The organism is Streptomyces sp. NPDC003027 (assembly GCF_053591435.1).
The window spans coordinates 1-55,756 of record NZ_JBSFTU010000028.1; the positions used below are offsets into that span (position 1 = coordinate 1).

A 55,756-nucleotide genomic window follows, 5' to 3' on the forward strand; every position below is an offset into this window, starting at 1 on the left:
CGGCGCGACACCTCCATGATCGAGTGCCCCTCAGCGCACTCCAGAACGATCCTTGAGCGCTGAGCCAGGGACTGGGCTGTCGAGCGCCGACGCACTCAGCCCTCCAGCACAGCCCGTTGGGCATCAGTGATCGACAACGGCGGAATCTTCGGACCCGGACGACTCATACCCAACCAACGACGAATCTCCGACTCAGGTCACTAAGTGGTCGGCTCCGGAAGTCCTTCGGGGGTTGATCATGCTGCAGCGCGACGGAGGATTCTTCCTGGTGATCGGTGGTGTGCCGGTCGAGCCTGGCCAGCAGATCGTCCAGGTCGGAGGTGGTGAACCTCCACTGGGAACGGCTGTGCCGTGGCGTTGTAGCGGTCTTCGAAGGCTCGGAGCCGGTCCTCGACCTGGGCCAGTTCGGTGAAGTCGTTGGGCGAGACGACCTTGCGCTGCACGACGGAAAAGAAGATCTCCACCTGGTTCAACCAGGAGGCGTGGACAGGAGCGTGAGCCATCACCGCGTTCGGGAACGCCGCGACCAGGCGGTCGGCTGCCTTCTGTCCGCGGTGGGAGGAGCCGTTGTCCACGATCCAGAACACGCGCTTGGCGCTGGCGTAGGGCTCGACGCTCATCACCTGGGCGACCAGGTTCATGAACGGGTCGACACCGGTGCGCGGTTCGGTGCGCCCGAACCCCTTCGCCTGGTGGACGTCGTAGGCAGCCAGGTAAGCCAGGGAGCCACCGCGGCCGTACGTATGGTTGACGCGCATCGCACGGGCCCGGCCGGGCGGCAGGGTGGGGCGGCAGCGGCAGCGGGCTTGGATGGAGGTCTTCTCATCCGCGCTGATGACGTACTCGTCTGCGCCCAGCTCGACGCCGTCGAAGGTGCGGCGTACAGGTCGAGCACGCACCCGGCCCTGGTGCGGAAGTCGGGGTCGGTGATGAAGATCCACGAGCGGTGCTGCCAGGGCTTAAGCGCATCCTGGGCCAGCCAGCGGCGCACGGTGGACGCCGACACGGAGGTGGCGATGCCACGCTCGACAGCCTCGCGGGCCAGCTCCGGGCACGACCAGCGCGCCAGCGGGGTGCCGGTCTCGGCGGGCAGCTGGCAGGCCAGGGCCTTGACCTGGGCGGTCTGTAACGCGGTGAACACCGGCGGGCGGCCGGAGCGTGCCCGGTCTGCGAGCCCGGCGAGCCCCTGCCTGGCGAATCGGCCTCGCCAGCGGCGCACCGTATCGATATGGAGCCCCGTCTCCCGGGCGATACGGCGTTGGAGCGTCCACGCGCGGCGTGCAGCACACCTGTGCCCGTACTTGTTGCCGGTACTGACTCTTCTGGCTCCAGGCCATCTTCTTGAGCCGCCTGCGGTCGGCGGCGGTGAGAGATATCGGGCAGGCCATGGGCACGGCGGACGGACCAATCGGAAGGAGAGGATGAACGCTGGCTGTAAGCGACAGCACTGGGCCGCGCGCGCGTACCGCGGGACCCGAATAGGTCCCGCGGCATAGCTGCTCGGGCTACTTGCCGCTGCCTTCGGCGAGGGTGTGAGCGACGAGCGCGTTGGCGTGGCCGTGGCCGAGTCCATGCTCGGTCTTGAGCCAGGTAACGAGTTCCATATGCTTGGTCAGGGGCGAGGTGCGGATGAGTTCCTTCCACTCCGCGATCGGGCGGCCGTACTTCTTCTCGATCGAGGGGAAGTAGCTGGCGGGACCCTTCACCGGTGCAGTCATGGGCTCTGTCCTACCTGTTCGTTTCGAAGAGTTCATGCTTGTTGATTTTCTTCTCAGCAGGCCGGGCGGATACCGCTAGTTACGCTGGCCGGGAGCGCGGTGGCCAGCCGGGCGGTGACCGCAGTCAGCCATGCGAGGCCGAGGGCGGCTCCGGCAGTGAAGGCCAGCACGGTGGCGGAGGACGCGGCGAAACCCGCAAGGATGCCGAGCGGCACCAAGCGGGAGCCCAGGGCCCCGCCCCGCTGCCGCAGGGCGGCGAAGTGGCGGGCCAGCATCAAGAAGGATGCGCCCAGTGCGAGGAAGCCCACCATGGCACTGAGCGTGTGGAGGGCGCCGTGCCAACTGAGGGAGGTAGCTGGGGCCTCAGGGGCGCCGACAGGGAACCCGGCGCCCGGATCCGCGGTGAATACCGCGGCAAGGAGGAATGAGGCACCGAACACACGGATCAGTCGCGGCGCCCAACGGCCCTCAATCGTGTCGGCCAGCATCCGCAGGGCGCTCTCCGGCCAGACGCCCCGATGTCTTACGGCGGATGCGAAGGAGCCAGGCCCCGACCCCATGCTGCACGACGCAACCTGTTCGCACCTACCTGTGCGTACCGGGGCCGGACGTCCGCAGTCAGGAACGCTGATGAGTCATGGAGAGCTCCTCACGCAGAAGGCCCGCTACCGCTCTCGATGCACGGCATCGGGCACCAGGCCGGCCTCCAGCACCTCCAAGCTCTCCAGGGGCAAGACCCGGCACCGTCCGCCAGCCATGACCAGGCCTGCCTGGAGGCCGCTGTGTTCGAGCGGCTGGGCGGAACGATCGACTACTGCGCGCACCCCGTCGGCGTCGCGCGCGTTCATCCCACCGCTGACCACCTGGTCGTGGAGGTCGATCCGAAGCTCGGCCCCGAGCACTCGCTGCCGGAACACTGCCTTCAAGCCCTCCTGCCCACCCAGTACACCGGGCCTGACGAGGACGAAGGACGGGAGCCGGGAGGCATCGCCGGGGTCAGGCTCCTCGGATCAACGCAGCCGGCCTCCACCTCGGATTGGCAGGCACCGACGCTCGCGTCACTATCGCCGGGCCGGACCCCAAGCAGTGGCGGACCATCGTCACCCAACACCGGGCCTCATGCCCTGACCGCGACCTCCTCCCACTGTGGGACGCGCCCGCGGTGACCCCATTCGAGTCTGCCTACCTGGCAGCAGACCCCACCTGGTGGCAGGAGCAAGCAGACCACGCGTGGCTCGCCAGCGGCCTGCTGCGCCGCAAACCGTCCACAGCCGCTCGGCGGACAGGTGGACGAAGCGGCTCGGAGGATCCAGTACAGCCGGGACCCGCCGTTCTGGCGTCGTCCGCGCGGGCGGGGGCGATACTGATCGTGACAGTCGTCCCACCGTCGGGTCGGCCTCGGACGCGGGCTCGGCCGGTGGGGTCGCACCTTTGCCGATGTCTGCGAGGGGAGCCGTTCATGACCACGGCGAAAGACCTGTTCATCATCGCCATTGACCTGAAGCGTTCCGTGGGGCAGGGAGACCTGTCCCTCGCACTCGCGGGAGCCGAGCTGATCGATCTCATGGGTGCGGGGGCGGTCGCCGTGGACGGCGACCGCCTCGTGCCGGGTGGACCGCCGACGTTGGACGATCGGTTCCTGGACGAGGCTGCGGCAGGACTCACTCGACAGGCGCCCTACGAGCGGATCGAGGACTGGCTGTGGCGCCGGGGCCGAGACCTCTCGGCGGCGTACCAGGCCGCACTGGAGAAGAACGGTGAGCTGAAGCCGCAGCAAAGCGGCCGGTTGTCCTTCGGCACGGAACGCGTGGAACCGGCCGATACGCCCGCACGCCGCCGTGCAGCCGACCGCTGGAAAGAGAAGGAACCCGTCTTGGCCGCCCTCGCCTCGGTCGTGGGCATCGACGACGAATGCTCCGACGATGAGGCCGGCCTCGATGACGAGGCGGTGACGACCGTGGTGGCCGCCGTCCACGACGCGGTGATGGAGCTGGAGGCCGTACGCCAGAGGCGGACCATCGAGAACAGGGCCTTCGCCAACCTCTGGCGGGGACCGTGAGCCGAGCCCACCTTCGGGGGCGCGGTCAGGTCCGACGGCGGCAGTGAGCGGTCGTGCGGCCGCCGGGTGGCACTACGGCATGTCCTTGGACCAGTTCCGGTCAGGGCCGCGCCGCCTCCACCTGGAAACTGGGTGGGCGTCCGGCCCACAGTCCGATCACGGTGTTCATGAGACACAGCCAGTCTGGAGAACGACGGCTACAGATGCCTTCTGTTCACCCCGGACCGACCGGGCGCGCCGGTGCTCCTGCAGTCCCGACGCGGCAGCCTGATCCAGCGACACTTCCCCGACGTCCTCACCGCGGCTGCGCCCCTGTCCGAGGCCTGGTCCTCGACGGAGTTATGTGACCTGTACGGGTGTCTCAGACCCAAGGTTTCTCAGGCGGCGCACCTCCGTAGACGAAACACGTTCGCCGCCGATGGTTCGGGAAACCACGGAAGGAGATAGGGTCGTGCGCTCGCGGGCGACGCTCAGGCCGACGGCACGGGCCTCAGGGGAGAGGCCGGGGTGCTCGGCGACCTCCTGGGCGCGCCGCCACCAGCACACGCTTCTCGGGTCGACGGCGTAGTGCCACAGCGGCTGTTCGGGGTCCGCCACGCCGATCAGCACCCTGCGCAGCACGTACTCGCGGATGTCCGGGTTGCCGATCAGCCGGTCGGCGACGAGCAGCGGGTGCTCCCCGTCGAGGCGGGCCCGGACCAGCACCCAGGTCATCAGCTGGCCCACGTCGTGGGCGGGCGAGGTGACGAAGTCCCACAGTTCGGCGGCCTTGGCCTCGTCGGGGGCGCCGAGGTGGGTGAGGAGCCGCAGTTCGTCCTTCCACAGCGGCCGGGCCGCGTTCCACCAGGAGACCAGTTTCCCCGCGGCCGGGTGGTCCAGGTCGAGGGCGAGACAGGTCAGGGTGACGAACGGGTGGCGCCATTCGGTGTACGTGGTCCGGTACTTCTTGGTGAGGTCCTTCAGTCGACGCGGCAGCAGGGCCTCGACGTCGGACGCGGTGGCCAGACCGTGGGCGACGAGGAGTTCGAGGCAGAACCCGAGCCCCTGCAGGCCGGTCGTCGGGTCGGCCACCCGGTCCCGCAGCCAACGCACGTCGACGTCGGTGAGCGTCCGGTACCGGTGCCACACGTCGGCGAGCTTGGTCTCGGAGCCGGTGAGTTCGGGGCCGGTACCGGACAGGAGTCCGTCCCTGGCGGCCTCGTAACGGTCCACGGCGGCCAGTACGTCGGCGGTGCCGACCCTGTCGAGGTCGGTCTGGCCGGGCCGGAGCGCCTCCTCCCGGATGTGCTCCACCTGTTCACGGGCCGCGTCCGCGGCGAGGACGCGCAGCACCCGCGGCAGTCTGTCGTCGGTGGCGAAGCGGACCGCCGCGAGCCCGGCGTACGACCGGCCGGCGTGGTAGCCCGCCCCCGTCTCCCGGCGCCAGTCGGCGGTGACGGCCTCGATCAGCGCACCGTACAGCCCGTGCAGCGAGGTCTCCGGCACGTCATGCGCGGCCAGTTCCGCCGCGAGGGCCGCCGCGGCCCGTACCGCGTCGGGCTCGCGGAGCGACCGGTGCAGCGCGAGCCAGGCGTGCACCGGGGCACGATGGCCCGCGAGCGCGGCCTCCCGCACGACGGCCAGGCCCCGCTCCGACGGCATGCGGGACACGACGGCGGCTACCCGGGGGTCGCCGACGCCGAGGGCGTCGACCGTCCCCCACGCCTCCGCGTGGCCGTGGCGCAGCAGCGCGTGGAGCAGCTCCGCCCAGGCGCCCCACGCCGTGAGCCGCCCTTCGTACTCCGCACGCCAGGCGCGCAGCAGCCGCTCCGTCTCGTCGGGCGTGAGCCCGTCCCTGCGCTCCAGCGAGACCGCGAACCGGGTCGCGGCGGCGAGGTCCTGGGGGTCCTCCAGCCGTTCGTGGAGCCAGGCGGCCTCGACCGGGGACAAGGGCCGGTACCGGAGCGGGGAAACGCTGCGGTCCACCGGCTCGTCGAGCGCGTCGAGGAACTGCCGTACGCCGTCAGGGTCAGCGGGATCGGGCAGTCCCGCCTCGTCCCGGTCGGTGATCCGGTCCAGCCGGAAGGCGCCCTGAGGACCGCCGTCCACGACCCGGAAACCGGCCGGCCCCTCACCGAGCCCGGCGGCGACGGTGGCGTGGTCGCCGCCCCAGTGCAGCAGCAGTTCGCCCTTCAGTGCGCTGGAACGGCCGAAGGCCCGCCCGTGGGACTGCCAGTGCCAGTACGCGAAGGAGACGGGGCCGGTGAGCCCGCGCTCCGCGCGGACCTCGGCGGCGTCCTCGTGGCCGTCGGACTGCGTGTAGCGGCCCCGGTTCGGCGGCGGGAGCACGAGGAACCCGTCGCCGCCGAGCCCCTGCCACCAGGCCGTGATCAGGGCGAGGTCCGAGGGCCGTCCGCGCGCCGCGCGGCAGCGGGCGGCGGGGGCGCCGGCGGCGTCGTTCACGTGCTGCTCCCTGGGTTCTCCGGGGTCTTCTCCGGGATCCGTTGAGGACGGCTCTCCCGCCTCGGGAACCACCGTGCCACAGGGGTCTGACACGCCCTCTCCGCCGGGGGGGGCAGGGAGCGGTGAGCCGTCCTACGATCGCCGTATGACCCCTCGCCGCGCTTCGTCCGGTTCGTGCCTGTCCCTCTGGTCGCGCGACTCGTTCCTGTCCGTCGGATCGGTCGGGTCGACGCTCTCGATCGGCTCCGTCGGCTCCGTCGGCTCCTCGCTCTCTGTCGGTTCGGTGGGCTCCTGGGCGAGCGCCGGTTCGCTGCTCTCGGCCCGGTCCTGCTGGTCGTGCGCCTCGGCCCCGCCGGCACCCGAGCAGGTGGGCGGCCGGGTGGTGATGCTGCCTCGGGGCGTGAGCCGATGTTGTACTTGTAGTGGCTGGGGCAGGGCGAACGACAGCATGACGGGCTCGGTGTGGCTTCGTTCAATTCTCAGAGCAGCGCTTGTTCATGTGCTCGGGAGGCAGCGGGAGACGAGTCGGCTTGCGGATGTCCGTCACATGTGACGCACGGCCCTCACCCCTGAAGCAGGTGACGGCACGAGGCCCTCCCGAAGAATCGGGAGGGCCTCGTTTAAAGCTCGACGCCGGTTGCCTTTGTCCGGTCTCGGTTGATGCTTGACACAGCTCCGCGAATGCCAAGGTCGCTGACCAGGAGCAGGCGTGACGTGCCTGTCGCTGGTTCTCAGTTCAGCGCGGTGGGTTCAGTCTTGACGTTCAGAGTGGTTGCGCATCGCGGAACAGAGGGGCTGCTTCAGCCTGTCTGCCGTACTCGCCATCCATCGGCGTAGCCGTCGTCGCTGCCGTCAAGAGCCCTTGAAGCGCCCCGCAGTCGACGGAATTCGATAACGACTGGCCCGAAGCCGGTTGCCACCTAGGGTCGGCTTGCCCGCCGCAACATCTCCTCGCTCACTGGATTGTCAAGAAATGAAGGAAAGCCCACACCTAGCTCCGCAACAATTCGCTCCACAAATTGTTTTACCGCGAGACGCAGTTCACTGAACGAGCAGCGCGCCGACCCAGGAGTGAGGCTCCACTCAACACTGACCATACCTCCGGTCCGAGCGAAAGAAATAACTTCGTCCGCTTCCGTGAAGGAATATTCCGAATTAGACTTCGCACTTTCTGACAAACTTTCCGTAATGGCCACCAGTGACAATCCGAAATGTAACACGGGAACCCATCCGAAATGAGTCGTAAAGTCGACTCCATTCACGTCTATGCGAACATCACCAGGAAAGAAGTACCAGAGGATGTCGCGGCGGCTCGCTTCCTTGCAATCCAGCCGATGCTCCCACCCTACGGGATCTGGTCGGTTTTCCAGGACGTAGTCGAAGGTGATCAATCCGTGGCTCCCATTTAGAGAGGGTGCATAGTCGTGACGTTCCCATGAGGATCTACCCAGACTCGCAAACGAGTAGATCCGTCCTCTCCGATAGTCCGACGAAGACCGAAGTCGTAATCGTGAGCGTGGTTCCCTGTTACATTGTCAACTTTACTCGGGATCGGCGACCCCCTGACTGCCTCGTTGGCAAGCATCCCGAAATCATCAGGATCGAGGTCGTCATGGAACTTAGTTCCCGCCGCAGGAGAGCCGGGGCCATGGCGAGGGAGGATATGCACATCAATTACGTCGTCAGACAGCGTTACCGGTCCGCCGCAGTTGTGGACGAGGACCGGAGTCTGCCCCGCCAGCACATAATACGTGTGGTGGTTGCTGACGGTTAGGTTGTGGACGGTGGTGTTCTGTGCGGTCCAGCGGTGGATTGCTGTGATCTGGACGCGGATGCCGGCGCTGGTCTGGAGCCATTGGCCCGGGGGGCGTGTGGCGTCGAGCCAATTCGCCGAGTTCGGGCACCCAGAAGGGATGGCCGTCTGTTGCGGTGACCGTGGCTGTCTTGGTGCCGTGGGAGCCGTCGGTGTCGATGGTGATGCGGACCAGGTTCTTCTTGCCCTGTCCGACGATTTCGGTGGTGACGGTTTCGGTGCGGGTTTCGCCTGTTTCGGGATCGGTGGCCAAGACCTGGTCGCCGGTTTCGATGTCTTCGATGGGCTTGGTCGTGCCATCCGCCATCAAGACCGGGGTGCCTGCAGCGAAGCTATTGTTGAAGCAGCCCTGAAGCCTGCTTGCGACCCTGCTGCTCGCGCCGGTGACCGCTCGGGCGCCCGCTCCCGCCATGAGGGAATTTGTGAGTGCTTGGGAATACTTGTGATCACTGAAGGGGGATTCAATGATCTGTCCCGACAGTGCCGATTCAAGCGGTTTTCCATAGTTGCACTTGAGGAAGTTGCACGAGTTCCTCATGAAGTACTCGATGTCTTCTTCATGTGCACCGTAAAGCCACATCTGCCAGGCCGCGTCATGAGTCGGTCCGGCACTCGCAGGCTGATAGCGCCTTACCGCTTCATCGAATTCTGCCTCCGAGGTGTTCTTGGAGCTGCGCACCTTCCGATCGCCGCTGTTGTACATCGTCACGGTTTTCACGAAGGCGACGGTTGTGGAGGCGTCGGTGCCCGGGACATATTCGGTGGTGCTGGTGGTGATGACTTGGTTGCCGGAGCACTTGTAGAGCGATCCGCATTCGTCGCTTTTCAGTCCGGTGGGGTCGGACTGGGTGACGGGGGTGGCGTGGGCGTAGGTGTACCCGTTCATCTGGAGCGGGTCGGTGAGGTCGATGATGGGGTCGGCGGAGAGGAATCGGCCGGTGGTGGGGTCGTATTCGCGGGCGCCGATGTGGGTGAGGCCGGTGGTGGGGTCGTCGATGCCGGTGCCCAGGAAGGTGTGCCTGCTGGGCCAGTTGGTGGGCTGGGTGCCGCGGGGGTTCCCGTAGGGGTCGAAGAAGCGGCGGGTGACGGCCTGGTTGCTGGTCTGCTCGATGGCAGTGGTGGCCGTGTTGTGGTGGTCGGAGAGCAGGACGGTGAGCTTGTGGCCGGTGGTCTTGCCGCCGGTTGAGCGGACGGTCGTGGGGACGCCGGGGTGGCCGTAGTAGCGCTGGGCGTTGAGGGCTTGCCCGGCGGTGTTGACGGTGATTTCGGCTTCGCCGAGGAACAGGGTGCGGGTGGTGCCGTTGTTTTCGATGAGGCGGTTGCCGGATGCGTCGTACAGGTAGGTGACGTTCGCGGTGCCGTTGTTGTCGGTGTCGACGGACGTCAGTTTGTTGCGGCGGTCCCAGTCGAAGGTGGCGGTCGCACCGCCTGCGGTGACACGCTCGGTGGTGTTGCCCGAGGCGTCGTACGTGAAGCTCTGGGGGAGGTCCAGGCTGGTCCCGTCCGCGTTCTGTGTGCTTTCGACGCTGACCAGGGTGTAAGGCTGGGCAGTGGTGGTGGGCTGGGTGAGGTTGTTCTCGACCGTCTTGCCGTAGGTGTAGCTGTAGGTCTGTGTGGGCTGGACGCCGGCGGGGTCGTGTCCGCCCTTACCGTCCCGTGGAGCGACGACATCGAGGACACGGTGGGTCGGTCCGAACGAGGGTTTGGTCGGACCGGCGCCGTGCTTCACGTGATGTAGGGCGCCACCGCGCCGAGCAGCGCGAAGAACATCGCCGGCTTCTACCTGGGCACCGGAGTGGCAGTAGCAGCACCTGACGGCCGCTCCGGCGGAGTCGGTGCTTGACCTGAACCTTGGTTGATGTACGAGAGTCGTGTCATCGAACGGCGAGACGAGGAGGTTCCGATGACGCAGCCCAGGATCCTGGTGACCGGCGCGACTGGAAACGTCGGCGGCGCGGTGGTGAGTCAACTGCACGCGGCGGGCGTGCCCGTGCGGGCGCTGGTGAGAGGGGAGGCGGACTTCCCGGAGGGTGTGCAGGCGGTACGCGGTGATCTCGCTGATCCCGCGTCGCTGGACATGGCTTTGGAGGGCGTCGATTCTGTCTTCCTGGTGTGGCCGTTCCTGAGTGCCGAGGGCGCGTCGGACGTGATCGACGCGATCGGGAAGCACGCCCGACGGGTGGTGTACCTGTCATCCGAGGGGGTCGGGAGCGAGAAGGAGAAGCCGGGCGAGGCGATCACCATGTTCCACACCGAGCTGGAGCGGCTGATCGAGGTATCGGGTCTGGAGTGGACGGCGCTGCGGCCCACCGGGTTCGCGAGCAACACGCTGGGCTGGGCGGAGGAGGTCCGCACGACCGGTGCGGTACGGGCGCCGCTGGCAAGGCTGGCCCGCCCGCTGATCCATGAGGCCGACATAGCTGCCGTCGCCGTTCAGGCGCTGACGACCGACGCCCTACTGGCCGCCCGCCCTCTGATCACCGGCCTCGAACTGATCAGCCAGGAACGGCAGGTGGCACTGATCGGCGAGGTGATCGGGCGGTCAGTGCGGTTCGAGGAGGTTGCACTGGAGGAGGCCATCGAGCAGATGAAGGCCACAGGCTACCCGGCAGAGCTGGTGGAGGCTGTGTTGCCGGCCCAGGCGGAGATGCTCGACAATCCCGAGCCGGTCAACGATGAGGTGGAGCGGATCACGGGCACCCCGGCCCGATCCTTCCGGGAGTGGGCAGTTGACCACGCGGCGGACTTCCGCTGAGAGCGCCAATGCACGTTGACATAGGCGTCCGAAGCACCGGATCCCGGCTCCGCAGCGCAGACGCTTGACGCCGAGGCCGGGCCGCCTGCTCAGGGAAGCCCCGAGCGGTTGAACCGTGCAGGTGGCGGCGCTATGTCGCGGCAATGGCGTGCCGTCACTCAGAAGGATCCGCACCTTATCCGCGAAAGCACCCTGAGTGTGACCACACCGTCTACGCGCTGGCCAACTACCCGTGAACGAAATGGCCGACTAGGAAGCGGCGGCATCCCGTGAGTTGCTCTGGTCACCGGACCCTTGGCAACAACGAAGCAGAGTCGCAAATAGGGCTTAAGGGGCAAGCCCGGCCCCCTTGCCCAGCTGCCGGCCCAAAGGCCGCCCCCGGCGGTCGACCCCTTGTCCGGGTGCGTCGCCCGGCCGCGCACGCCAAGTTTTTCCCTTGATACAGCTCGCTAGCGGCCGCTGTCAGACTGTGGTCAAGGGGTACCCCTGCACGCTGCTCCCTCGATCACCCCCCACCCGGGGCGTCCCGAAGCGAAGGAGCCATCGCGATGACCGCGCACCGACCACCAGCCGGCACCCTGCGCGCCCGCCCCGACCATGGGCCGGCCAGCACTGGGCAAGCCGAATGGGCCTGCTTGGGTGCCCCACTTCGAAGGGCACTCAATGATCGTTTCACAATGCCGTCCTGCGGGGACGCTGGCGGCCCATGGAACAATCCCTTCAGCCACGGGCTCAGGGGGATGACGCCGTATGGAACGGGTTGGGGCTGCGCGAGACCTCGTGCTCGGTTACGTCAAAGCGCTGAACGCGATTGACGAGGCCACGAGGGTGGCGATCCCCTCGCTTGACCGGCTGGCAGATGTCCTCGGCCTGGTCCGTTCGCGCCGGATCAGCCGGAGTGGGCAGGTCGGCACCTACTCCTCCTACACGGTTCATGGGGCAGGGTGCCGCTTCGTGTGCGACAACGGCATTGAGGTCGATGTGGACTTCGCAGCCGACGGGAGCGAAGTCTTCGACCTCTGGCGGCTGCGCTGGTATGGGCTGAGCCTGCCGGAGCCGTTTGATGTGACGGATCAGGACCTGCGGTCCGCAGTACGGTCGCTGCAACCGCTTCTGACCGAGGTGTGGCCGGGGTGGTTCAGCGTAGCCAGCTGATGGCTTCAGGATGAGGTGCGCAGGCGGCGCAGGCATATGAGGCTGTAGGCCAGTTCGAGCAGGGCCCTGTTGAAGATCGGCGCGTCGCTCATAGCGGGTGCGGAGCCGCTTGACCTGGTGCAGCCAGGCGAAGGTGTGCTCGACCACCCAGCGCACCTTGCCCAGTCCGGAACCGTGGCCGACGGCGAGTCGCGCGTTCAACGGCTTGATGGCCCCGCTTCCACAGGCGGCGGTACTTGTCGAAGTCGTAGCCCCGGTCGGCATACAGGCGCCGGGGCTTGCGGCGGGAACGCCCCCGGAGACCCCGGATCGACGGGACGGCGTCGAGCAGCGGCATGAGCTGGGTGGCGTCGTGCCGGTTGCCGCCGGTGAGGGTGACGGTGAGCGGGATTCCGTGACGGTCCACAATCAGGTGGTGCTTGGAGCCGGAACGGTCACGGTCGACGGGTAAGGGGCCGACGTGATCCCCCCTTTGAGAACCCGGGCATGTGACCCGTCCACGGAGCAGTTGTCCAGGACCAGCAGACCGGCGCGGCGAAGCTCGTCAGCAGGGCAGCGTGCAGGCACGACCACACGCCCGCCTCGGTCCAGTCCCGCACTCGACGCCAGGCCGTCACCCCGGAGCAGCCCACCGTCTCCGCGGGGACATCACGCCGTGCAACACCGGGTCCGCAACACGTACATGACGCCGGCGAGTGCCGCCCGGTCGGGAACGCGCAGCCGCCCGGGGTGGCGATGGCGCCGTTCGGAAGCCGGCGGCAGCAGCGGGGCCACCCGCTCATGGCGCCGTCGGCGTCGTAGGTGTAGCGGTTCTCGCCGGAGGGCCGTTGGGCGTTCAGGAGCATGCCGCGGTCGTTGTAGGTGTAGGTGTTGGCCGGGTGCTGGGGCGTGGAGGTTTCCGTGGTGGATTCGAGAAGATTCCAGGAGTTGAACGTGTAGGTGGTGGTGGTGCCGCGGCCGTCGGTGAGGCGGGTGCGGTTGCGGGGAGGTAGCCATGAACGAACGCGATGTCCTGCTCAACCAGCTCGCGCAGGGGCTGCGCCCGAAAGATGCTCAATGCTCCTTCCTGTTCCAACTGCTGATGTCGCCGGGAGTGCTGGGGGACGCCATGGACTGGCCTCTGGCAGTTCCGCCAAGGCGCCTGAGGGCCATCAAAAGCGTGGATGGATCCTCAGGCGCGCGCGAGGTTGGGACACACGTCCGGGCCCGGCGGCCGGGGGAACGTGCCGGCTCGACGGGCGGAGCTGGCCACCGGGCTGCCGGCAACGACGCGTCTGGTTCGACCGGAACCCGGGTGCCACGCGGCCGAGTGTGGGAGGCGCTGCCGGTCGAACCCGACGGATCCTGCTCATCCCCCTACCAGGCCTGCACGAGAGCGCGACGCGGCTCACCGTGCCGCAGTGCCCGTAACGTTGGTCAGCGGCACAGCGGAGAACCTACGTACAAGAGCGGTGGACCTTGGGTACGAGTGGAAAGCAGCGCGGTGAGCAATTCGCCGACACCTGCGCTGAAGCCGGACGGTGCCGACGGCACCCCATCGACCGGCTCCGGAGCACCGCCACCTGCACACCGCCTGCCGCCACGACGCATGCGCGTAACCTGCCCGGCTGGCATGACATCGGCACCGCGCTGCGGCGGACACCGGTATCGGTATGGAACGACAATCTGACGGACTGCGCCGCCGCGCTCACCTATTACGCGGTCCTCGCGCTATTCCCCACCCTCCTGGTCACGGTCTCGCTGATCGGGATCGCCGGCGCCTCGGCCATAGAGAACCTCATCAGCAATGTGATCGCTGTTGTCCCGGCCGAGTCCCGGCCGGTAATGCACAGCACGCTCAGGAGCATGGCCGACCAGCGCACAGCCGCCTGGGTTCTGGCGGTCTTCGGCACGATCGGCGCTCTGTGGTCTTCCTCCAGCTACCTGGGAGTTTTCCGCCGAGCCCTGCACGCCATGCACGGCGTCGAGGACCTCCGGCCCGCATGGAGGACCGCACCACGACTGGTGATCACCGCTCTGGTATTGCTGGCGCTCCTGGTCACCAGTGCCCTGGTGCTCATCCTGACCGCCGAAGCGGCCCCCGTCCTCGGCCGACTGGTCGGCATGGACAGCATGGCCGGCACCGCGTGGAACGTACTGAAGTGGCCACTCCTGCTGGGCCTGGTCGCCGTCCTGGTGCTGGTGTTGTTCCGCTCCGGACCGGCCCAGACGCGCGGCGTGCGGCAACGACTTCTGGGCGACGCTCTGGCCATGACCCTCTGGCTCGCCGCCTCCGCCGGCTTCGCTCTCTATGCCTCGCAGGTCGGCTCCTACAATCGGCTGTACGGCTCCCTCGCCGGGATCGTCGTCTTCCTGGTGTGGGTCTGGCTGTCCAACCTCGCCCTGCTCATCGGTGCCCAGTTCAACGCCGAACTAGCCAAGATCCACCGCTGATAAAACCCGCCCTTCTCTCATCCCCAAGGGAACCACCCGATGGATGGGCGGTTCGGCCAAGGGGCATTAGGGAGGGGCGACTGGAGAATGCCGACAGTGTTGCTCGCTTCAGGCTATGGGGTAGCCGGTCCGTGGTGGCAGCTGTTGCGGTCGTTGCTGTTGTCGAGTGTCACGCTGCCGTACCCTCGGTCGGTCACTCGACCTTGAGCGAGATTCCGATGTCCCGCTTATCGGGGTGGAGCCTGAGGCGTAGTTGTTCTGGCCTGTCGGCCGAAAGTATGAGGGGGGAAGCCTCTCCAGACAGGTTCAGCGTTCTTGACTGTTGGCTCTACGGGGCGACCGCCTCCAGCTGCTCCGCAAGGGTCACCGCGAACTCCGGGTCGTTCCCTGGGCTGGAGATCGCCGACTGGTTCGGTATCGATATCGTGGGACCGAGACCCCAGCATCACACGGGGCCCAGTGGAGGCTCGTCGAAGGTGGCAGACCATGCGCCATCGTGACGAGTGCACGAGTCGGTCGTGATCCCGTCGTGATCCCGTCTCCACTGGCTGGGGCGCCGGCTGCCGTCGCCAACAGCAAGGACTGAAACAACCCGGGCATCGCGCCAGGGAACCTGGCCATGACACAATCAAAACTGATCCGTGGTCAATGTCCGCCACGGCGCCGAGGTACTCGACGACGCGCTGTTGCGCCCCATGCTCGCCCACCATCTCCTGGGCGAGCCGACTGTACGGACACGTACGGTCCCTGCGTGAACCGCCCCGCCAAGGATCCTGGCGAGTGGGTTCCCGGAAAACCCCCCTTGTCTACGCTCGGCCGGGTGCTGGCCATGATGCTGGCTTTCGCGGGGACGGTCGTATTTGCGGTGGTTCTGGCCCGGCTGACTCTGGAACCCTCGGCAGCATCCGTGCCGCTGACGCACAATAACCTGCGCCCTGGTGACTCCATCCGTGCGTACCTCGCGCATCCCATGGCCCCGGACACAGTCAAGCAGCTCGGCGGCAATATCGTGATGGGGATACCGTTCGGTGTGCTGCTGCCGGTACTGGTACCCCGAACGCGAGGACTGGTCCGCGTAGCGGCGGCCACCGCTCTCGTGATGATCCTCGTCGAACTCGTCCAAGGCGCCCTCATTACCGGGCGCGCCTTCGACGTCGATGATGTACTGCTCAACACCACGGGTGCCCTCATGGGCTATCTGCTGATCGGCCGCCGGATGGGTCGCGCAGTGCATCCCCGACGCCGCCACTGGTGGCACCGGTTCACCAAGCGCCGGCTGACTGCTGAAGACCCGGCATAGGTGCGCGGCGGCCCCTGTTCGACACCGGGCTGCCCGGATCCCGTGTCGTACGGTCCGACGTCGCGGTCGCCTACCGTCCGCAACGGATCTCACCGAGCCCGGCGGTGACGCCGGTACGGCTGAAAGATCTGAACCAACACCGGGGATCAGGCCGCGACGAGCTCCCGCTCGCGGTCCGGCGTCTTGACCTTGGGCTTCTTGTTCGGCAGCGAGAGCCGGAAGACCTTGTGCCACGCGGAGAACACCTGCTTGGGCAGCGGCCCGGTGACGTACTCCAGCTCGTACTTCTCGAACAGGGCGCGCACCTTCACCGCGACCTCGGCGTACCGGTTGCTCGGCAGGTCCGGGAACAGGTGGTGCTCGATCTGGTGCGACAGGTTGCCGGTCATGAAGTGCATGGCCTTGCTGCCGCTGATGTTCGCCGAGCCCATCATCTGGCGCAGGTACCACTGGCCGCGCGTCTCGCCCTTGATCGACCGGCGCTCGAAGACCTGCACGCCCTCGGGGAAGTGCCCGCACATGATCACCGAGTGGGTCCAGAGGTTGCGGACCAGGTTCGCGGTGAACGTGGCGGCGAGCGTGGTGAGGAACGACGGGCCCGACAGCAGCGGGTGGATCACGTAGTCCTTGAGCACCTGCTTGCGGATCTTGCGGCCCACGGCCTTGGCCCGCGCGCGGAACTCCGGGCTCGTACGGCGGCGCTTGTGCAGGTTCTTGCCGAGCTCCAGGTCGTACGCCGCGATGCCGTACTCGAAGAAGCAGGCGTTGAGGAAGTTCCACAGCGGCTGGCCGAGGTGGAACGGGTGCCACTTCTGGTCCTCGTCGACGCGCATGATGCCGTAGCCGAGGTCGTTGTCCTTGCCGATCACGTTGGTGTACGTGTGGTGCAACTCGTTGTGCGAGTGCTTCCACTGGTCGGACGGCGAGACGTGATCCCACTCCCAGGTGGTGGAGTGGATCTTCGGGTCCCGCATCCAGTCCCACTGGCCGTGCAGAATGTTGTGGCCGATCTCCATGTTGTCCATGATCTTCGCCACGGACAGGCCGGCGGTGCCGATCAGCCACGCGGGCGGGAAGAACGAGAACAGCAGCACACCCCTGCTGACCAGCTCGAGCTTGCGCTGCGCCGAGATGACCTTACGGATGTAGGCGGCGTCCTTCTCGCCGCGGCTGGCGATCACCTCGTCGCGGATCGCGTCCAGCTCGCGGCCGAGCTCCTCGATCTGCTCCGCGGTCAGGTGGGCGGTGGGGTCGATGGCGGTCAAGGTGCTCCTACCGTTCGATGTCGCAGGGGCCCGCCGCGGCGGACACGCAGGTCTGGATGAGGACGCCCGGCTCGGCCTCGGTGATCTCGCCGGTGCGCAGGTCGCGGACGGCGCCCGCCTTGAGTGGCGTGATGCAGCCGAAGCAGATGCCCATGCGGCACCCGGAGGGCATGAGCACGCCGGCCTCCTCGCCGATGTCCAGCAACGGCGTGGCGCCGTCCGCGTCGACGGTCGTGCCGGTGGCGCTGAACGTGACCTCGCCGCCGTCGCCGGCGACGACGATGCTGGGGCGGAAGCGTTCGGTGTGCAGGCGCTCTCGGACGCCGTGCTCGGTCCAGTGCTCTTCGGCGGCGTCGAGCAGGCCTGCGGGCCCGCAAGCCCAGGTCTCGCGCCCGGCCCAATCGGGCACGAGTTCGTCGAGACGGGCGATGTCGAGCATGCCGTCGGTGTCGGTGTGCACCTCGGTGAGCCGCAGCTTTGTGTCCGCGACCAGGTCGTGCAGTTCGTTGCGGAAGATCACGTCTTGTGGCCGTGGCGCGCAGTGGACCATGACGACGTCGTCGAACTCGGTGTCGCGCAGCATGCCCATCACGGGCGTGATGCCGCTGCCGGCCGTCAGGTAGAGCACCTTGGCGGGCTTGGCCTGCGGCAGCACGAAGTCACCGGCCGGCTGGTCGAGCTGGATCAGCGTGCCCGGTTTCGCCCTGCGGACCAGGTGGTTGCTGACCTTGCCGTCCGGGATCGCCTTCACGGTGATGGTGACGCGGCCGTCCTGGCGGTTTGTCGGCGAGGTGAGGGAGTAGGCACGCCACAGGCGCACCCCGTCGACGTCCACCCCGATCCGCACGTACTGACCGGCTGTGTGGCCGCGCCAGCCCCGTCCCGGCCTGATCACGATGGTCGCGGCGTCATTCGTCTCGGGGTGCACGGCCTCGATGCGCCCACGCAGGTCAGCGCCCGCACGCAGGGGGCTGACCAGGTCGAGGTAGTCCGACGGCAGCAGCGGCGTCGTGACCATCTCGAGCAGTTTCCACGCCCTGCTGCGGAGGGCTGCACTCGTCATGACTCCAGCTTGCTGTGCCTGAGGGCGTAAAGTCCTGACCGCAGGATGTGAATCTGATCGGCTGAATTGTTCGCAGGGAACAAAAGCATGAGCCATGCACTCCAGAGGGCCAGCGAACTGGCTCTGGACGAGACGACGGTCACCGCACTGCGGGCCGCGCTGAAGACCACCGCCGACGAGGTCGTCCAGGCGATCATCGACGAGGTCCCTTCCTACGCCAACGCCCTTTCGGGCAGCATGGGCGGAACCATCCGCCGAGCTGTCCGCACCGCCCTGGGGCACTACCTGGACCTCGCGAGCGGGAACGCCACAGGCGGCGACGCCGGTGACGCAGCCTACGAGCTGGGCCGCGGCGAGGTGCGCGACGGCCGCTCGATGGACGCCCTGCTCAGCGCCTACCGCGTCGGCGCCCGCGTGGCCTGGCGATGCCTGGCAGCGGGTGCCGTACCCGCAGGTCTGCCCGCCGCCGAGGTCGCCAAGTTCGCCGAGCTGACCTTCGCCTACATCGACGAGCTTTCCGCCGCGAGCGCCGCGGGCCACGCCGACGAACTGGCCGCCCGGGGCAGGGCCCACGAGCGCCACCTGGAACACCTGGCCCGCGACCTCCTCGCCGGCGCGAGCCCGGACGTGCTGCTGGCCTCTGCTCAACGGGCCGGGTGGCAGCCTCCGGTTTCGCTGACCGCGGTCCTGCTGCCCGCCGCCCAGGCCCGGCCTGCCTACCGCGCGCTCGACCCGAGCACCCTCGTCCTCGACGATCTGCCGGACGCCACCGGTGTGCTGCTCGTGCCCGATGCGGACCGATCACATCTCTTGCGGCAGCTGACCGACCGCACCGCCGTGGTCGGCCCGGCCCGGCCATGGACTCGTGCGTCCGCCTCGTACGCACGAGCCGTACGCGCGCGCTCCCTCTCCTCCGATATTCGCGACACCGAGGACCACCTGCCCGAGCTGGTGCTGAGCGCCGACGTGGACGCGTTCGCAGACCTGCGTGCCCGAGCCCTCGCACCGCTGCGGACCTTGCCTGTCGCGACCGCACGGCGGCTGGAGGAGACGTTGCGGGCGTGGCTGCTGCACCAGGGCAGGCGGGACGAGGTGGCGGCGGCGTTGTTCGTCCATCCCCAGACAGTCCGGTACCGGATGTCGCAGCTGCGGGAGCTGTTTCCGGATCTCGCATCGCCACACCGGGTCCTTGAACTGACGCTGGCGGTCGGTCTTCGGGCCAGCTGATGAGTACTGCCTCATTCGCGGTGCCATCAGCTGGCTCATGCGGCCCGCCAGCGTCAGTTCGAGGAACTCCCGGGTGCTGTCGCAATGCGCCGGCTACGGATGTCGCCGAGCGGAGGGGTGCGACTTTGGCGCTCGTCGTGCCCATCGGGGCACCCCGGTCTCTGGATCGTCGGCGTCTGGTCCTTCTGCCGCGGGGTTTGTGCCCCGGTTGCGGCCCGTCATCCGGGCTTGTCCCGGCATCCATGACTGTTCGAGGGTGATTACCTCCCTGTTGAGCACACGGAAATCTATGTCGGCCGGAGTAGACATTGGGCAGTGGTGTGGTTATGTTTCTCTCGTAGCCCAGAAGGACCGCAGGGCCCGGCAGAGACGAACTGCCGGGCCGCAGTACCCGCAGTTGCAGTTCGCATGACGGTGCGGTGGTGGAGTTTCGAAGCCAGGGTTGTGCAGGACGGTGACGGGACTGACGACCGGACCGGGTGGCCCGCAGTGATCAGGGGCCGCCACCAAGGGGCAGTACCCAGCAGTGAAGTCAGTGAGCAGTACCAGCAGGAGGAAGTTCCCGTTTGGTAGGTAGTTGATCCAGAGGGAAGAACGGAGGAACGAAGCGCCATCAGGATCGCCCGGGCGGAAGTCTTGGGCCCGGGTACCGCAGGACATCGATAGTGAGGTGGTCTCCGGTCAAGCAACCGCGATCCCCGCACCCCCGACAGCAAGCAGGTCGGGTCGGCGGACATAGAAGGTCGGCGCAGTATCAGGGCCGGCAGATGGTGTAGTTCCTTCGGGGCCCTGGTGCCGTACGGCACCAGGGCCCCTCTACGCGTTCCGTGGGTTCCACGAGAGAGGTGCAATGACAGCAGATGACTCCTACGGCCGTCTCGATGACGACGACTTCCCCGCCTACACCATGGGCCGGGCCGCCGAGATGCTCGGCACCACCCAGGGCTTCCTGCGCGCCATCGGCGAAGCCCGCCTCATCACCCCGCTCCGCTCCGCCGGCGGGCACCGCCGCTACTCCCGCTACCAGTTGCGTATCGCCGCTCGGGCCCGCGAACTCGTCGACCAGGGCACGCCCATCGAGGCGGCGTGTCGCATCATCGTGCTCGAGGATCAGCTCGAGGAAGCCCAGCGCATCAACGCCGAGTTCCGCCGTGGTGCTGAAGCGGCCAACCCGCCAACCGCGGCCTGAGACGGTCGCGGGCCCGCCGGATACCGGCGGGCCCGCGCACACATGCAGGCGCTTCCTGTGGTGGCAGGGTGTAGGGACGTGCAGTCCCGGTTAGCCGTCGTGGTTCGGAAGTTCCCTCTGCCCATGCCCTACGGCGTGGGCGTTTTGCTGTGCTGTGCCGCAGGAACCAGCGCGATCACCTCCGCCTCCCGCATGGTGGGGGAGGCGTTCATCTCGTGGCCTCGATGAGGCCGTCCACGACTGCGTTCAGGCCCGCTTCCGTACTGTTCCAGGAACGCTGGAGGTCCGCGCCGGAGCCCCGGACCTCCAGCCGCTCCAGGAACGCCTTGACCAAGTCCAGGTCCCCATACTCCTCCAGTACCGGGCGCACATAGGCGACCAACTGCGCCGCCTGGTCGGCGAACGGCATGAGTGTCCCGGTCATGACGTCGATGCCGCTTCCGGCCCGGCCGTCGCGGGCGGCGCGCCAGTACGCGGCGCGGAGCAGTTCACTGCACACCTCCCGTCCCCGGTCGCCCTCCTCGACCCGGCGGGCGGCCGTCACCACCGTGGCCCTGATCAGTGCGGTGAGCGCGACCGTGTCGTCGACATCCGTCAGGACGTCCATGGAGCGCACTTCCAGGGTCGGCAAATGCGGGTGGGGGCGGATGTCCCAGTACGGCATGTCGACAGCCAGCATCGCCTCGGAGGCGGCCATGGCGGCAGCCAGCTGTTCGTGATGGGCCAGGGACCTGGCGTAGGGCGGGGGACCCAGGCAGGGGAAGCGTGAGCGGATCACCGACCGCCAGCTGGCATAACCCGTGTCGCTGCCCTGATGGAAGGGCGAGTTCGAGCTCAAAGCCACCAGCAGGGGCAGCCACGGGCGCAAGTGGTTGCCCGCCAGCACGGCCTGCTCCCGGTCGGGAAGGTACACGTGGGCGTGGAAGGCGCTGATATCGAAATCGTCGAGCATGGCACGGTACTGCTTGAGCCCCGCTCGGTAGCGGGGATGCTCACCCACATCGGACACCCGGGCGGCCGCGACGACCGGGGTACCCGACGCACACAAACGCAGACCCTCCTGCCCGGCCGCCGCGATCGCGGCAGCCCGCACCCGGACCAGCTCGGCCCGCAGTTCTCCCATGGCCGTGCACGGCGGTGTCTTGACCTCGATCTGGTACCTGGTGAACTCCTCTGAGACCAGATCCCCCACCGCCAACGCGGCGCGCGCCACTACCCGGGGCCCGGCCGACACCACCGACCGAGTCACCGGGTCCACGAGGAAGTACTCCTCCTCCACCCCCACGGTGGGCATCTCACACCTTTGAACGTGCATAGCCTCAGCATCGCGCAGCCACAACACCCTGTCCGCCCAACCCGCTCAAGGAAACGGCACGCGCATCACCGCACCGACCAACTGCCAAGGACAGCGGACCCGGGCGCTCACCGACGCCGTCCTATGCAGGACGAAGGCCGGCTGTCGACGACGCTGGAGGGCACCGTGACTGCGTCCAGAACCCGCGCCCGGCTGGTGTGCGCCCTCCACGAGCGCCGGGACCGCCTTACCGCAGCCGTCCCGGCCGCCCACCCCTGGAGGTGAAGTGTTCGACTGCAAGGCGGATCCTGCTGGATGATGCCGGATCCCTTCTCGTCGTCGAATGTCGTCTGTCCCCGCTCAAGCACCGCAACCTGAACCTCGGCCGCTACAGCTTCACCACCTCAGTCCCTGTCGGCGGCCTGCTGCCACTGCGCGATCCGGAAGGGGCCGACCTCGACGAGGACGACGATGCCCGTCAGGACTGACCGTGATTGCGGCGGGTGCGGGGATGTGGACGAGAGGCGCCAGGACGGTCAACTGGTGGCGTCAAGGGTGCGGTGGGCGCTGTTGCGGAGGTGGGTGAGGACGTCGGGGTCGGCGTCGAGGGTGTAGTCGGCGGGCAGGCCCGCCAGGGTCTGGGCGATACGGGTCAGGGAGTCGTCGGAGGCATCGACGAGACAGGTGCTCTCGTCGACCGGGCGGATCCGTGTGCCCAGGTTCCGGGTACGGGCGCGAACCAGGTCGGCTGAGGCGCGCACGGTGGCGAGGGCGCGGTGGCGGGTGGGGGCGGCGGAGAGTCGGGCCGCGACGAAGGCGGCGGGGTCGTCTCCGGGCACGGGCCTGGCGGGCACGCGGCGGCCGGTGAGGGTGAGGCCCGTGATGCGGTCGAGGCGGAAGACGCGCCAATCGTCCTTGTCCGTGTCGTGTGCGAGGAGGTACCAGAGCGCGCCGGAGGCGACCAGGTGCTGCGGTTCCACGCGCCGCGGTGCGGCCGTACCGCCACGGGTCGTGTAGACGAAGGTCAGGATCTCGTGGTCGCGACAGGCGACGGCCAGGGCGCCTAGTACTCCAGCTGTAGATCGTGATCTTCATGTCTGGGTTGCGGCTTGTCGTCGGTAGTGGCCGAATTGGGCTCGGGCCTGGTGGCGGCGTCGCCAGTCGGACCAGCCAAGCGGGTGGGCCGTGTGGTGGACGGGTTGGACGACGAGGGTGATGAACAGTCGCTGGATTTCGTTGCAGGTCAGCGGGATCAGATCGGTGGGGCCGGGATGGCGGGCGTGTTCGTCGGCACGGACGACGGCGAGGAAGGCGTGGGCGAGCATCGCCAGGGTGGCCCAGCGGGTCCAGGACATGAATCGGCGGACCTGGTGTTCATCGAGTCCGGCCAGGCCCTTCTCGGACTGGAAGGTCTCCTCAACCCGCCACCTTGATCCGGCGACCCTGACCAGGGTGGTCAGCGGCACGGTCTGTGGCGAATAGCAGCGGTAGTAGGCGAGTTTGCCGGTGGTGCGGTTGCGGCGGATCAGCAGCTGACGGTGTCCGGGACCAGGGTCGGCGGTGTCGATGACGGCCCAGTCGTAGAGGCGGTAGCCCTTCGCCCCCGCTCCGGCGGACAGCTTCTGCCAGGCCCGCTTGGGCAGCTTGCCGGCCAGGGTATCGGCCCGGAACTTGCCCGCCGGGGTGGTGACTTCGGCCGAGCAGGCGACGGCAAGGACGTAGCTCAGGCCGTGCTTTTCCAGTGCGGCCCGCAGTTTCGGGTTGCTGCCGTAGACCTCGTCCCCGGCAGCCCAGGAGGCGTGGTGCCCGGCGTCCAGGAACCGTTCGATCATCATGGTGGCCAGTTCCGGTTTGGTCGCGAAGTTGCGGTCTTCGGGGATGCCTGCGGCCTGGCAGCGGTCGGCGTCAGTGGTCCACGAGCGCGGAATGTACAGCTCGCGGTCCACCGCGGCGTGCCCGCGGCTGCCGGCGTAGACGAGGTAGACGGCGACCTGGGAGTTCTCGATCCGGCCCGCGGTGCCGGTGTACTGCCGCTGGACTCCGACGGTGTGCGTGCCCTTCTTCACGTCGCCGGTCTCGTCGACGACCAGCACCGCCGCGTCGTCGTGCAGGTGCTCGACCACGTAGCCGCGGACATCGTCACGGACAGCGTCCGCGTCCCAGGAAGCCCGGCCCAGCAAGTGCTGCATCCCGTGCGGCGTGGCTTCCCCAGACCACTCGGCGATCGTCCAGCAGTTCTTGCGCGGCAGGTCCGCCAGCAGACCGAGTACCAACCGCGCTGCCCGGCGTCGGGGCTCGACCCGGGCAAAGCGGCCCGCAATCCGGCCCATCAGGGCCTCGAATGCGTCCCGCCAACGGGCGGGATCTATGCTGTGACCTGCGGCCACCGTCTCTTCGTCAGTCCACACAACTCACGATGATCAACGGTGGCCGCACCTGAGTCCGCACCGGCCCTGACCAGCGAGATCACGATCTCCAGCTTGACTACTGGCTAGACTCGACTCAGGGGCATCTCAGGGACGGAGGTGACTCCATGCCCGCCATCCTCTTCGTCCGGATCACATCCGGACTCGACGCGCAGGAGTTCGAGCGGCGCCTGCTCGAGCGGCGGCCCCGCTTCCGTGACGTACCCGGTCTTCTGCAGAAGGTCTACGGCCGCGATAGCGCAACCGGCGACGTGTGCGGCATCTACTTCTTCGAGAGCCAGGAGGCGCTCGACGCGTTCCGAGAGACCGAGCTCGCCCGCACTATCCCCGCCGCGTACGAAGCGGTCGAGGTCCGCCGCGAGGTATACGAAATGCTCTATTCGCTGCGGCCCGACCGGGGGCCCTTCGCCGAGTCCGGCCACCCGACGGCGTGACCCGCCGACGACTGGCGCGACGGCACCAGACCGGGCCCGTGCCAGCCACTACCAGCGCCAAGCAGCCCAACAACCGTGAAGATCACGATCTACAGCTGGAGTACTAGCAGGGCGGGATCGGCCCGCGGCCCCCGGTCCTCCCACGTGATCCCGGCGACCGATGCCTGCAGCGCGCTCACTCGCGTCCGCAGCCGTCGCGGGAGGACCTGTTCGAGTTTGGCCAGGGCGCGCAGGGCGGTCTCCTCGATGCCGCTCAGGCCGCCGGCCGCGGTACGCAGCGCGACAGCGATCGCGACGGCCTCCTCGTCGTCGAGGAGGAGCGGGGGCAGATCGGCGCCGGCGGCGAGCCGGTAGCCGCCGGCGTGGCCGCGGGCGCTGTCGACGGGGTAGCCCAGGTCACGGAGCCGGTCGATGTCGCGGCGCACGGTGCGCACGGTCACCTCCAGGCGGTCGGCCAGGTCGGACCCGGACCAGTCCCGGCGGGTCTGCAGCAGGGACAGCAGGCGCAGCATCCGGGCGGTCATGTCACTGGTCATGCGTCCACTCTCGCCGGTTCAGAGGACAGAAGGTGTCCTGAAAGCCTTCTACGGTCGATTTGTCCGACCTCAGCACGACCGGAAGGCCCCCATGAAGATCGCAGTTCTCGGCACCGGCGGCGGCGCCCGCGCCCACGTGGCCAAGCTCGTCGACCTCGGCCACGAGGTGTACGTCGGCACCCGCGACCCCGAGGCCACCCTGGCCCGTACCGAGCCGGACATGATGGGCAACATCCCGTACGGGCAGTGGCTGGTCGAGCACCCCGGCATCATCCTCAAGTCCTTCGGCGACGCCGCGGCGGCCGCCGACAGTCTGGTCATCAACGGCATCGACGGGCACAACGCCGTCGCCGCGCTGACCCCCGTCGCCGACCGGCTCGCCGGCAAGACCCTGGTCGACTACGCCGTCCCCTACGTCTACCAGCACGAGACCGAGCACCCCTGGCCCACGCCGTGGGGCGTCATGCCGAAGCTGGAGCCGTGCGACACCGACAGCCTCGGCGAGCAGATCCAGCGTGCCCTGCCCGCCGCGAAGGTCGTCAAAAGCTTCGTCACCCAGGAGCAGACCACCGTCGTCGATCCGAAGGCGGTCGGCGGCGGCGATCACACGATGTTCGTCGCCGGCGAGGATGCGAACGCCAAGCGGCAGGTCACCGACCTGCTGAACGCATACGGCTGGACCGACGTCCTCGACCTCGGCCCGCTGGTGTGCGCACGCGGCATGGAGATGTACGCCCACATGCACTCCGCCATCGGCTTCGGCCTCGGCCAGCAGTTCGGCGGCCACTTCGGCATCAAGGTCGTGCGCTGACCCGGGCCCCGTCGGCAGCCTCCGCTCGTCCCGATATCCGAGCGCTGACTCGGCTCCCCCCGCCGGGTCACCGCCCCCAGCCCCGCGGCCCGTACCGCCCCTGCCCAAGAGGGGCCGGCCACCCGAAGGACATCCTGTGCCATGCGATGTGGGCCCGCGACGGCCGCGAGCTGGCCGCTGCGGCCGTCCAGTGACGGGTACCTGACACCAACGGACAGAGCCCGTCGCGTTGTCCGGGAAGCGGCAGCACTATGCCGGGCGGGCCATCAGGGCTCAAGATCATCCCACGGTCCAACACGACGGTGACTTCAACTACGCACGGCGTTGGGGTCGTCACATAGGGTAGTTTCCGGTGTACGCATCCGTCTTCTCGAAGGAGTTCGAAAATGCTGCTTTCTGTCACCGTTCCCCTGGGCCTCGGCGTGGCGAGCGCCTTCGGCCTCGTCATCGCCTCACTCGGCCTCCTCTAGCGCGGGGGAGCGCACCTGTTCCGCCATCCGCGAGAGTCTGGAGCGGAAGCGGACACGCGGCGGGCAGCAGGTTGTCCATGGCACGGCTGCGCATAGCGATCCGGCGGAGTTCGGTGTGTCGGCACTCTGTCATCGCTGACGTGGTGGGCCGTCAGGGGCGAGATGCCGCTGACGGCCGGACAACCGGTGCGGGAGCCGGCCGGAAGGCCCAGGTGCCCGAGGTCCGGCCGCACTGCGTAGGCGAAGTCGCCTCGGCCCTGTCCCCGGCCGGGCTGGCCCAGGCATCTGTGGACGCGATCCCCTCCGGCCCAGGACCCCCGGCGGGCCCATGCTCCTCCGGTCCCTGAGTTCCGCGGTCACCACCTCGTACGATTAAGGAGCGGACATGACGGAAGCGTGGCGTTGGTCGATCGCGGCGACGTGCTGGGGCCTGTTGACACTGTTCTGGATCGCCGGCGCGTTGCACGCCGCCCGGCGGGCACCACGCAAGCAGACCCGTTCACGGCCGGCCCTCGGGAAGCTGCCCTTCGTCGTGATCGCGCTCACGTGGGTGGCCCTCAACACCCTCTACCCGTTCGAGCGGTGGCCCGCGCTGCCGGCCGGGCACGAGTGGCTCGCCACGGCAGCGGCCGGCGCGCTTCCGCTCTGCACCGCGTTCGCCGTCTGGTCGCGGATCACCTTGGGCACGATGTGGACTCCATGCCCGCCACACGCAGCGGCCATGTCCTGCGCACCGAGGGGCCCTACGTCGTGACACGGCACCCGATCTACACCGGAGTGCTCGCAATGATCCTGTGCACCGCGGTGATCTCCCAGCAAAGCTGGGCGCTGGCCCTGTTCGCCCTGGCGACGGTCACTCTGAGGGTCAAGATCCGCGCTGAGGAACAGCTGCTGCACGAAGTGTTCGGCCAGGAGTACGACACTTATTGCACGCGTGTACCCCGGCTCCTTCCCCTGGGCGTGTGGCGGACCGGCCCAGTGGAAAGGTGCGGGTGAGACTCGTCCGACCGCAGCCGCCCGAACCCCGGTTACCTGCTGGTTCCGGCCGGTCGGACGAAAAGTCTTCTGCGCGGCGGGCCCCGGAGGACCTTGGCCGACGGTGTCCCGGGCGGTGTGGGCGCTGGCTGATGAGTGCTGGTCGAAAGTCAAGCATAGGGATGCCGCGACGCGTTCAGTCTTCGCGGCCGACGTCATCGTCGTCCGCTCGACCGCGTCCGGGTTGCGCAACGGGCGCAGAGACAGCACGGCCTGCCGGTCCTCAGCGCCAGGAACATCGCCATGATCGAGGCCGTGACCATGCTGCCGCCCATCGTCCTCGCCGACCTGTTGGGCCTTTACCCCTCCACTGCGGAGACATGGGCCACATACGCCAACGACGGCTGGACCCACCACCTCGCCGCCCGTGGTCAGCCGGCTGAGTCGATCGTCTCCTCGGGCGCCTGCGGCCCGGTGGCCGAAGTCCCTGTCCAGCTGGCCAGGAGGCCCAGCGCTTCGGCGGAGGGGGAGGCAGGTTCGGGGGTGTAGACGGTGAGGGTCTGTTCGGGGTCGCCTTCGACGGCCAGGACCAGGTAGTCGAGGGTGAGGTCGCCGACGAGCGGGTGGTGGAGGCGCTTGGTGCCGCTGGTGTGCGCTTGGACGTCATGGTCGGCCCACATGCGGCGGAAGGCGTCGCTGTGCAGGGACAGCTCCCCGATCAGCTCGGTGAGCTGCGGGTCGTCGGGGTGGCGTCCGGCGTATAGGCGCAGCATGGCCAGGCAGTCGCCGGCGACCCGGTCCCAGTCGGCGTACAGCGTGCGGGCGGCCTCGTCGAGGAAGACGTAGCGGGCGAAGTTGCGCTCCCGGCGAGGCCGGGCTTCGAAGTCGGTATAGAGGGCGTGGGCCAGCCGGTTGGCGGCCAGGACGTCTGTGCGTCGTCCCTGGACCACCGCGGGGACGCCGAGCGAGTCCAAGGTCCGGTACAGGACCGGGTGGACCCGCTGCGGGGCGAGGGGGCGCTTGCGGCGGGCCCGGGTGGCGGTGGGCTGGGCGAGGTCGAAGAGGTGCGCACGTTCGGTGTCGTCCAGGTGCAGGGCGCGGGCGACTGCCTCCAGGACGGTTTCGGAGACGCCCTGGGTGCGGCCCCGCTCCAGACGGATGTAGTAGTCGACGCTGACGCCGGCGAGCTGGGCGACTTCCTCGCGGCGCAGCCCCGGCACGCGGCGGGCACCGCCGTGCGGGGCGAGGCCGGCCTGGTCGGGGGTGATCCGGGCCCGGCGGGTGCGCAGGAACTCGCGGATCTCGCTGCTGCGGTCCATGGGTCCACCGTACGGCGGTACCGGGCAGGTCAGCGTGCTGAAGGGGGTACTGGCAGACCCCTGGAAGAGAGGTGCCCTCTACGGCGGCCCACGGGGCGTTCGCGGGTGGTTGCCTGGATAGCGGGCCCGGTGCACGGCACTGATCATTCGAACAGTACGCGCCGTAACGGCCGTAGGAGATCTTCACTGCCGCTGCCGTCTGCCCTCACGCCGTACGTCTGAAGAAGAGGACACCCCCCATGGGTTCGAAACTGACCGGCACCGTCGCACTCGTCACCGGCGCGAGCAGCGGCATCGGCGCCGCCACCGCCCGCCGGCTCGCCGAGCACGGAGCCTCAGTGGCGCTCGTGGCCCGCCGCAAGGACCGCCTGGAAGCCCTTTCCGCCGAGATCGAACAGGCCGGTGGCGCCGCCGCGGTGGTGGCGGCCGACATCACCGACCGTATCCAGGCCGAGGACGCCGTACAGCAGGTGGTCGACCGGTTCGGGCGGCTGGACATCCTGGTCAACAATGCCGGCCTGATGCTCCTGGGGCCCGTCGTCGGCGCGGACGCCGAGGAGTGGGACCGCATGATCGCCATCAACGTCCAGGGCCTGCTCTACACCACCCGCGCCGCCCTGCCGCACCTGCTGAAGGCCGCCGAACAGGGGCCGCGCCAGGCCGCCGACATCGTCAACATCGGCTCGTACGCCGGCCGCGTGGCGAGCAAGGGCTTCGGCGTCTACAACGCCACCAAGTTCGGGGTGCACGCCTTCACCGAGTCCCTGCGCCAGGAAGTCACCCAGCGCCACGTGCGGGTCGGTGTCCTCGAGCCGGGCGCCGTGGAGAGCGAACTGGGCACGCACAACAAGCCCGAAGTCCGCGGCGAACTGATCGACCCCTTTTTCGAGGGGACCGAGGTCCTGGCCGCCGAGGACATCGCCGACGGCGTCGCCTACATGGTCACCCGTCCCCGTCACGCCGCCGTCGGCGAGCTGTGGATCATGCCCACCGAACAGGCGTGAGCACTCCGCCACCGGGCCGCCACAGCGTGGCCCACGCAATCCGCCAACTCCCCCAACCCGCCGGGTGCCGCGTGCGGCGCACCCGAGGAGGAATCCCTCATGAGCAAGGTCATTTTCGTCACCGGTGCCGGACGCGGTCTCGGCACGGACATCGTCCGCCAGGCCCTCGTGGCCGGGCACCAGGTCGTCGCCACCAGCCGCCGCCCCGAGGAGGTCGAGAAGACCCTGGGCGGTCCGCAGGACAACCTGCTGGTCACCAAGCTGGACGTCACCAGCCTGGACGACGCGCACGCGGCAGCACAGGCTGCCGTCGACCGATTCGGCCGCATCGACGTCCTGATCAACAACGCCGGGAACTTCTTCGCCGGCTACTTCGAGGAGATCTCCCCGGAGCACATGCGGCAGCAGATCGAGACCAATCTCTTCGGCCCGATGAACGTCACCCGCGCCGTCCTGCCCGTCATGCGCAGGCAGCGCGACGGTCACGTCATCACGATCTCCTCGCTCGCCGGTCAGGTCGGCACGGAGTTCACCTCCGCCTACGCCGCCTCCAAGTTCGCCGTCGAGGGCTGGATGGAAGCCTTGCACCACGACATCGAGCCGTACGGCATCCGCACCACGATCGTGGAGCCCGGCTACTTCCGCACCGAGCTGCTCGTGGACGCCTCCACCACCTGGCCCGAGCCGACCATCGACGACTACGCCGAGCGCACCACCGCCACGATCGAAGCCTGGAAGAGCATCAACGGACAGCAGCCCGGCGACCCCACCAAGCTCGCCCACGCCCTGCTGACCCTCGCCGGCCAGGACCAGCCGCCACTGCGCTTCGTCGCCGGCGCCGACGCCATCGAGGGCGTCACGGCCAAGGCCCAGGAGCTTCTCGCCCAGGTCGAAGCCTCCCGAGAACTGGGCGGCAACCTCGGCCACGACGACGCTGCCTGAGCGTCGGCCCCACCAACGTCTGACCACTTCCCCGAGCAATGATCAAAAACAGGTTCTCCTCGGCCTCCGGCAGGTCCTCGGGCCGCGACCGCCACACAGCGCCGACCTGCACGGACGGGCCCCATCGACGCCGCTGGTTACAAGCCTGGGCCGCTACCTCACTGAGAGGGCGTTAAGTCCGTTCCTCGATGGTCTGGTGTCGACCATTGGCGTGGGCGTCGTGGGTTCGGGTCGGCATCGTGTCGTGTGCATGGTGAAGTCGCGGCATGGAAAGGACGCCGTATCCGAGCGACTCATCCACGAGCAGTGGGCACTGATCGAGCCGTTGATCGCTGCGTGGAAGCAGCGGCGGGTGGCGCGGTCGGCGACTGGGGATCCGGGCTCGGCCGATCTGCGGGAGGTGGTGAACGCGCTGCCGTATCAGAACCGGAGTGGCTGCCAGTGGCGGTTTCTTCGCCATGATCTGCCCGCCTGGCGGTGGTGTTCTACTACTTCACCCTGTGGCGGCGGATGGCCTTGACCAGCAGGTCCAGGAGATCCTGCGCTGCCAGGTGCGCGAGCGGGCCCGCCGATGAGAGGGCCCGTCCCTGGTGATCATCGACACCCGGTGGGTCCGTGCGGCGGCCGGGGTGCCGAAGACCACGACCGGACTGGACGCGAACAAGAAGACGCCGGGGCCGCAAGCGGGGCCTGGCCGTCGATGTGCGCGGGCTGATCATCGGCGTGGTGGTGATGGCCGCCAGCGCACATGACAACGAGGCCGGCATCGCTCTGCTGAGTCAGGCGGCCGAGCGGTGCGGCAACCGCCTGGAAAGAGCCCTGGTCGACCAGGGCTTCAAGGACGCCGTCATCATCCACGGGGCGGTGCAGAACATCACCGTCGCGGTGGTCCGCCGCAACCCCGACGACGGCAAGGGGTTCGTGCCGCAGTCGAAGCGGTGGTGGGTGGAGCAGGTCAACGGCATCCTCATGCTGCAGCGGCGCCTGGCCCGCGAAGACGACCACCGGCCCGACAACGCGGCCTCGCGCATCTACTGGGCCTCCACCGCCACCATGCTCCGCACGCTCACCACCGCCACCCCGCCCTGGCAGGACCAGTTCGAGAGGGCCGCGTGAACGTCACCGAACTCCTGGATCTCCTGCGTGAGCAGCCCGAACCGACCGCGGCGCGCGCCGATGGCCTGCGCGGGCAGCTCGAGGAGCTGACCGCGGCACTCGCCGAGGCGGAAGGTCGTCTCACCGAACCGACCACCACCCGGAAGGTCGTCGAGAGCCTGGCCCCCGCCGGAAACGCACCGCCGGCCGAGCCGACCGCCGACACCCACCAGCGCATCCTGGCCGTGTTCAACGAGCATCTCACGCAGCCGTTCCGCGCCCGCGAAATCCCCGAACTCCTCGGCCTGCCCACCGAACGAGGCCACAGTGAACATCACCCGCCCCCGCCTCGGCCGCCACGGCGTCCTCACCCAGCCCGGACGCGGCCTGTACCAGAAATCGATGTAACGGCCGCTCAACGGGCTCGGATGGGCACGGTCGACGGCCTCCACTCCCGCCTGATCAACCCGAACACCCACGAGTCGGATACCTCGCCGTTCACGACGCAGTCTTCCCGCAACGTCCCTTCCCGCACGAATCCGACCTTCTCCAGAACCCGGGCAGATGCCACGTTGCGCGTATCGGTCTCAGCCTGAACTCGATTCAGGTCCAGTGTGTCGAATGCCCACTTCAACACGGCGTGCGCAGCCTCCGTCGCGTAGCCGTGGCCCCACATCGCATCGGCGAGGCAGTAGCCCAACGACGCGCTGCGGTAGTCCGGGTTCCATCCGGTCAGACCGCACCAGCCGACGAAGGCCCCGTCAGAAGCACGGTCGATGGCCACCCGCGCCCCGGTGCCTTCGTCCGCCATCTTCCGGGACATCGCGATGAAGCGGTCGGCTCGAGCCCGGTTGTTCCACGGCGGGGAGTCCCAGTAGCGCAGCACGTAGGCGCTGCTGTGCAGTGCGAAGAGGGCATCCACGTCGGTGTCGGTGAAGGGGCGCAGTCGCAGGCGAGCGGTGTGCAGTAGGGGAGTGGCCAAAGTCATGCGCACCATGTTGCGTCCTCATGGGGCGGGCAGAACACCGAATATCCGATCCGGACCTAACGCCCTCTTCGTACTCCAGTGTGACTTCGCAGTTCCACGTCGCGCGTGTGCGGTGTGCTCCAAGGGGTGCCTGCGGAGACGATAACGAGGGTGCCCAAGATCGTTTTGTGACGGACGACATGGACACCCTCGCGACAGCACTCTATGCGGCGACCGACGACATGTTGCAGGAGTAACCCGAGCTGGCGCCGTGGCGCCAGCCGGCCGGATTACGCCCCGCCTGAGTGATGCCGAACTGGTCACCCTCGCCACGATGCAGGCCATACTCGGCTTCACCTCCGAGGCTAAATGGCTCCGCCATGCCCGTGTCCACCTGCGCCACCTCTTCCCTTACCTGCCCCAGCAGCGACAAGCGGCTGCGATCATCTAGAAGGAGCGTGGGGAAGGCCGAGTCGTTCAGGGCCTGCGCGAGCGTGGCGACGGACCGCTCCGACAGCGGGCGCCAGGCGCCGGCCTCACCCATCGGGAGGTTGATGCCGGTACGGAAGATGAAGTCCTCGGTGGCCTTGCCCTCTGTCCTGGTTCAGCCGCGGGGTCATGACGTTCTGGCCCATGGGTAGCACCCTCGCGGACGGCTCCTCGCGGGCGAGCTTGAGGAGCCGGTCACGGTCTGCTGGTGGAGTTCTGACCGGTCAGCCGGATCGGCGCCTTCAGGTCGATCAGCAAGCGCCGGGGGGCGACGTGGGATCGACCCGGATGACGACCACGCTGCGCCCGGAATCATCGTCGAACGGGACGGTGAAGAAGGTCGGCTCCCAGGGCGGGTCCAGCTTCTCGCTGCAGGTGCTGGCGATCTTGTCGATCGTCTCCTGGGCGTCGACGCCGACGACCCGCTCGACACCCGGCTCGGCCTTGTCGTTGATGCCCACCAGGATCATGCCGCCGTAGGTGTTGGCCATCGCCGCGATGGTCTTCACCAGCCCGAAGGAGTACGCGCGCTTGGACTCCAGCGTCAGGCTTTCGACCTGGTCCGGCCGCGCGGCGAGGGCACGGATGCGCTCGATCGTCAGATCCGCCGCCGAAGCGGCGAACAAGGAGTCAGTCATCCCTCATAGTCCACCGACAGCCGTATCCCACACCGAATTACCGCAACGGTCAGGTTTCGCCGGCCTCCTGGCGAGCCCCAACCCGGAGCGCTCCGTCACCGGTGGGCGGGACGACCCGCAGCTCGCCGACGAGGTCCTGCGAGGCGACCACGTCGTCCGCGAGGATCCGCAGGACATCGTCGGCAAGCTGCTGAGGTGGGCGGTCTTCCACGTCGTGCTCAGGGTTTCGTGGGCGTCGTAGACGAGGGAGCCGTCGGACAGCTTCCGGCCGTCCGGCTCCCGGATGAGCGACCACTCCGAGGCCCCACCGTGGAACTTGTACTCCTCATCGTCAGCCAGGATCGTGACGTCGCAGTCGCAGCCGCAGCCGCAGCCGCAGCCGCAGCCGCAGCCGCATCCGCAGCCGCAGCCGCACCCGCAGCCGCAGCCGTCGTCGGGTCCTCGAACTCGCCGTCCTCGTGGCGCCGGTTCAACGTCACCACCTGGCCGTACTGCTCGGCGAGCAGCACGGCGACGGCCACCACGGTCCCGTGGACGTCGGCCGGCCTCGGGGCCGAGCCCGGCGCAGTGTGGAGCGCGCGCACGGTGGTGGAGGCGTGCCGGGCGGCCAGGCCGTGAATCTGCTCGGACACCGACCGCGGCGTGGCCAGCGCGTCGCCGAGGTCCGCTGGCTGCGCGGGCCCGGCCGGGGCGGGCACGTGCGTCTCGCCGCGCTCGGCGATCCGCCCGAGCGCGCGCCCGAGCTCCCCGAGTGCGTCGGCAGTGTGCTGGAGCTGGACGAAGAGCGCGGAGGCGACCGTCGCGGCTTCCTGCGGGGTGTAGAGGGCCCACGGGCTCGACAGGGCCGTCACCACGGCCTCGGCGGTCTCCGCCGCCGCACACGCCATCTCCACCGAGTCGCGGGGCTCGCACATGCCGCACTCGACGGCGGCGCGCACCTCCGAGACGAGGAGGCTCGTCGGCGGCCCCGCTCGTACAGGGCCGTGAAGGGGGTGTTGAAGCCGGCGGTCGGCCCCCGCGTACGCAGAATACTTGGCTAGCCACATGATTGCTGTTACGTTGATTATGTGGCCAGCCACGCTTCTGGTGGCCGAAGGGAATGGAGTCATCATGAAAGCAATCGTTTTCGACCAGTTCGGCGGCCCGAACGTGCTGCGCGAGGCGGACACCGAGGTCCCTCAGCCCGGCCCCGGCCAGGTCCGGGTCCGCGTGAAGGCCGCCGGGCTGAACGCGGTGGACGGCAAGATCCGCTCCGGGATGCTGGAGGCTGTCCACCCGACGACCCTCCCCGCCATCCCCGGTGGCGAGCTCGCCGGCGTGGTGGACGCCCTGGGCGAGGGCGTGAGCGACGTGCAGGTCGGCGATGAGGTGCTGGGCTGGTCGGACACCGGCTCGTACGCCCAGTACGCGCTGGCCACCACCGTGGCTCCCAAGCCCGCAGGCCTCGACTGGCAGCACGCGGTCGCGCTGCCGGTGGCCGGCGAGACGGCCGAGCGGGTCCTGAACCTGCTGGGGGTCGCCGCCGGGGAGACCGTGCTGATGCACGGCGCGTCCGGAGCGGTCGGCACTGTGGCGGTCCAGCTCGCCACGGCCCGCGGAGCACGCGTGATAGCCACCGCGGGCCCCTCCAACCAGGACTACCTCACCTCGCTCGGCGCCACCGCGACCGTGTACGGCGACGGTCTGGTCGAGCGGGTTCAGGCGCTGGCCCCCGACGGCGTGGACGCGGTGTTCGACCTGGCCGGGAAGGGAGCCCTGGAGGACTCCATCACCCTGCGGGGCGGCGCCGAGCGCATCGTCACCATCGCCGACTTCGGTGCACGACAGCTGGGCATCACCTTCTCCCAGGGGTCCCAGGAACGCTCGACCGCCCGCTTGGCCGCCCTGGCCCAGGACGCCGCGGCCGGCAAGCTCGTCACCACCGTCACCGCCTACCCGCTCGACCAGGCCGCGAAGGCCCAGCAGGTCAGCGACGCCGGGCACGTGCGGGGCAAGCTCGTCCTGACCGTCGACTGAGCACACCCGCCCACCCCTCACACACCACTCGCTGCCTTTTCGGTGACCGGCCGGCCACCGTCCTATCGAAGGACCCCTCATGCTGGATTCCCTGTGGACGCCGACCACTCTTGGCGGCATGTCTCTGTCACACCGCCTGGTCATGGCCCCCATGACCCGTGACCGTTCGACACCTGAAGGCGTACCGACCGAGCTGAACGCCGAGTACTACGCCCAGCGGGCCTCGCACGCGCTCGTCATCACCGAGGGAACCCAGCCCTCCGCCGACGGCCAGGGCTACCTCCTGACCCCCGGCATCCACAATGACGAGCAGATCGCCGGGTGGCGCAAGGTCACCGACGCCGTGCACGAGGCCGACGGCCGAATCGTCATCCAGCTGATGCACACCGGACGCATCGCCCACCCCCACAACACCCCCCACGGCCGCCAGCCGGTCGCCCCCTCGGCGATCCGGCCGCAGGGCGTGATGTTCACCGCGTCGGGGCCCCAGGAGATGCCGACCCCCCGTGCTCTGTCGACGCAGGAGGTCGCGGCGACCGTGGACGACTTCCGGCGCGCCGCAGCGGCCGCCGTCGCGGCAGGCGCCGACGGCGTGGAGATCCACGGCGCCAACGGCTACCTGGTGCACCAGTTCCTGTCAGACAACACCAATCAGCGCACCGATGGCTACGGCGGCTCGATCGAGGGCCGCATCCGCTTCGCCGTCGAGGTCGCCGCCGCGGTGGCCGACGAGATCGGCGCCGAGCGCACCGGTATCCGTATCTCCCCCGCAAACCCCTACAACGACATCGCCGAGTCCGACACCGCCGAGCTGTATCCGGCGCTCCTGGACGCCCTGCGCCCCCTGGACCTGGCCTACCTCCACGTGATGCACGCCGGCGACGAGGAGCTGCTGGACACCCTGCGCGCGCTGTGGCCGACCACACTGATCCTCAACCGGGGCGGCACCGACCTGCCTGCCCGTGCCAAGGACATCGACAACGGCACGGCCGACCTCGTCTCCGTCGGCGCCCTCGCGCTCGCCAACCCGGACCTGGTCGAGCGGCTCCGCGCCGGCGCGCCGCTGAACACCCCCGACCCGGCGACCTTCTACGGCGGCGAAGCGGCCGGCTACACCGACTACCCCACCCACACCGACTGAGGACCCGAACCATGCCCACCCCCGAGCCCCGCATCCCCACGACGGCCGGCGCAGGACCGATGAGCTACGCGATCTTCCAACTCGCCCGCGTCCACCGCGCCTACGCCGCCGCCATGCTCCGCGAGATGGACCTGCACCCCGGACAGGAACTGCTGCTCATGCAACTCCTCGACCGGGACGGCCAGACCCAGTCCGAACTGCTCGACAGCGTCGGCCTGGACCATTCAACCGTCTCCAAGTCTCTGCGCCGGATGCAGGACGCCGGCCTACTCGTGCGCGAGCCGGCCGCACACGACCGGCGCGTCATGGTCGTCCACCTCACCGACAAGGGCCGGGCCATGCGCGAACCCATCGCGGCCCTGTGGCAGGCCCTGGAGGAGACCTCCGCCCGGAATCTGTCGGAGCAGCAGGCGGAGTCCTTCGTCGAGACCGCCTACGCCATCACCGAGGCGATCAGCAGCCGCGCGCTGCCGGAAGAAGAGTCCGCGTGACTCGCCGGTGTGCACCCCACGCGGCCTGGGGTGCACACCGTCCCGCATGCGGCGCGACCACCGCCAGGTCGGCCCTATCACCCCTCCCGTCGCGGCTGCCTTCGGCCGCGGCACGTGCCGGCGGCGAGACGCACTGCGGATCCGCCCCCACGGCCCGCCTCCATTGGCCCGCCCGGCACGCGGGCGCCTATGTCTGCAGCCGCGCCTGCCCCGCCCACCAAGCCCCTCGCTGATGACCTGACGGAAAGTGAGACTCCCATGCCTGCCACCGACTCAACCGCCCTCCCGGTCCTCGTCGTCGGGGCGACCGGCTCCCTGGGGAGCAAGGTCGTCGACGAACTCCTGAGGCGCGGCAAGAACGTCCGCGCCCTGGTGCGGCCGGCCAGCGACGCCAGCAGGCTCGCAAGCCGGGGCGTCCAGATCGCCCGCGGCGACATGCTCAACGTCAACTCGCTCGTGGCCGCGATGAACGGCGTCGACGCCGTCATCACCACCGCCGCCGGCTACACCCGCGGCGGCAAGAACGCCAACGACATCGACACCATCGGCAACGTAAACCTCGCCGAGGCCGCCCACCGCACCGGCATCCGGCGGTTCGTCCTGACCAGCATCCTCACCAGCGACCGGACGCCCGAAGTCCCGCACTTCTGGCACAAGAAGCTCGCCGAGGACAAGCTCGAACAGCTCGGCGTCCCGTTCGTCGCCCTGCGCCCGGGAGCGTTCCTCGACCAGGTCGCGAGCATGGCGGGCGACCCGGTCGACAGGGGCCGCATGGTGTGGATCGGCAAGGCCACCGTCCCGCTGACCTTCGTACACACCTCCGATCTCGCGGCGTACCTGGCAGCCGCAGTCGACGCCGAGGCCGAGGCCGGTGAGCGCATCGACATCGGTTGGGACCGTCCGGTCAGCATGCGAGAGGTGGCCGACGTGATGGGCAGCCAGGCCGGAAAGAAGATCAAGGTGTGGGCCGTCCCGTCCGCCGTCGCCCGCGCCGCAGGAGCCGTCGCCGGCCGCTTCATGCCCCTGATCAAGGACATGGCCGCGATGTTCCGCTGGTTCGAGACCGGACGCTACGTCGCCGACCCCCACCGCCAGGAGCAGTTGTTCGGCCCCGTCCCCACGGCCGAGGATGCCCTCGCCCGATACACCGACGAGCTGCGCACCGCACAGCACCGGTGACAGGCCCGCGTCCCGTCCCTCGCCGCCCGGCGGCCTGACCAGGACGCCTCGGGCCTATCCCTCCTAGACCCGACGACCCGAGGAAGGAAACACTCATGAACGGACCGACCCTGCAGACGTTCGCCGCCGAGTACGCGGAGGAACTTCCCGGAGCCCAGCTGGAGCATCCCTTCGGCCCGGACTGGGAGGTCTTCAAGGTACGAGGCAAGGTGTTCATGCTGATGACCGAGGTCCCCGGGCGCCCCGTCGTGATCCTCAAGGCGGACCCCGACGAGGCCCACGCTCTCCGGGAACACAACAGCCATATCACCCCCGGCTATCACATGAACAAGAGACACTGGATCACGCTGGAGGGCGGGACAGGCGTCGACGAGAAGTTCGTCAGGGAACTCGTCACCGACTCCTACCTGCTCGTCGTCTCCCACCTGCCCAAGGTCGAACAGCCCATCGACCCGCACACCTACGGCACGAGCAGGCGAGCGGCCCGGTGAGCACGGCCGGTGACCGCCTCCAGGACACGCCCGCAAGGCGGCCCTCGCCCTCCCCGACGACTTCCTGTCCGCCGTCTCGCGCTGATCCACTCGCCGGTGACGGCCGGACCGCCCGGGCTGAAGCGAACGGTCACCTCGAACCGGCGCACAGCAGGCTCCCTCACTACTCGCCCGGCCGTACTTCGACGATCTGCACGTCCGTCACCCCGTCCTGCTGCTCCTTCAGCCTCTTGTAGGTCTCGGCGCTCGTCAGGCCGTACGAGGCGGCCGTGACCTGGCACTCCTCGCGCCCGGTCCGCGCCACGTCAGCCTGTAGCTCTTCGTCGGCAACTCCTCCAGCTCTCGGCGGCGCCCGTCGGCATCGACCTGCGCTCGGTACAGAGTCGCACTCGGCACCGACAACGTCCGGCTGACCTGCACGGACGCGGCCTCCATCCACAGGTCCACTCCGGTGGAGTGCTCGTATGACTGAAGAGGAGAAGGCACAGCAGGCAGCCCGGACGCGCTCCAAGCTCATGGAGGGCCTCGCCCGTGCGGAGCGCGCCCTGTTCACCCGGCCCGCGCCGAAATCCGCGCGAGCCCAGATGGAATGCCTTCGTAAGCGGGAGAGGGGCTCCACCAAGTGCCTGGCCGAGCGCCTGGGCGTCTCCCGCAAGGCGGTGCAGCGCTACCTCTCGGGTGCCTCCACCAAAGCCTCCAGGAGGCCCTGGTGAAGGAGACTGAGTCAGAGTGGCAGCCGCAGGTCAGGGCGCAGGCGAGGCAGCGTGCGACCACCTCGGGCGGGCTCATCGTCAAGTTCCGGGCCACCCTCGGCTTCACCGCGAACGGGTCCTCGGACCACAGCCGGGTACGGGACCTCAGCATCACCGTGTGGCCCTCGCACGCGGCCCTCATCCTGGCGACACAGGAGGAGGGTGCGACGGACACTGACCTCCATAAGGCGGTCGCAGAGGCCATCGCGGACGCCTATTTCCGTCAAGCCGGTGGCGGTTGCGGCTGGCCGACACCCGGGATGCCGACCGTCCGCTCGCCGGCATGTGCGACTCCGCCCGCTGCCCCCAGGCCACACACCACCCGTGTCATCGCCCGGTGTGGGAGGAAGCTCGGCAGAACGCCAAGGTCTTCATCGGCAGCCTGAGCCGTCGCCAGAAGACCGAGCGCGCCGGGTGGAAGCAAGCGTGACGCGAGCCGAGCGGGTTCTCGCCGAGATCGACCAATCCACCGCACTCGCGACCGGAAGGACCAGATCTGATGGGCCGCATCAGCGACAGCTACCGCGCACGCAACGAGAACGCCATCCGCGCGGCCATGGACCGGCTGATGCGGGGCGAACTCCCACCAGGCGGCAAGTGCGACCTGAAGACCCTGGCGCGCGAGTCTGGCGTCACACGGACCGGCTTCTACCCGAAGAAGAACCGGGAGGCTCACCGCGGCCGGGCCCGTACCAGCACCTGGCCGAAGAGTTCGAGCGCCGGCTGGCCACACTGCGTGATGCCGGCGCCACGCCCTACCCACGAGCCGCCCAGGTCGAACGCCTCAAGAATCAGGTAGCCGGATCGAAGGACCGGCTCGACGAGCGGCAGGAGCAACTCACCGAGCTCAGCGAGTTCAAGCAGCGAGCGCTTTCCCGAATCGCCGCACGGCAGCTGGAGATCCAATGGCTCCGGGAGCCCTGGCCTCACAGTCCAATATCCGGGCACTTCCCCGCGCAGAAGGCGACCGCGCCGTACGGATCATGCAGCTGATCTCAGGGACGCAGGCGCCCCTGCCGACAGCTCTCAGCCCGCTGCGGCTGTGCGAGCACGGTGGGCAGCGAGTTCACGCCCGGCCAGGGCGATGGCGGCGATGTTGAGCGGAAAGGCGATCAGGTTGGCCGGTTGAGGTATGTCGATGGCCCTCAGCAGGCTGGCTGCTGTCGCGGTCAGGAGGAGGGCCAGGGGCAGGAACCTGCGCCAGGGCGGGATGTCGGGCAGCCGGGCGGCCTTGATCGTGTATCGCAGGGCGATAAGAAAGAGGGCGGCGAACAGGACGAAAGGCAGCACGTGCGGCTCTCCGAGACAGGCTTGGGGCGGCGGAGGCAGGCTGGTTACGGTTCGATGAGGCCGACGCGGATGGCGTAGCGGGTGAGTTCCAGGCGGTCGCGCAGGCCGAGTTTCTGGAGCAGGTTCGCGCGGTGGCGCTCGACGGTCTTGGCGCTGATGACGAGAAGGTCGCCGATCTCCTTAGAGGTGTGGCCCTCGGCGACGAGTTTGAGGATCTCCTCCTCGCGCTCAGTGATGGGGCGGGCCGGCAGCGGATCGCCCCTGCGGGCGCGGTCGAGATAGGTACGGATGAGGGTGGTCTCGGCGCCGGGGTAGATGAAGGGTTCGTCACGCAGGGCAGCGCGGCAGGCTTCAACGAGGTCGCGGTCGGCGACGGACTTCAGGACGTATCCGGACGCGCCGGCCCTGAGCGCTTCGAAGAAGTACTGCTCATTGTCGTACATCGTCAGCATCAGGGTGCGCAGGTCGGGGCGGATGCGGGCGAGTTCGCGGGCGGCTTGGAGGCCGGTCTGGCGGGGCATGGCGATGTCGAGGATGGCCAGGTCGATGTCCTGGTCGCGGGCCTGGGCGACGGCTTCGGCTCCGTCGGCCGCCTCCGCGACGACGGTCAGGTCCGGTTCGGCGTCGAGGATGAGGCGTACACCGCGGCGGACCAGGGCGTGGTCGTCGGCGAGCAAGATGCGGGCCGGTGCGGTCATCGGGCGCTCTCCCGGGGGTGGTCGCCAGTGGTGCTGCCGGTGACATTCAGACGTACTTGGGTGCCCCCGTTGGGGCCGGCGCCGATCAGGAGCTCCGCGCCGATGAGCAACGCGCGTTCGCGCATGCCACGGATGCCGGCTCCTTCCGGCGCCGATCCGAGTCCCCGACCGTTGTCGCGGACCAGCAGACCCACACCGCCGCCGGGTAGTGCGCGCAGGTGGAGTTCGACCGTGCGGGCGCCGGAGTGGCGGGCGGTGTTGGTCAGCGCCTCTTGGGCGATGCGGTAGAAGACGAGTTCGGTTGCCGGGTCCAGATGCGGCAGGCCGGGGGTGATGTGGGTGGTCACGCTCAGGCGGGAAGTGGTGAACTCGGCGGCCAGGGCGCGCAGGGCGCTGTGCAGGCCCAGTTCCTCCAGCACTCCCGGGCGCAGGCGGCGGGCGATGCGGCGGATCTCGTCGAGGCTGGCGCGGGTGGTTTCCTGGGCCTGGTGAAGGTCCTCGCGTACGGCCGCGGGGGCGTGGTCGGTCGCGTGTTTGAGCTGGAGGAGTACGGCGGTGAGGGTCTGGCCGACCTCGTCGTGGAGTTCCTGGGCGATGCGCCGGCGTTCGGCTTCCTGCGCGGACAGGACCCGGCCTGAGCTGGCCGCGCGTTCGGCTTCCAGGCGGCTGAGCATCGCGTTGAACGTCTTCGTCAGTTCGGCAATCTCACCGGTGCCGGAGACTGTGGTGCGGTGGCCGGGCTGGAGGAGGTCTGCTGTGGCCATGGCCCGGGTCAGGCGCTGCAGCGGGGCGAGGCCGATCCGCAGCAGCACGGCGTTGGCGATCAGCATCGCGACCAGCCCGACGAGCAGCACCAGGGCCTCGCCGAGCAGCACGGGGGTGGAGACGGTGACGGGGCCGAGGAGCAGCAGAACGGCCGCGACAAGGACGGCGGCGTTGAGGAGGAAGATCCGCCAGTACAGCGACATGGTCCCGCGCCTTTCTCGGTGGGCTCCCACCTTCACTGTCGCCGCCTCGCGTCCGGGCGTCATCCGGGCACTGACCTGCGGTTGCACCTACTGCCCCGCCCCACCCTGCCGGGGGACGGCACCGCTTGTCCATCCGTGGCGACACCCATATCCCGGCCCTGTTCGCACCTGGCAACATGACCCCTTGCCGCGCCGGATCACCTGCCCGATCCCGCCGCGCTTCGCACCACCATCGCAAAGATCGAACAGAGGGGGACGGGCTGTGCCTGCTCCACGGATGCGTACGACACCACTGCCCGGCATCGGGGTCCAATACGACCTCACCACCCGCGAACACCGGCACCTGTCGGTGATCGCGCACCGGGACGGAACCCGGACAGTGAACGTCTACCGGGCCGACGACCCCGATGCCTGCGCGCAATCCTTGCACCTCACGGGCGCGGAAACGGCCTCGCTGATCGACGCGCTGATGCCCGCGCACCACAGCCCCAACCTGCTGCACACCACTGATCTGGGCCTGGTTGCCGAGCGGATCGAGCTGTCCGCGCATGCGTACTGGAACGGCCGGGTGCTGGGCGAGACCCGGATGCGTACCGAGACCGGTGTGTCGGTGGTCGCGGTCCTGCGTCGGGCTGAGGCGCGGCCGTCCCCCGCACCGGATTTCCGGCTCGCCGGCGGGGACACCCTCATCGTGATCGGTACCCGCGAGGGCGTCGACGCGGCTGCCGCGATACTCGGTCGGGAGTGATCGCCCGTGCACTCCGCGGTCTTCCTGATCGAATTCGGCGCGATCATCCTCGGCCTTGGCCTGCTCGGCCGGGTCGCGGGCAGGCTCAAGTTCTCACCCATACCCCTGTACCTGCTGGCGGGCCTCGCCTTCGGTGAGGGCGGTCTTCTTCCGCTGCCCGCCAGTGAGGAGTTCGTCGCGATCGGCGCCGAGATCGGCGTCATCCTCCTGCTGCTGATGCTCGGCCTGGAGTACACCGCAAGCGATCTGGTCTCCAACCTCAAGACGCAGTACCCGGCGGGCCTGGTCGACTTCACCTTGAACGCCGTGCCGGGAGCGGTGGCCGCGCTGCTGATGGGCTGGGGGCCGGTGGCAGCAGTGGTCCTGGCTGGGGTCACCTGGATCTCGTCCTCCGGGGTCATCGCCAAGGTGATGGGCGACCTGGGCCGCCTCGGCAACCGCGAGACCCCGGTGATCCTCAGCATCCTGGTCCTCGAAGACCTGGCCATGGCCGTCTACCTGCCCATCATCACGGCCCTACTGGCAGGGGTGAGCCTGGCGGCCGGCAGCGCCACCCTGGCGATCGCCCTCGGCGTCGCCGGAGCCGTGCTGTTCGTCGCCGTCCGCTACGGACGGCTGATCTCCCGCTTCGTCTCCAGCGACGACCCCGAGAAGCTCCTTCTCGTTGTCCTCGGCCTGACCCTGCTGGTGGCGGGCATCGCCCAGCAGCTCCAGGTCTCCGCCGCCGTCGGCGCGTTCCTGGTCGGCATCGCCCTGTCCGGCGAGGTCGCCGAGGGCACCCACACGCTGCTCAGTCCGCTACGGGACCTGTTCGCCGCGGTGTTCTTCGTCTTCTTCGGCCTGCACACCGACCCGGCCAGCATCCCGCCCGTCCTGCTGCCCGCACTGGCTCTCGCGGTCGTCACCGCTCTGACGAAGATCGCCACCGGGTACTGGGCCGCCAGGCGAGCCGGCATCGGGGTCAAGGGCCGCTGGCGCGCCGGCGGCACCCTGGTCGCGCGCGGCGAGTTCTCCATCGTCATCGCCGGTCTCGCCGTCACCGCCGGCATCGAACCGGCGCTGGGCCCGCTGGCGACCGCGTACGTCCTGATCCTGGTCGTGATCGGGCCGCTGACCGCGCGCTACACCGAACCTATGGCCGCCTGGATCAGCAAGCACCGCAACTCGGACGAGCCGCGCCCGGCCACGATGCCGTCCCCGGCGAAGCAGCCGGAGGCCGTGCCGGATCAGAACCCCGCCGGCCGCGCGTGAGCGAGGACGACTGGGCGGCGTTCACCAGCACGGACACCGTTCTGGTGAACGCCGCCCTGGCCGTCTACCTCGGTGGCGCCATCGGCTTCGCCCGCCACCTCCCACGCCTCATGATGCGCAACGCGGCCTGGTAGGCCGATACGGCACGGCATCCCGTCTCCAACGCGGCCACTCTGACCGTGTTGATCGTGCTGTGGCCGGTGAGCATCGTGTTCTTGCCGCACTGCTGCCCGCCGCCGCAGGCGCCGACCGCTCAGCGCCCGCGGTTCGGGGGCGGTGGTTCGAGGCGTCCGTGCTCGCCGAGCCAGCGGGCGAGTTTGCCGCGTCGGCCGATGGCACGGAGGCGTTGCTCCGCCGCCTCTCGCACGCTGGGTGTGGTGACAAGGAGCAGCTCGTCACCGGTTTGCAGGACGGTCTCCGCGCGGGGAACCAGGGTGATGCCGTCGCGGACGATGAGTGTGATCACCGTGGGTGACGGGAGGCGGAGTTCGGTGACGGTGACGCCGTGGAGCCGTGACCCGGGTGGGATGGCGACGGTGAGGAGGTCGGCGTCCAGGATGTCCAGGGGCGCGGCTTCGACCTGGATCTCGCGCAGCGCGCCGGGGCGGGTCAGCCCCAATCCGCGAGCCGCGGCGGGCAGGGTGGGGCCCTGAATCAGGGTGAAGACCACGACGAGCACGAAGACGATGTTGAGCAGGTGCGGGGCACCGTCGACGGCCGCGACGATGGGGAAGGTCGCCAGGACGATGGGGACGGCGCCGCGCAGACCGGCCCAGGAGATGAACGCCTGCTCCCGCCATGGGGTGCGGAAGAAGGCCAGGCAGGCGGCGACCGACACCGGCCGGGCGACGAGCAGGAGGACGAGGCCGACGGCGACGGCGGGCAGGACGGCGGAGGGGAGTTCGCTGGGGTCGACGAGCAGGCCGAGCATGACGAACAGGCCGATCTGGGCGAGCCAGCCGGTGCCCTCGGCGAACGAGCGGGTCGCGGCCCGGTGGGGGAGGCTGGAGTTGCCCAGGACCAGGCCGGCCAGGTAGGCCGCGATGATGCCGCTGGCGTTGGCGGCGCCGCCCGCGGCGAAGGCGATGATGCCGAAGCCGACGGTGGCCAGCGGGTAGAGGCCGGTGGCGGGCAGGGCGATGTGCCGCAGAGCGGCGACCCCGATCCGGCCGATCACCAGCCCCAGCACACCGCCGACCACCAGCTGGTAGATCACGTTCCCGGCGATGTACGCGGGCTCGGGCAGATCGGCGGCCGCGGTGGAGAACACCAGCACCAGGATGATGGTCGGGGCGTCGTTGAACCCGGATTCCGCCTCCAGTAGCCCGGTGACCTTCTGGGGCAGCGGCAGGGAGCGCAGGACGGCGAAGACGGCGGCGGCGTCGGTGGAGGAGACGATCGCGCCGAGCAGGAGGGCCAGGTGCCAGTCCATGCCGAGGAGGAAGTGGGCTCCGGCGCCGGTGGCGGCGACCGAGAGGGCGACGCCGACGGTGGCCAGGACTCCGGCCGGAGCCAGCAGGCGCCGCACGTCGGCCCACTGGGTGGTCAGTCCGCCTTCGACGAGAATGATCGCCAGGCCGGCGGTGCCCAGGGACTGGGCGAGCTGTGCGTCGTCGAATTCGATGCCGATGACGTCCTCACCGGCGATGACTCCGACCGCGAGGAAGAACAGCAGGCTGGGCAGCCCGATCCGGTGTGCGGCGCGGGCGGCGGCGATGCTGGCCATGAGCACCGTGCCGCCGACCAGCAGGACCAGGTACAGCTGCTGAAGTGTCACCGCTACTCCTGCCGGACGGTTCCGAGCCGGCTCATGACCTGGGCGGCCGGATCCTGCGCCCGCGGGCGGACTCGAAAAGGTTCACCGCCATCGCCGTCATGACCAGACCCGCCGCAAGCAGCAGCCCCTGGGGCAGGATCGCACCGGTAACCACAGCGGCCAACGCGATCGCCAGCGCGAGCCAGGCACGGCTCCGCCGGTACTCACGGGGCCGCCGGGGGCGGCCCTTGCCCAGCCCGCGGGCGAACCGTGGGTCGTCGTGAAAGAGCACGGCTTCCAGATCGGCGATCTTCTCGTCGTCGGATTCGGGCATGGTCCCCGCCTCCTCAGCGTGGGCTCGGGTCAGGCGAGCGCAAAGTAGCGCAACCGGACGTACAGGCCGGCGATGGCAGTGGTGACGGCGGTGACGATCAGCCCGTACCTGCTGAACTGCCAGAACGAGATGTGGTGACCCGCGCGGTCGGCGATGCCGATGGTCACGACGTTGGCGGAGGAGGCGATGATCGTGGCGTTCCCCGCCAGGTCGGCCCCCAGTGCGAAGGACCACCACAGCACCGCAGCATGTTCCAGGCCCCCGGACGCGGTGACGATCTCGGAGACGACCGGACCGGCGGAGGCGACGAAGGGAATGTTGTCGATCGCAGCCGAAGTCACCACCCGAACAGCAGCGCCATCGACGCCCCGAACAACTGCCCCTCGGTCGCCCGGGCGGCGGCCTGCCCGAGGTCGGTGATGACCCCGGTCTGCAATCGCGCCGACCATGACGAACAGGCCGGTGAAGAACGCCGGCGTCTCCCACTCCACGTCGGCTGCAACCTCCCTGGCCTTGAGCCGTGAGACGGCCAGGAGCACCAGCCCGCCGCTGATGGCCACCACCGAGGGCTCCAGGTGCGGCGCGGTGTGCAGGACGAAGCAGCCCATCACGATCACGATGACCACGCCGCTGACGGCCGGCAGCCGCCCGTCCTTGATCGCGTCGCGCTCACGCATCTCCATCACCTGCGCCGCCCGCTTGGCGTCGTACACGAAGGCGGAGCGAAACATCCACCGGGCCATCACGGCGAACACGACCACCAGCAGCGTCGCGATCGGTGCCATGTGGACCAGGAAGTCGTTGAAGGACAGCCCAGCCCGCGAGCCGATCATGATGTTGGGCGGGTCACCGATCAAGGTGGCGGCTCCGCCGATGTTGCAGGCCATCACCTCGGCGATCAGGTACGGCACAGCCGGCAGACCGAGCCGACGGCACACCACGATCGTCACCGGCGCGAGGAACAGGACGGTGGTGACGTTATCGAGCCACGCGGACAGGGAGGCGGTCGCGAGAATTAGCAACATCATCAGCCGGTACGGCCGCCCGCGGGCCCGCTTCGCCGCCCCTATCGCGACGTACTCGAAGATGCCGGTCCGTTTGAGGACCGCGACGATCAGCATCATGTCCAGCAGCAGGAAGATGACGTCCCAGTCGATCCCGACGCGCTTGGAGAAGAACGCGTGCTCGGGGCTGGTCGCCCCGAGCAGCAGCATGACCACCGCGCCCCCGAGAGCCGCGGCAACCCGGTGGACCCGCTCGGTGGCGATCAGCACATAGACGGCGGCGAAGACCGCCAAGGCCAACCACGTCGTCACGCTCACGGCGGCACCATGCCGAGGTCACCGCGGGCCGAGAGGGGCTGCCCTCCGCATGCGGAGGGGCACGGGAAGGTAGTCATCGGCGCGGACTCCGTTCGTGCCGTGGCCACGAACACACAGACTGCCCCCGCCCGGCGCGCCGCCAGAAGCCTGCGCCGGAAGGGACGTCAAGGGTGCTCCTCCACCTCACCATCACCCGCCCCACCGGCCCCGTACATCGGGGTCGACACCCATCTTCTTGTCACACTGCCCGTCACCGTGACGGGGCGCGGCTCTGTGCAAAGACCCGAGCCGGGTACCACAGGGCGGGCCTGACTCGGGCAGGCAGGAAGAGAGCTACCGCATCCGTTCGGGCAGGGTCTGTGCGGCCGCGTCAACATGAGCGATCGGGGTGCGGTCGTCGCTGAGGGGTGGTGATGACTTGGTGGTGCGTGCGTTGGGGTGACCGAGTCAGTCGCGACGCCAGCCGGCAGCACGACGGGGCCATCAGCCGGCGAGGACGTTCGGCGCGGTGGCTGCGCGCTTCGTCCCGGAGCTCGCACTCCGCCCCGAGGGGCGCAGTGAACCCGGCACACCGGGACGCACACAGGGCCCCGGCCCCCCGTGAGACCCATTCGGCGGCCGCCCTGGCGAATGAGGGCAGCGAGACGGCGCCCCTTACCTACGGTGAACGAAGGCCGACGACCTTCCGGCCCCTCCCCGGACGGCACTACTGCACGCGGCCGACTACGGCTGGCCCTCGACGTCACCCGCTGGCCCGCATCGACACGCCCCACCGGGCCCATGGGCTCGGCGTGGTACCCAGGCAAACCACCACGGACCGAAGCCAGCGGTTCATCGCACGCAGTCCTCGTTACCGGACCGGAGGGCGCTTGCTTCTGGGGTCCAGCCGGTAGTCGGGACAGTCGCGGTTTTGACAGGCGCCCGGGCTCCGCACGGGAACGAACACCCCAAGGGTCTTGTGCCGGTGGACTGCCGGGCGTTCGTGGCGTTGGGGGCCGGCCTGAACACCATGGCCGCAGCCGCGAAGGCGGCGGGGAAGCGCCGCCCAGAGTGACGGCTGGCTCCGCTCGGCCCGTACACCAGGGGCGGCGGCATTCTCTGGCATATCTTGCTCACGAAGGTGGCCCCCGTGAGGCCCCTCGCGAGAGGAACAGCGTGTGCGGCATCACCGGGTGGATCGCCTACGACCGAGACCTGACGGGCTGCCACGAACGAGACGTCGTTGCCGCCATGACCGCCACCCTGGCGTGCCGGGGGCCGGACGCGGAGGGAGTGTGGGCCGACGCGCATGCGGCGTTCGGACACCGCCGCCTGGCGGTGATCGATCCGGCGGGTGGCCGGCAGCCCATGGCGGCGGACATCGACGGCCGTACCGTGGTGGTCACCACCTACAGCGGTGAGCTGTACAACTACCGCGAGCTGCGCAGGGAGCTGGAGCATCGGGGCCACCGGTTTCATACCGCGAGCGACACCGAAGTGATGCTGCGTGCCTACCTGGCCTGGGGTGAGGACTTCACCGTCCGGCTCAACGGCATGTACGCCCTCGCCCTGTGGGACACGCGCGTCCAGGAAGGACTGCTGGTGCGCGACCGCCTGGGCATCAAACCGCTCTACTACTACCCCACCGCCTCAGGCGTGCTGTTCGGTTCCGAGCCCAAGGCGATGCTGGCTCACCCCGAGGTGGAAGCGACAGTGGACACCGACGGTCTGCGGCATCTGCTCATTCTGGCCAAGACCCCCGGGCACTCCGTTTACGCCGGCATGCGCGAGGTGCGTCCTGGTCATACCGTCCGGGTAGGCCACCACGGCGTCAGCGAACACCGGTACTGGGGCCTGACGGCCCGCGAACACACCGACGACCTGCAGACCACTATCTCCACCGTGCGCTGCCTGCTCGAGGACATCACAGCCCGGCAGCTGATCGCCGACGTACCGGTGTGCACACTGCTTTCCGGCGGCCTGGACTCCAGCGCGCTGACGGCCCTTGCCGCCCGCACACTTCGCGAACAGGGCCGCGGCGCCGTCCGGTCCTTCGCCGTGGACTTCGCCGGCCGGCGCGAGAGCTTCACTCCCAGCCCGCTTCGTCCCACGCCGGACATCCCGTACGCGCGGGCACTGGCCGCGCACGTCTCGGCCGACCACACCGACGTCGTACTGGAAGCCAGTGACCTGAGCGCCTACGGCAACCGCCGTGCCGTGCTGCGCGCCCGTGACCTGCCCTCCCTCCTGGGTGACACCGACACCTCGCTCTACCTGCTGTTCAAGGCAGTCAGGGAGCATTCCACAGTCGCGCTGTCGGGGGAGGCGGCGGACGAGGTGTTCGGCGGATACCGCTGGTTCCACGACCCTGTGGCGACTGCCGCAGACACCTTCCCCTGGCTCGCCGCCGCGGGCATCTCCGCGCTGGCGCTCGACACTGCTCTTCTCGACCGCGGTCTGCTGCACCGGCTGGACCTGGAGGGTCACCAGCGTGCACATTACCGCCGGGCACTGAGGGAGGTCCCCCACCCGGACGGCACCGATGCCACCGAGCACCGCATGCGGGAGATCTGCTATCTGGCGCTGACCAGGTCCCTTCCCCTGCTCCTGGAGCGAAAGGACCGGATGAGCATGGCCACCGGGCTGGAAGTGCGCGTCCCTTTCTGTGACCACCAGCTGGTGGAGTACCTCTACAACACCCCCTGGTCCATGAAGACGTTCGACGGTCGCGAGAAGAGCCTGCTGCGTGCCGCCGTCCGTGACCTGCTACCCGACGCCGTCGCGCAGCGCAAGAAGAGCCCCTACCCCTCCACACAGGACCGCGGCTACGCCCGGGCGGTACGCACAGAGCTGGCACGGCTTCTCGACGATCCCAACGCCCCGGTCCACGGGTTGTTGGACGGCGCGGCGACACAAGAGGCGCTCACCACGACTGACCCGGACAGCATGCGACGCGGCGCGGAGCTCGTTTTGGGGCTCGACGGGTGGCTGCGGGAGTACGGCGTGCGGCTCACGCTCTGAACGCACGGCGCTCGAAGAGAGTGCGAACGGAGCGGCCGGTCCACGTCCGCGACGTCGGAGAGCAAGATGTTCCGCCGTGCGCCGTGAAGACGGCATGCGCCAGGCAGGGCAACGCGCCAGCCACCCGGGTAGGAAAGGCCCCCGTCCTTAGCCTGCGTCTACCCCCCTGCCCCACGTCCAGGTCGGATGGCCCACGGTCCAGGATCGTTTGATCCTCCGCGTGCCCCAGCCTGTTGGCTGGGGCGGGCCTGCGACCGTCAGGTGTGGTGCAGGTACGCCGCGCGGAGATAGGTGCGCAGCCAGGCGTTCCGACCTGGTTCAGCGCTGTCCCGGTAGGGAATGACGAACTCGGAGATCATGACCTCTGGTGGCAGCGCGACAGGGTGCGTCATCCCCTCGTATCCCCGGCTGATGCGCTCATGCAGGTGCGCGGTGATGGGGCTGTTGCCGAGAAAGGCGGGCATCCGGAGGTCGTGTTCGTAGGCGCCGTCGAGGCCGTGGTCGACGGCTTCGGCGATCGCTTCCTGCACGGTCATGGTCTGGATGGGCAAGCGCTCGGGCGCGAACCACGTGAAGAGGTCGTCGGCGACGCCGGTGTGCAGCAGGTGGTCGGCCAGATGACGGGCGATGGCCGGGGAGCAGTGGAATCCGTCGCGGTACGTCCCGGTCGCAAACAGGAGTCCGTTCACTGAGCACGGTCCGATCAGTGGGAAGCAGTCCAGCGGGACGGGGCGCCTGCCGCAGAGCCACTGGGTGACTTGGGAGGACGCGAGGGTCCGGTCGACCTGTGTGCAGGCCGCGCGCATCAGGTCCAGCGCCACGCCCAGTTCGGGGCCGTGGGGCGGGCGGGTCGTCAGCACGCTGGTGGCGCCGATGTACTGCACCGCGCCGGGCAGGGGGACGACGTGAACGCCGCACGAGGCGGCCCGATTGGGCGTGCGGATGACATGACGGGCGCCTGCGGGCGCGTGACGGCGTGTCAGCAGGGCGAGGCCCGTGCCGTGCAGCATGGGCGGGACGGCTCCGGGGGGCAGGACGCCGGACGCGAGGTCGCCGCTCATGCTGCCGGCTGCCAAGACCACAGCGCCTGCCGCCAGTTCGTCACCGTCGGCGAGCTGTACCCCGCGGACCGCGTCCCCCGCCGCCGTCACGCCGCGTACCGTTGTGGACAGGAACCGCACCCTCTGGGTACGGGCTGCCGCCTCCAGTGCAGACAGCACGCCCCGCGCGTCCACCGCGCCCTCCCGGCGCAGATACAGGGCCCGCAGCGGGCGGGCGTCCATGGACGGCGCCAGGCCCTCGATGCTCTCCGGGGCGATGTCCTCATGCGGTTCGTCGTACTGCGCCACAGCAGCGCGCATCGCGTCGAAGTTCTCACCGGTGATCCGCCCCGACCCGCTACCGAGCACGACGAACGTGCCCGTGGTGTACGAGTCGCGCAGGGAAGCGCCTGCCTGCGCGCCGGCCGCATCGGCCAGCATGTCCCGCCACGCAGGCCAGCTGTCCAACGCCCGACGCGCGAGCGCGAACCTGGCCCGGGACGCCGCATGCCCCGCAGTGTATTTGGTGACCTCGCCAAAACAGTTGTGCATCGCCCCGGCCGCCGCTGTGGCCGCGCCCTCCCGGCCCGGCGGCCCGATCAACGCGACCCGCATTTCCGGAGCCCGGCGTGCCACCTCCAGTGCCACGGAGAGCCCCAGGACCCCGTTGCCGATCACGGCAATATCCACACTGCGCACAACCGTCATCCGATCCCCTCGCCCAGCGCGTCCGCACCACTGTTGGAAAGTCAACGGGCCGGTGACCAAGGTGGTTACGGACATGCCCGACGGCTGGCACCAGCCGGCGATGTGCTGTGGGCCGTGGACATCAACACCGGCATCGCCGCCCTGGCGACCGGCCCGCTGCTGGTGCAGTCCCGCCGCGGCAGCTCCTGCAGAGCCGCTTCCCGGATCTCGTGGCCGCGGCCGCGGACCTGCCCGACGGCCTGGTCCTCGACGGCGAGCTGGTGGTGTGGGCCGAGGAGATGAGTCGTTCGAGGCGCTCCAGCGGCGCGCGGTCTCCGGCGGCCGTACCGCTACTCGCCTCGCTGCAGAGGCGCCAGCGCACTTCATCGCCTTCGTCGTCCTCCAGATCGACGGCCAGGAGCTGCTGCACGTCCCGTACGGTGAGCGGCGCGCGCGGCTGGAGCGGCCGTTCGCCGACCATGGGCTGAGTGCCCCGTGGACGCTCTGCCCCGAGACGACGGACGTGGCGACGGCGCAGGAGTGGCTGACGTCCTGGACGCAGGTGCCCGGCGTTGAAGGACTGGTGATCCGGGGGAGCGGACAGCGGTATCTGCCAGGGGCCCGCGCGCTCTACAAGGTGCGCCGCCGGGACACCACCGAGGCGGTGGTCGGCGCCATCACCGGAACCGTGCGCCGGCCGCAGACGCTCGTTCCGACGCCGCTCGACGTCGTGCTGGTCGAACCCGTGTTGGTCGCCGAGATCACGGTGGACACGGCGCTGGAGCGCGGCGCGTGGCGGCACCCGGTGCGCTTCGCCCGGCTCCGGCTGGACGTCGCCGTCGCCGATGTCCCGCCCTTCGGCGCGGGCGCTGAGCCCGCCAGCGGGTGACCGGCCGTGCCCACCGCCCCCGATGCTGTCAGGGGCTGGTGAGGATCGTGGGTGCCGATGCGGCGCCAGATGACGTGCGGTATGCCGGGGCGGCACGCGGGCCCGTACTCGCACGTCGCGCGTCCTGCGGGTCCGGCGCCCATGGACCAGGTGAGCTCGTAGACGCCCGGTGCTCGTTGGACGCGCTTGACTGGTGGAGTACGTACGGGTTCGTTCGCGGCCACATGACGCGTCGAAGACGCATTTCAGCTGGTAGATCGGCGTGCTGGGTCCGTTCACTCGATGGTGTGAGATCTCCGCAGTAACTCGCAGATTCTGCGATCGATCGCCGTAATCTTCGGAGCTGTGTCGGATTTCGAAAGTCGCACGCTGTCACTCGTACGCACCGTGCCGGGGCCGGGAGGGCCGGGTGGGTTGGTGAACCCGGCCACAGTGTCGGTCGAGGCCGGCCTCGCGGACGTCGTGACGCTTCAGCGGCGTCGGCAAGCGAGGATCTCGGCGTACGACGAGGAGAGGTTCTTCCTGGACACGCTGTCGGAGTACCAGTGGGCCCGGGATGCGGCGGGGCTGGCGCAGGAGACGCTAGATGGGCTGATCAAGCCGGTGATCGAGGTTTGCGAGTTCTACGGCACGGTGCCGTGGCAGCTCTCTTCTCGTGAGGTCGACCGGTACTTCGCCGGGCCGGGGAAGAGGGCCCAGTCGACGATGCGGTTCAAGATCGGCAAGATCGACCGGTACTTCGCGTTCCTGGAGCAGCGGTACGCGGGCGAGATCATGAGCCGCTTCGGGGCTGTGGTCGAGTCGCCGATTGATCCGTTCAACAGGCCCCGTCACCGAGGCGACTTCGGGCTGAGAATCCCGCCGTCGCAGGCGGCGATGAAGATGTTCTTCGGCCGCTGGCGCGAGGACCTGCCCCGGGCACGGAAGTACCTGGTCGCCTGCCGCGACTACGTGATGACGAAGATCGCCTACCTGTCGGGCGTCCGTGCGGCGGAGTTGTGCGGCGTCTGCATGGGGGACGTGCACTGGGAGCACGGCCAGTGGGGCCGGTTCGTTGTCCTGGGCAAGGGCGCGAGCGGTTCGGGGCCGCGGCCGCGCGAGGCGTACCTGTTCCAGGAGGGCCGGGCTCTCCTGTGGTGGTACATCGAGCAGATCCGGGGCGAGTTCGGCGACGATGCCGAGCACCCGCGGGCGCCGCTGTGGCCGTCGGAGCGGAAGCCCACGGCGGTCGCAGCGCTGAACCTGCCGATCGCACCGGCGATCGTGCCCTCGACATTCCGTCGTGCCCTGCACAGCGCGGCGGTGAGCTACCTGAGCGGTCCGGTCACTGACCTGTTCCCGCACCTTCTCCGGCACGCGTGCGCGACCCACAACTACGAGCGCGGAATGACGTTGTGGGAGGTGCAGAAGGTCCTCGGACATGCCTGGGCAACCACGACTCTTCGGTATATGGCGACCGCGCAGGCCGATCCTGAGCACGCGAACCTGGAGGCCAGCTCCCGGGCGGCCCAACGACTGGTGATGGACAGGGGGAACCTGAGGTGAAGTGGAATCTGCGGATGGTGGCCGCGCAGCGGGATCTGTGGCGGCCGACCGAGGTACTGGCCGCGTTCCGGCAGGTTGGGTTCAACCCGTCGCTGAGCAAGGTCGCCGCGCTATGGGGCGGGACTCCGGTCACGGTGCGGCTGGAGGACCTGGACATGATGTGCGCCGCGCTGGGCTGCACCGTCGCGGACCTGCTGCAGGCAGAGCCCCTGGCAGGAAGCCACGCGGTGCCGGAGGAAGGGGAGCGGACGGCCGACGGCGCGGAGTTGCCGTCGGGGCCGGTGCGGCCGGTGCCGGGAAGCCGCCGGGGGAGTGGCCCGCGCTCGCTCCCGCCGAGCT

The 55,756-nt window shown here is 69.0% G+C and carries 54 protein-coding genes and 8 pseudogenes (1 of these 62 cut by a window edge); 31 read left to right on the forward strand and 31 right to left on the reverse strand.

Annotated features, from left to right (window positions below; translation table 11 throughout):
* Positions 1–236 precede the first annotated feature (236 nt).
* The 5 genes and pseudogenes from ACWDX6_RS20340 to ACWDX6_RS20360 form a co-directional block, all read right to left on the reverse strand.
* On the reverse strand, positions 237–941 hold the full coding sequence (locus ACWDX6_RS20340; protein WP_451486285.1) for a transposase: 705 nt from the start codon (positions 939–941) through the stop codon (positions 237–239).
* Positions 942–988: 47 nt separating this feature from the next.
* A pseudogene (locus tag ACWDX6_RS20345) lies at positions 989–1,573 on the reverse strand (helix-turn-helix domain-containing protein); the annotation flags it as partial.
* On the reverse strand, positions 1,506–1,718 hold the full coding sequence (locus ACWDX6_RS20350; protein ID WP_451486286.1) for a DUF4287 domain-containing protein: 213 nt from the start codon (positions 1,716–1,718) through the stop codon (positions 1,506–1,508). The gene ACWDX6_RS20350 and the pseudogene ACWDX6_RS20345, both read right to left, overlap by 68 nt.
* A 53-nt stretch (positions 1,719–1,771) precedes the next feature.
* Positions 1,772–2,278 carry a DUF998 domain-containing protein gene (locus tag ACWDX6_RS20355; protein ID WP_451486287.1) on the reverse strand — a complete coding sequence of 169 codons (507 nt, stop codon included), beginning with the start codon at positions 2,276–2,278 and terminating at the stop codon, positions 1,772–1,774.
* A gap of 105 nt (positions 2,279–2,383) precedes the next feature.
* Entirely contained in the window at positions 2,384–2,644 is a 261-nt protein-coding gene (locus tag ACWDX6_RS20360) for a hypothetical protein (protein ID WP_451486288.1), read from the reverse strand.
* 533 nt (positions 2,645–3,177) lie between these two features.
* Here ACWDX6_RS20360 and ACWDX6_RS20365 point away from each other — a divergent pair.
* The gene (locus ACWDX6_RS20365) at positions 3,178–3,777 is read left to right on the forward strand and encodes a GOLPH3/VPS74 family protein (protein WP_451486289.1); all 600 of its coding nucleotides are present in this window, start codon (positions 3,178–3,180) and stop codon (positions 3,775–3,777) included.
* Positions 3,778–4,116: 339 nt separating this feature from the next.
* On the opposite strand, the gene ACWDX6_RS20370 is transcribed toward ACWDX6_RS20365, so the two are convergent.
* Positions 4,117–6,219 carry a hypothetical protein gene (locus tag ACWDX6_RS20370; RefSeq protein WP_451486290.1) on the reverse strand — a complete coding sequence of 701 codons (2,103 nt, stop codon included), beginning with the start codon at positions 6,217–6,219 and terminating at the stop codon, positions 4,117–4,119.
* Positions 6,220–6,364: 145 nt separating this feature from the next.
* On the opposite strand from ACWDX6_RS20370, the pseudogene ACWDX6_RS20375 reads away from it, so the two are divergent.
* Positions 6,365–6,565: pseudogene (locus tag ACWDX6_RS20375) on the forward strand (hypothetical protein); the annotation flags it as partial.
* A gap of 574 nt (positions 6,566–7,139) precedes the next feature.
* Here ACWDX6_RS20375 and ACWDX6_RS20380 read toward each other — a convergent pair.
* The 3 genes and pseudogenes from ACWDX6_RS20380 to ACWDX6_RS20390 form a co-directional block, all read right to left on the reverse strand.
* The gene (locus tag ACWDX6_RS20380; protein ID WP_451486291.1) at positions 7,140–7,610 is read right to left on the reverse strand and encodes a hypothetical protein; all 471 of its coding nucleotides are present in this window, start codon (positions 7,608–7,610) and stop codon (positions 7,140–7,142) included.
* A 314-nt stretch (positions 7,611–7,924) separates the two neighbouring features.
* A pseudogene (locus ACWDX6_RS20385) lies at positions 7,925–8,372 on the reverse strand (polymorphic toxin-type HINT domain-containing protein); the annotation flags it as partial.
* 546 nt (positions 8,373–8,918) lie between these two features.
* Positions 8,919–10,007: pseudogene (locus ACWDX6_RS20390) on the reverse strand (RHS repeat-associated core domain-containing protein); the annotation flags it as partial.
* Between ACWDX6_RS20390 and ACWDX6_RS20395 the strand changes: the two are divergent.
* Positions 9,936–10,787: an NAD(P)H-binding protein gene (locus tag ACWDX6_RS20395; protein WP_451486292.1), complete on the forward strand. Its 852-nt coding sequence runs from the start codon at positions 9,936–9,938 to the stop codon at positions 10,785–10,787. The pseudogene ACWDX6_RS20390 and the gene ACWDX6_RS20395 overlap by 72 nt on opposite strands.
* Positions 10,788–11,537: 750 nt before the next feature.
* Positions 11,538–11,942: a DUF6896 domain-containing protein gene (locus tag ACWDX6_RS20400; protein WP_451486293.1), complete on the forward strand. Its 405-nt coding sequence runs from the start codon at positions 11,538–11,540 to the stop codon at positions 11,940–11,942.
* A gap of 5 nt (positions 11,943–11,947) precedes the next feature.
* Here the strand turns inward: ACWDX6_RS20400 and ACWDX6_RS20405 are convergent.
* A pseudogene (locus ACWDX6_RS20405) lies at positions 11,948–12,716 on the reverse strand (IS5 family transposase).
* 684 nt (positions 12,717–13,400) lie between these two features.
* Here ACWDX6_RS20405 and ACWDX6_RS20410 point away from each other — a divergent pair.
* Positions 13,401–14,375: a YihY/virulence factor BrkB family protein gene (locus ACWDX6_RS20410; protein WP_451486294.1), complete on the forward strand. Its 975-nt coding sequence runs from the start codon at positions 13,401–13,403 to the stop codon at positions 14,373–14,375.
* A gap of 751 nt (positions 14,376–15,126) precedes the next feature.
* The gene (locus ACWDX6_RS20415; protein ID WP_451486295.1) at positions 15,127–15,675 is read left to right on the forward strand and encodes a VanZ family protein; all 549 of its coding nucleotides are present in this window, start codon (positions 15,127–15,129) and stop codon (positions 15,673–15,675) included.
* Positions 15,676–15,821: 146 nt separating this feature from the next.
* On the opposite strand, the gene ACWDX6_RS20420 is transcribed toward ACWDX6_RS20415, so the two are convergent.
* A complete protein-coding gene (locus tag ACWDX6_RS20420; protein ID WP_451486296.1) occupies positions 15,822–16,940 on the reverse strand; it encodes a fatty acid desaturase family protein in 1,119 nt (372 codons plus the stop codon).
* A 7-nt stretch (positions 16,941–16,947) separates the two neighbouring features.
* Positions 16,948–18,003 (reverse strand): ferredoxin reductase, encoded by a 1,056-nt coding sequence (locus tag ACWDX6_RS20425; RefSeq protein WP_451486297.1) that lies wholly within the window; start codon positions 18,001–18,003, stop codon positions 16,948–16,950.
* 87 nt (positions 18,004–18,090) lie between these two features.
* On the opposite strand from ACWDX6_RS20425, the gene ACWDX6_RS20430 reads away from it, so the two are divergent.
* Positions 18,091–19,230, forward strand: coding sequence for a PucR family transcriptional regulator (locus ACWDX6_RS20430; protein ID WP_451486298.1), 1,140 nt, complete (start codon positions 18,091–18,093; stop codon positions 19,228–19,230).
* Between the two features lie 850 nt (positions 19,231–20,080).
* Positions 20,081–20,419, forward strand: coding sequence for a MerR family transcriptional regulator (locus ACWDX6_RS20435; RefSeq protein ID WP_451486299.1), 339 nt, complete (start codon positions 20,081–20,083; stop codon positions 20,417–20,419).
* A 208-nt stretch (positions 20,420–20,627) separates the two neighbouring features.
* Here ACWDX6_RS20435 and ACWDX6_RS20440 read toward each other — a convergent pair whose 3' ends face one another.
* Positions 20,628–21,713 carry a carboxylate-amine ligase gene (locus ACWDX6_RS20440; RefSeq protein ID WP_451486300.1) on the reverse strand — a complete coding sequence of 362 codons (1,086 nt, stop codon included), beginning with the start codon at positions 21,711–21,713 and terminating at the stop codon, positions 20,628–20,630.
* 281 nt (positions 21,714–21,994) lie between these two features.
* On the opposite strand from ACWDX6_RS20440, the gene ACWDX6_RS20445 reads away from it, so the two are divergent.
* Positions 21,995–22,201: a hypothetical protein gene (locus ACWDX6_RS20445; RefSeq protein ID WP_451486359.1), complete on the forward strand. Its 207-nt coding sequence runs from the start codon at positions 21,995–21,997 to the stop codon at positions 22,199–22,201.
* A 48-nt stretch (positions 22,202–22,249) separates the two neighbouring features.
* On the opposite strand, the gene ACWDX6_RS20450 is transcribed toward ACWDX6_RS20445, so the two are convergent.
* Complete coding sequence (locus ACWDX6_RS20450) at positions 22,250–22,771, reverse strand: helix-turn-helix transcriptional regulator (RefSeq protein WP_451486355.1); 522 nt, start codon at positions 22,769–22,771, stop codon at positions 22,250–22,252.
* A gap of 33 nt (positions 22,772–22,804) precedes the next feature.
* Positions 22,805–24,043 (reverse strand): IS701 family transposase, encoded by a 1,239-nt coding sequence (locus tag ACWDX6_RS20455; protein WP_451486356.1) that lies wholly within the window; start codon positions 24,041–24,043, stop codon positions 22,805–22,807.
* Between the two features lie 203 nt (positions 24,044–24,246).
* Here ACWDX6_RS20455 and ACWDX6_RS20460 point away from each other — a divergent pair, with 203 nt between their 5' ends.
* Positions 24,247–24,573, forward strand: a complete 327-nt coding sequence (locus ACWDX6_RS20460; RefSeq protein WP_356888778.1) for a YdhR family protein — start codon at positions 24,247–24,249, stop codon at positions 24,571–24,573.
* 104 nt (positions 24,574–24,677) lie between these two features.
* Here ACWDX6_RS20460 and ACWDX6_RS20465 read toward each other — a convergent pair.
* Positions 24,678–25,109, reverse strand: a pseudogene (locus tag ACWDX6_RS20465) (helix-turn-helix transcriptional regulator); the annotation flags it as partial.
* Between the two features lie 91 nt (positions 25,110–25,200).
* Between ACWDX6_RS20465 and ACWDX6_RS20470 the strand changes: the two are divergent.
* The 3 genes from ACWDX6_RS20470 to ACWDX6_RS20480 all read left to right on the forward strand — a co-directional run bounded on the left by ACWDX6_RS20470 (position 25,201) and on the right by ACWDX6_RS20480 (position 27,386).
* Positions 25,201–25,920, forward strand: coding sequence for an NADPH-dependent F420 reductase (locus tag ACWDX6_RS20470; protein ID WP_451486301.1), 720 nt, complete (start codon positions 25,201–25,203; stop codon positions 25,918–25,920).
* A gap of 855 nt (positions 25,921–26,775) precedes the next feature.
* On the forward strand, positions 26,776–27,144 hold the full coding sequence (locus ACWDX6_RS20475) for a hypothetical protein (RefSeq protein WP_451486360.1): 369 nt from the start codon (positions 26,776–26,778) through the stop codon (positions 27,142–27,144).
* Positions 27,090–27,386: a methyltransferase family protein gene (locus ACWDX6_RS20480; RefSeq protein ID WP_451486302.1), complete on the forward strand. Its 297-nt coding sequence runs from the start codon at positions 27,090–27,092 to the stop codon at positions 27,384–27,386. Before ACWDX6_RS20475 ends, ACWDX6_RS20480 begins: the two co-directional genes overlap by 55 nt.
* A 410-nt stretch (positions 27,387–27,796) precedes the next feature.
* Here the strand turns inward: ACWDX6_RS20480 and ACWDX6_RS20485 are convergent, their stop codons facing one another.
* A complete protein-coding gene (locus tag ACWDX6_RS20485) occupies positions 27,797–28,684 on the reverse strand; it encodes a helix-turn-helix transcriptional regulator (RefSeq protein ID WP_451486303.1) in 888 nt (295 codons plus the stop codon).
* A gap of 239 nt (positions 28,685–28,923) precedes the next feature.
* Between ACWDX6_RS20485 and ACWDX6_RS20490 the strand changes: the two genes are divergently transcribed.
* The 3 genes and pseudogenes from ACWDX6_RS20490 (at position 28,924) to ACWDX6_RS20500 (ending at position 31,746) form a co-directional block, all read left to right on the forward strand.
* On the forward strand, positions 28,924–29,688 hold the full coding sequence (locus ACWDX6_RS20490; RefSeq protein ID WP_451486304.1) for an SDR family NAD(P)-dependent oxidoreductase: 765 nt from the start codon (positions 28,924–28,926) through the stop codon (positions 29,686–29,688).
* Positions 29,689–29,787: 99 nt separating this feature from the next.
* On the forward strand, positions 29,788–30,630 hold the full coding sequence (locus ACWDX6_RS20495) for an SDR family oxidoreductase (protein WP_451486305.1): 843 nt from the start codon (positions 29,788–29,790) through the stop codon (positions 30,628–30,630).
* Positions 30,631–30,896: 266 nt separating this feature from the next.
* Positions 30,897–31,746: pseudogene (locus tag ACWDX6_RS20500) on the forward strand (IS5 family transposase).
* Here the strand turns inward: ACWDX6_RS20500 and ACWDX6_RS20505 are convergent.
* Entirely contained in the window at positions 31,662–32,177 is a 516-nt protein-coding gene (locus ACWDX6_RS20505) for a hypothetical protein (protein WP_451486306.1), read from the reverse strand. The pseudogene ACWDX6_RS20500 and the gene ACWDX6_RS20505 sit on opposite strands and share 85 nt — an antisense overlap.
* Complete coding sequence (locus ACWDX6_RS20510; protein ID WP_451486357.1) at positions 32,141–32,713, reverse strand: GNAT family N-acetyltransferase; 573 nt, start codon at positions 32,711–32,713, stop codon at positions 32,141–32,143. Before ACWDX6_RS20510 ends, ACWDX6_RS20505 begins: the two co-directional genes overlap by 37 nt.
* 167 nt (positions 32,714–32,880) lie before the next feature.
* Between ACWDX6_RS20510 and ACWDX6_RS20515 the strand changes: the two are divergent.
* Positions 32,881–33,119: pseudogene (locus ACWDX6_RS20515) on the forward strand (IS982 family transposase); the annotation flags it as partial.
* 313 nt (positions 33,120–33,432) lie between these two features.
* Here the strand turns inward: ACWDX6_RS20515 and ACWDX6_RS20520 are convergent.
* From ACWDX6_RS20520 to ACWDX6_RS20530, 3 genes are read right to left on the reverse strand one after another with little or no spacing between them, the layout of a single operon-like run.
* On the reverse strand, positions 33,433–33,819 hold the full coding sequence (locus tag ACWDX6_RS20520) for an AlbA family DNA-binding domain-containing protein (RefSeq protein WP_451486307.1): 387 nt from the start codon (positions 33,817–33,819) through the stop codon (positions 33,433–33,435).
* A gap of 49 nt (positions 33,820–33,868) precedes the next feature.
* Positions 33,869–34,030, reverse strand: a complete 162-nt coding sequence (locus ACWDX6_RS20525) for a hypothetical protein (protein ID WP_451486308.1) — start codon at positions 34,028–34,030, stop codon at positions 33,869–33,871.
* 7 nt (positions 34,031–34,037) lie between these two features.
* The gene (locus ACWDX6_RS20530) at positions 34,038–34,757 is read right to left on the reverse strand and encodes a hypothetical protein (RefSeq protein WP_451486309.1); all 720 of its coding nucleotides are present in this window, start codon (positions 34,755–34,757) and stop codon (positions 34,038–34,040) included.
* A gap of 172 nt (positions 34,758–34,929) precedes the next feature.
* On the opposite strand from ACWDX6_RS20530, the gene ACWDX6_RS20535 reads away from it, so the two are divergent.
* From ACWDX6_RS20535 to ACWDX6_RS20555, 5 genes are all read left to right on the forward strand, one after another.
* Entirely contained in the window at positions 34,930–35,835 is a 906-nt protein-coding gene (locus ACWDX6_RS20535; RefSeq protein ID WP_451486310.1) for an NADP-dependent oxidoreductase, read from the forward strand.
* 79 nt (positions 35,836–35,914) lie between these two features.
* A complete protein-coding gene (locus tag ACWDX6_RS20540) occupies positions 35,915–36,976 on the forward strand; it encodes an alkene reductase (RefSeq protein WP_451486311.1) in 1,062 nt (353 codons plus the stop codon).
* A gap of 11 nt (positions 36,977–36,987) precedes the next feature.
* Positions 36,988–37,467, forward strand: a complete 480-nt coding sequence (locus ACWDX6_RS20545; protein WP_451486312.1) for a MarR family winged helix-turn-helix transcriptional regulator — start codon at positions 36,988–36,990, stop codon at positions 37,465–37,467.
* A gap of 258 nt (positions 37,468–37,725) precedes the next feature.
* Positions 37,726–38,646 carry an SDR family oxidoreductase gene (locus ACWDX6_RS20550; protein WP_451486313.1) on the forward strand — a complete coding sequence of 307 codons (921 nt, stop codon included), beginning with the start codon at positions 37,726–37,728 and terminating at the stop codon, positions 38,644–38,646.
* 95 nt (positions 38,647–38,741) lie between these two features.
* Entirely contained in the window at positions 38,742–39,137 is a 396-nt protein-coding gene (locus tag ACWDX6_RS20555) for an MmcQ/YjbR family DNA-binding protein (protein ID WP_451486314.1), read from the forward strand.
* A 163-nt stretch (positions 39,138–39,300) separates the two neighbouring features.
* Here ACWDX6_RS20555 and ACWDX6_RS20560 read toward each other — a convergent pair whose 3' ends face one another.
* Positions 39,301–39,441 carry a hypothetical protein gene (locus tag ACWDX6_RS20560; protein WP_451486315.1) on the reverse strand — a complete coding sequence of 47 codons (141 nt, stop codon included), beginning with the start codon at positions 39,439–39,441 and terminating at the stop codon, positions 39,301–39,303.
* A gap of 160 nt (positions 39,442–39,601) precedes the next feature.
* Here ACWDX6_RS20560 and ACWDX6_RS20565 point away from each other — a divergent pair, with 160 nt between their 5' ends.
* Both ACWDX6_RS20565 and tpg read left to right on the forward strand, forming a co-directional pair.
* Entirely contained in the window at positions 39,602–39,850 is a 249-nt protein-coding gene (locus ACWDX6_RS20565; RefSeq protein ID WP_451486316.1) for a hypothetical protein, read from the forward strand.
* A complete protein-coding gene (tpg, locus tag ACWDX6_RS20570) occupies positions 39,847–40,275 on the forward strand; it encodes a telomere-protecting terminal protein Tpg (protein WP_451486317.1) in 429 nt (142 codons plus the stop codon). Before ACWDX6_RS20565 ends, tpg begins: the two co-directional genes overlap by 4 nt.
* Before the next feature lie 286 nt (positions 40,276–40,561).
* On the opposite strand, the gene ACWDX6_RS20575 is transcribed toward tpg, so the two are convergent.
* The 4 genes from ACWDX6_RS20575 to ACWDX6_RS20590 all read right to left on the reverse strand — a co-directional run bounded on the left by ACWDX6_RS20575 (position 40,562) and on the right by ACWDX6_RS20590 (position 42,845).
* The gene (locus ACWDX6_RS20575; protein ID WP_451486318.1) at positions 40,562–40,795 is read right to left on the reverse strand and encodes a hypothetical protein; all 234 of its coding nucleotides are present in this window, start codon (positions 40,793–40,795) and stop codon (positions 40,562–40,564) included.
* 120 nt (positions 40,796–40,915) lie between these two features.
* Positions 40,916–41,179, reverse strand: coding sequence for a hypothetical protein (locus ACWDX6_RS20580; RefSeq protein ID WP_451486319.1), 264 nt, complete (start codon positions 41,177–41,179; stop codon positions 40,916–40,918).
* 44 nt (positions 41,180–41,223) lie between these two features.
* On the reverse strand, positions 41,224–41,877 hold the full coding sequence (locus ACWDX6_RS20585; RefSeq protein WP_451486320.1) for a response regulator: 654 nt from the start codon (positions 41,875–41,877) through the stop codon (positions 41,224–41,226).
* A complete protein-coding gene (locus ACWDX6_RS20590; RefSeq protein ID WP_451486321.1) occupies positions 41,874–42,845 on the reverse strand; it encodes a HAMP domain-containing sensor histidine kinase in 972 nt (323 codons plus the stop codon). The genes ACWDX6_RS20585 and ACWDX6_RS20590 overlap by 4 nt, the downstream gene beginning before the upstream one ends.
* 277 nt (positions 42,846–43,122) lie before the next feature.
* Here ACWDX6_RS20590 and ACWDX6_RS20595 point away from each other — a divergent pair, with 277 nt between their 5' ends.
* The 3 genes from ACWDX6_RS20595 to ACWDX6_RS20605 are packed head-to-tail and all read left to right on the forward strand — an operon-like array spanning position 43,123 to position 44,978.
* On the forward strand, positions 43,123–43,593 hold the full coding sequence (locus tag ACWDX6_RS20595) for a cation:proton antiporter regulatory subunit (protein WP_451486322.1): 471 nt from the start codon (positions 43,123–43,125) through the stop codon (positions 43,591–43,593).
* Positions 43,594–43,599: 6 nt separating this feature from the next.
* Positions 43,600–44,844: a cation:proton antiporter gene (locus tag ACWDX6_RS20600; protein WP_451486323.1), complete on the forward strand. Its 1,245-nt coding sequence runs from the start codon at positions 43,600–43,602 to the stop codon at positions 44,842–44,844.
* Positions 44,841–44,978: a hypothetical protein gene (locus tag ACWDX6_RS20605; RefSeq protein ID WP_451486324.1), complete on the forward strand. Its 138-nt coding sequence runs from the start codon at positions 44,841–44,843 to the stop codon at positions 44,976–44,978. The genes ACWDX6_RS20600 and ACWDX6_RS20605 overlap by 4 nt, the downstream gene beginning before the upstream one ends.
* A gap of 119 nt (positions 44,979–45,097) precedes the next feature.
* On the opposite strand, the gene ACWDX6_RS20610 is transcribed toward ACWDX6_RS20605, so the two are convergent.
* Genes ACWDX6_RS20610 through ACWDX6_RS20620 form a run of 3 tightly spaced genes read right to left on the reverse strand, consistent with a single transcriptional unit; the run spans position 45,098 to position 48,256 of the window.
* Positions 45,098–46,621, reverse strand: a complete 1,524-nt coding sequence (locus tag ACWDX6_RS20610; protein ID WP_451486325.1) for a potassium/proton antiporter — start codon at positions 46,619–46,621, stop codon at positions 45,098–45,100.
* Between the two features lie 31 nt (positions 46,622–46,652).
* A complete protein-coding gene (locus ACWDX6_RS20615; protein WP_451486326.1) occupies positions 46,653–46,934 on the reverse strand; it encodes a DUF3040 domain-containing protein in 282 nt (93 codons plus the stop codon).
* A gap of 29 nt (positions 46,935–46,963) precedes the next feature.
* The gene (locus ACWDX6_RS20620) at positions 46,964–48,256 is read right to left on the reverse strand and encodes an SLC13 family permease (RefSeq protein WP_451486327.1); all 1,293 of its coding nucleotides are present in this window, start codon (positions 48,254–48,256) and stop codon (positions 46,964–46,966) included.
* Between the two features lie 1,155 nt (positions 48,257–49,411).
* On the opposite strand from ACWDX6_RS20620, the gene asnB reads away from it, so the two are divergent.
* Positions 49,412–51,256 (forward strand): asparagine synthase (glutamine-hydrolyzing), encoded by a 1,845-nt coding sequence (gene asnB, locus ACWDX6_RS20625; protein WP_451486328.1) that lies wholly within the window; start codon positions 49,412–49,414, stop codon positions 51,254–51,256.
* Positions 51,257–51,513: 257 nt separating this feature from the next.
* Here asnB and ACWDX6_RS20630 read toward each other — a convergent pair whose 3' ends face one another.
* Complete coding sequence (locus tag ACWDX6_RS20630; protein WP_451486329.1) at positions 51,514–53,004, reverse strand: NAD(P)/FAD-dependent oxidoreductase; 1,491 nt, start codon at positions 53,002–53,004, stop codon at positions 51,514–51,516.
* Between the two features lie 265 nt (positions 53,005–53,269).
* On the opposite strand from ACWDX6_RS20630, the gene ACWDX6_RS20635 reads away from it, so the two are divergent.
* The 3 genes from ACWDX6_RS20635 to ACWDX6_RS20645 all read left to right on the forward strand — a co-directional run.
* On the forward strand, positions 53,270–53,872 hold the full coding sequence (locus ACWDX6_RS20635) for an ATP-dependent DNA ligase (protein ID WP_451486330.1): 603 nt from the start codon (positions 53,270–53,272) through the stop codon (positions 53,870–53,872).
* Positions 53,873–54,289: 417 nt separating this feature from the next.
* Complete coding sequence (locus tag ACWDX6_RS20640) at positions 54,290–55,417, forward strand: site-specific integrase (protein WP_451486331.1); 1,128 nt, start codon at positions 54,290–54,292, stop codon at positions 55,415–55,417.
* On the forward strand, positions 55,414–55,756 hold the 5' portion of the coding sequence (locus ACWDX6_RS20645) for a helix-turn-helix domain-containing protein (RefSeq protein ID WP_451486332.1). Its footprint extends 2 nt past the window's final position; the window shows 343 of its 345 coding nt (coding positions 1–343); the start codon lies at positions 55,414–55,416; its stop codon straddles the right edge of the window (only 1 of its three bases is visible, at position 55,756). The genes ACWDX6_RS20640 and ACWDX6_RS20645 overlap by 4 nt, the downstream gene beginning before the upstream one ends.

Coding starts and splice junctions, on each gene's coding strand:
- ACWDX6_RS20365 (WP_451486289.1), top strand. CDS start 3,178: ATGACCACGGCGAAAGACCTGTTCATCATCGCCATTGACCTGAAGCGT.
- ACWDX6_RS20535 (WP_451486310.1), top strand. CDS start 34,930: ATGAAAGCAATCGTTTTCGACCAGTTCGGCGGCCCGAACGTGCTGCGC.
- ACWDX6_RS20455 (WP_451486356.1), bottom strand. CDS start 24,043: ATGGGCCGGATTGCGGGCCGCTTTGCCCGGGTCGAGCCCCGACGCCGG.
- ACWDX6_RS20615 (WP_451486326.1), bottom strand. CDS start 46,934: ATGCCCGAATCCGACGACGAGAAGATCGCCGATCTGGAAGCCGTGCTC.
- ACWDX6_RS20565 (WP_451486316.1), top strand. CDS start 39,602: ATGACTGAAGAGGAGAAGGCACAGCAGGCAGCCCGGACGCGCTCCAAG.
- ACWDX6_RS20395 (WP_451486292.1), top strand. CDS start 9,936: ATGACGCAGCCCAGGATCCTGGTGACCGGCGCGACTGGAAACGTCGGC.
- ACWDX6_RS20485 (WP_451486303.1), bottom strand. CDS start 28,684: ATGGACCGCAGCAGCGAGATCCGCGAGTTCCTGCGCACCCGCCGGGCC.
- ACWDX6_RS20540 (WP_451486311.1), top strand. CDS start 35,915: ATGCTGGATTCCCTGTGGACGCCGACCACTCTTGGCGGCATGTCTCTG.
- ACWDX6_RS20585 (WP_451486320.1), bottom strand. CDS start 41,877: ATGACCGCACCGGCCCGCATCTTGCTCGCCGACGACCACGCCCTGGTC.
- ACWDX6_RS20435 (WP_451486299.1), top strand. CDS start 20,081: ATGACAGCAGATGACTCCTACGGCCGTCTCGATGACGACGACTTCCCC.
- ACWDX6_RS20460 (WP_356888778.1), top strand. CDS start 24,247: ATGCCCGCCATCCTCTTCGTCCGGATCACATCCGGACTCGACGCGCAG.
- ACWDX6_RS20480 (WP_451486302.1), top strand. CDS start 27,090: ATGCCCGCCACACGCAGCGGCCATGTCCTGCGCACCGAGGGGCCCTAC.
- ACWDX6_RS20400 (WP_451486293.1), top strand. CDS start 11,538: ATGGAACGGGTTGGGGCTGCGCGAGACCTCGTGCTCGGTTACGTCAAA.
- ACWDX6_RS20425 (WP_451486297.1), bottom strand. CDS start 18,003: ATGACGAGTGCAGCCCTCCGCAGCAGGGCGTGGAAACTGCTCGAGATG.
- ACWDX6_RS20590 (WP_451486321.1), bottom strand. CDS start 42,845: ATGTCGCTGTACTGGCGGATCTTCCTCCTCAACGCCGCCGTCCTTGTC.
- ACWDX6_RS20520 (WP_451486307.1), bottom strand. CDS start 33,819: ATGACTGACTCCTTGTTCGCCGCTTCGGCGGCGGATCTGACGATCGAG.
- ACWDX6_RS20510 (WP_451486357.1), bottom strand. CDS start 32,713: ATGACTTTGGCCACTCCCCTACTGCACACCGCTCGCCTGCGACTGCGC.
- ACWDX6_RS20595 (WP_451486322.1), top strand. CDS start 43,123: ATGCGTACGACACCACTGCCCGGCATCGGGGTCCAATACGACCTCACC.
- ACWDX6_RS20545 (WP_451486312.1), top strand. CDS start 36,988: ATGCCCACCCCCGAGCCCCGCATCCCCACGACGGCCGGCGCAGGACCG.
- ACWDX6_RS20630 (WP_451486329.1), bottom strand. CDS start 53,004: ATGACGGTTGTGCGCAGTGTGGATATTGCCGTGATCGGCAACGGGGTC.
- ACWDX6_RS20490 (WP_451486304.1), top strand. CDS start 28,924: ATGGGTTCGAAACTGACCGGCACCGTCGCACTCGTCACCGGCGCGAGC.
- ACWDX6_RS20555 (WP_451486314.1), top strand. CDS start 38,742: ATGAACGGACCGACCCTGCAGACGTTCGCCGCCGAGTACGCGGAGGAA.
- ACWDX6_RS20495 (WP_451486305.1), top strand. CDS start 29,788: ATGAGCAAGGTCATTTTCGTCACCGGTGCCGGACGCGGTCTCGGCACG.
- ACWDX6_RS20470 (WP_451486301.1), top strand. CDS start 25,201: ATGAAGATCGCAGTTCTCGGCACCGGCGGCGGCGCCCGCGCCCACGTG.
- ACWDX6_RS20550 (WP_451486313.1), top strand. CDS start 37,726: ATGCCTGCCACCGACTCAACCGCCCTCCCGGTCCTCGTCGTCGGGGCG.
- ACWDX6_RS20475 (WP_451486360.1), top strand. CDS start 26,776: ATGACGGAAGCGTGGCGTTGGTCGATCGCGGCGACGTGCTGGGGCCTG.
- ACWDX6_RS20350 (WP_451486286.1), bottom strand. CDS start 1,718: ATGACTGCACCGGTGAAGGGTCCCGCCAGCTACTTCCCCTCGATCGAG.
- ACWDX6_RS20355 (WP_451486287.1), bottom strand. CDS start 2,278: ATGGGGTCGGGGCCTGGCTCCTTCGCATCCGCCGTAAGACATCGGGGC.
- ACWDX6_RS20440 (WP_451486300.1), bottom strand. CDS start 21,713: ATGCCCACCGTGGGGGTGGAGGAGGAGTACTTCCTCGTGGACCCGGTG.
- ACWDX6_RS20430 (WP_451486298.1), top strand. CDS start 18,091: ATGAGCCATGCACTCCAGAGGGCCAGCGAACTGGCTCTGGACGAGACG.